The sequence below is a fragment of the Halomonas gemina genome (assembly GCF_023554995.1).
GTDB classification, from domain to species: domain Bacteria; phylum Pseudomonadota; class Gammaproteobacteria; order Pseudomonadales; family Halomonadaceae; genus Halomonas; species Halomonas gemina.
Map to the genome: position 1 here is coordinate 55,640 of NZ_JAMJPK010000003.1, position 57,421 is coordinate 113,060.

A 57,421-nucleotide genomic window follows, 5' to 3' on the forward strand; every position below is an offset into this window, starting at 1 on the left:
CGACTGACGGGAATACCGCTACACGATAGGATATCCCCACCCCGACGGACAGTCGCCGCCTGTCGGATGTCATCCACACTACCCAAGCGCCCTGCCATCGGCCACCATGGCAGCTCGACGACCGCGAACCGCAATGAGGTCACGATATGTCCCCGTCATTCGGCCGCTGCAAGGCCCTGATCGCCGCTACCCTGTGCTGCCTGCCCCTGGCCGGCCAGGCCGACGACCGCGCCATGCGCGAGGCCCTGGAGGCTGCTCGCAACGCCCAGTGGGAGAAGGTCGACCGGGGTGCCATCGAGGATCACCTCCTGGTCGGTTACGTCGATTACCACCGGCTGCGCCAACGCCTGCCTGAACTGAATCCCGACCGGGTGCTGGCCTACATCGAACGTCATGCGGACTCCCCGCTCAGCGACTGGATGCGCGGCCAGGCCATCGCCAAGTACGGCCATGCCGGGCGCCCGGCCAGCCTGCTGGCGGTCGCCGACGGCGTGCCCGAGGGCACCGCCCGCCAATGCTACTACTACACCGCCCTGCTCGATCGCGCGCCACAGGACGCCGCCCGGGGCGGGCGCGACCTCTGGCTTGTCGGCCGCTCCCAACCGGATGCCTGCGATACCCTCTTCGACACCCTGCGTGCCCGTGGCGAGATCGGCCAGGCCCATATCTGGGAGCGCATGATGCTCGCCTGGCAGGCCGGGGAGACCGGCCTGATGAACTACCTGGGCCGGCAGCTGAATACCGACTGGCAGTCCGCCCGGGCCAGCCTCGACCGGCTTCGCAAGAACTATGCGGCGGTGACCGAGGTCCCGGCCTGTGCGGGGCCGGGCTGCCGGGGGAGCGGGCCGCTGTTCGCCGCGGCCATGCACGGCTTCACCCGCGCCGACACCGAGGCGGCCCTGGAGGCCTGGCGCAAGGTCGCCCCGCACCTCTCGCTGGAGGCCCGCCACCGCGACGCCATCGAGCGCGACCTGGCCTTCTACGCGATGGTGCGCGACATCGACCAGCACGGCGGCTGGCGCGACGAGGTCGTGGCTCGCCTGGGCGATGCCGAGCTGCTGGAGCTTCGCGTGCGCTCGGCCCTGGCCGAGCGGGACTGGCCAGGCGTCATCGACTGGGTGCATCGCATGCCCGACGAGACCCGCCGGGAGGCCCGCTGGCAGTACTGGCTGGGCCGCGCCCTGGAGCAGCAGGGCGACCCCGCCACTGCGGAACGGGCCTATGCCGCGGCCGCCGATGAGCGAAACTTCTTCGGCTTTGCCGCCGCCGACCGGCTGGGTCGCCCCTACGCCCTGAACCTGGAGCGCAACACCATCGATGAGGCCACCCGCCGCAGCGTCACTGACTGGCCGGCGGTACGGCGCACCGAGGCACTGCGGCGGATCGACGAACCCGGCCTTGCCAACAGCGAATGGTACCGGGCCGTGGCCCGTGCCACCCCCGAGCAGGCCCGGGCCCTGGCCGATTACGCCGCGCAGCAGGGCTGGCTCGCCGAACTGGTGCAGACCACCATCGTCGGCCAGATGTGGGATGCCCTGGCCTGGCGCTTTCCCGAGGCCTATCGCGATGACTTCCTGCACTGGGGCGGCGTCGCGGACGTCGATCCCTACCTGCTGATGGGCATTGCCCGGCGCGAGAGCGCCTACAATCCCGTGGCCCTCTCGCCGGCCGGTGCCCGCGGCCTGATGCAGCTGATGCCGGCCACCGCAGCCCAGCTCGGCCGGCGCCTGGGGATCGGCGACCCCGGCCCCTACGGTGTCCTCGACCCTCAGGTGAACATCCGCCTGGGCAGCACCTACCTGGGCGAGCTGATCGATCGCTACAGCGGCAACCGCCTGGCCGCGGCGGCCGCCTACAATGCCGGCCCCGGGCGGGTCGACCGCTGGCTGCGCGATGCCCCGGAGGAGTTCGACCTCTTCGTCGAGAGCATCCCCTTCCGCGAGACCCGCAGCTACGTGCAGGCCGTGCTCGCCTACCGGGTGATCTTCGAGAGCCTCTCCAGGGGCGGCGAGAGCGAGGGCGTCTCGATGCTGAGTCCGGCGGAGAAGACGGTGCGCTACGATCGCTCGCTGCTGGCCAGCAACTGAGGCCCACAGCATCTCCTGTGCAAGCGGCCCCGGTGATACCGAGGCCGCCTGCGTTTCGGCACACCGCCTCAGCCCGGCTGGCGCGTCAGTGCCAGCTTGATGCCGAAGCCCACCAGCACCGCGCCGGTGACGCCATTGAGCCAGCGGGAGAACGCCGGACTCGCCAGCCAGCGTCCGGCACTGCCCACCATCACCACGATGGCCACCTGCCAGAGGTTCGCGACCACGAAGTGCACCCCGGCCAGCCACAGCGACTTGGCCAGGGCCGGATCACCGGGCGCGATGAACTGGGGCAGGAAGGCCATGTAAAAGACCACCGTCTTGGGGTTGAGTACGTTGGAGAGCAGCCCTTCGCGCAGGGGTCGCCACAGCGGCACGGCCTGCCGGTCGCCCTGCACGCCGCCCACCGGAAGCCCCTGTCCCCGTCGGGCCGAGCGCAGGCTGTTCACGCCCAGCCACACCAGGTAGGCGGCACCGGCCAGCTTCAGCAGGCCGAAGGCCCAGGCCGACTGCAGCAGGATCAGCGAGATCCCCAGGGCCGAGACCGCCGCGTGAACGAAGAGCCCGCAGCAGATGGCCAGGCTGGTCACCACGCCGTCGCGCCAGCCACCCCGGGCGGTGTTGCGGATCACCAGCAGGGTGTCGACCCCTGGGCTCATGCTCAGCAGGGTGATGGCCACCAGGAAAGGCCAGAACTGTGCATCGAAGTACATGGGATCAGCCGTTGAAGATGCCGCGACGGGCATGGCGCAGCGAGATCTGGTCGTTGAGGGTCCAGAAGTCGTAGAGCACCCCGAGGCCGAAGAGTCCGAACGTCAGCAGGTAGAGGAGCCCGGTCAGCCACTTGCCGAGGTAGAAGCGATGGATACCGAACACCCCCAGGAAGGTGAGCAGCAGCCAGGCCAGGGAGTAGTTGGTGGGGCCGGCCTGGAAGCGCAGGTCGGCCTGGCGGTCCATGGACGGGATCAGGAACAGATCGATCAGCCAGCCGATCCCCAGCAGCCCCAGGGTGAAGAACCAGATGGTGCCGGTCACCGGCTTGCCATAGTAGAAGCGGTGGGCACCGAGGAAACCGAACAGCCACAGCAGGTAGCCGATCAGCTTGCTGTGGGTGTCCCGGGCGGCGATATGGGTATGGGTCATGGGGGGCTCTTCCGTGGGTGAAACGGGCCGGATGAAGGCTGGACGCTCACAGGCTTTGCATCTACAGTGACCTTGCGGGCGCAGCGCCAGTCTCTCTGTGCCACCGTGTTGACGCAACCCTGGCGCTGTTGCACTATCCGCTGCGTTGGCCAGCAAGCAGAAAAGTCGTCAGTTGTACTTCGATTTCTTCGATACACCCGGTGCGCACTTCCTTCTTGCCTTGCCCACGCATTACGGGTCTGCGGCGAGGTCTCTTCCTGCCCGGCCCAGCACCATTATTTAGTTAGTTAAGGAAATCGACGATGGCAACTGGCACTGTCAAGTGGTTCAACGACACCAAGGGCTACGGCTTCATCTCTCCGGACGACGGCGGTGATGACCTGTTCGCTCACTTCTCCGAGATTCAGGCTGAAGGCTTCAAGTCCCTGCAGGACGGCCAGAAGGTCTCCTTCGAGGTGACCCAGGGCAAGAAGGGCCTTCAGGCCTCCAACATCCGTCCCGCCGACTGATCCTCGGTCGAGCCGGAGGCGGCCGGACGGCCCTGCCGAGCGGTCGCCACAGGAAAGGCCCACCAGATGGTGGGCCTTTTTCGTTTTTAGGCCTCGAGGGACGGGGCGTCAGTCGCCGGCAGCGTCGGTGTCCTCTTGCTCGAGCGCATCGAGTTCCGACGAGGCCCCCGGGTCCTGGCGCTCCGCCTCCTCGAACTGCTCATCGATCTTGCGACTCGCCTCCTCGAAGCGCTTCTCGGTCTCCTCGAGGATTGCCTCGATGTCCGAACGGGTGCTCTCTCCGGGCATCGTCTCACCCTCGTCCAGCTCGCTTTCAGGCGAGGCATCAAGGCCGAAGTCTGACTCGAACTCGGGTGACTCCATGGGTTCAAGCTCGGGCGACTCCATCGGCTCGAGCGCAGGGGCGGATTCCATGGATTCGACCCCGGGTGTCGCTTCCTCGGCGCTCTCGAACTGCTCGTCTATTCGACGGCTCGCTTCCTCGAAACGCCGCTCCGTCTCCTCGATGATGGCATCGACATCGGAGCGGGTCGTCTCGCCGGGCAGGGCCGCGTCCTCGTCCAGGGTATCGGCCGGTGACTCGCCCAGGGTCTCGGCCTCGGCGTCCACCTCGCCCTCGCCCTCGAGATCGACCTGACCCTCGCCGTCGAGGTCCGCCTCGGCACCGAGGTCGTCCTCGTCGGGCGCGGCAGCTTGCTCCTCCGCAGGCGACTCGACCTCGTCGGTGACCGGCGCCTCATCCGTCTCGTCGGCCGACTGGGTGGCCTCTTCCTGCGTCTCCTCGACCTCGGCCGGAGCAGGCTCGTCATCACCGTTGCCGCAGCCGGCGAGCCCCACGGCCAGCGCCATGGCCGCGACCAGCGGCATCCAGGGTTTCGTTGCCATTCTCTTGCTCCTGACGAAAGGGACGACATTGCACCAGAGCGCCCATGCTCTCGCAAGGCGGCGTGGCGTCTCAGGTGGCAAACAGCTGGCCGGCGATGTCGCGGAACGCCTTGAACTCGATGGCATTGCCGCTGGGATCACGGAAGAACATGGTGGCCTGCTCGCCGGGTTCGCCACGAAAGCGGATATAGGGCTCGATCTCGAAGCGCACCCCCGCCGCGGTGAGGCGATCGACCAGCGCCTCCCAGTCGGCCATCTCCAGCACCACCCCGAAGTGCGGCACCGGCACGCCGTGTCCGTCCACCGGGTTGCGGTGGTCGTCGAGCCCCTCCTCCCCCAGGGCAGGGTTCAGGTGACAGACGAACTGGTGGCCGTAGAGGTTGAAGTCGACCCAGGTATCGCTGGATCGCCCTTCCGGGCAGCCCAGCAGTTCACCATAGAAGCGGCGGGCCTCAGCCAGGTCGCGGACCTGCACGGCCAGGTGGAAGGGAGTGAGCATCGCGGAGTCCTCGGGCTGGTGAAGGGTTTTGATCCTCTCATCATGCCGTCCCGGCGTCCGCCTGGCCAGCCGAGCGCTCAGAGGACGGCAGCGGGCACCCCAGGGTCCAGGCCACGGCGCTCAACAGCTCCGCCTCCTCGGGGTCGATCCGGCCGTCATGCTCCACGCAGCAGCTCATGGCCGCCAGCAGGGGCGCCCGCTCGGCCTGAACCAGGCGCACCAGCCGCGCCATGGCCCAGTCGAGGTCGGAGGCGAGAGCCGGCTCGCCGACGAAGTCCAGGGGCACACCCAGCACCACGGCGAGGCGCTCGACGGCCGCCCGTGCCTGCCCCTCGTCCTGCTGGCCGGCCCGCGCCAGCGTCGAGAGCAGCAGAGACAGCGGCCCGGCCAGGTCCGCCAGATGGCGATCACGGCGGGCCCGCCGCTCGCCCTGAAGGCCCTGCACCACCAGCCGGTGCAGGGCCCACTGCAGGGCACCGGCATGTGCCTCCAGCGCCATCAGCCGACGCAGGCAGGCCTGGAAACGGGCATGCTGGGCCGCGGAGAGCTGACGCAGCGCCGGGAGTGCCAGCTCGATCAGCGGCAGGCGCTGTCCGGGCACCAGCCCCGACAGGGGGGCGTCGAGGGCCTCGAGCTCGCTGAGCACCTCGGGCAGCGCCTGGCCTTCCAGGGCCTCACGCTGCGCCTCGCGGCTGCGGGGGTCGGCCCCCATCAGGACCCCGTAGACCAGTGCCCGGGCGGCACAGGGCTCGTGGGCAGCCGCGAACAGGCGCTCGTCGATCTCGCCGAGGCGCCGGCGGGCGCGGGCGATATCCTCGACGCTCGGCCGGCCCACGCTGGCCACCACCGCGGCGGCCAGCGCCCCCGAGGCCAGGGTGTCGGCACTCCGCGCCCCACCGGATGGAGCGGCGCTGGCCTGTCGGGGCCGTGGCGAGCGGATCGCCGGGGCCGGGGGCAGGCTGCCGTCCCAGCGGGGCAGCACCCGGCGAATCCGCGCCTCCACCGGGGGATGGGTCGCGGTCAGGCGCGACAGGGAGCGCACGCCGCTGCCAAAGAAGAGGTGGCTGAACTCCGCGGCATGGGTGGCGAGCAGGCGCGAGCCGAGCCGATGGGCGGCCAGTACCCTCAGCGCCCCGCCGATGCCCTCGGGGTTGCGGGTGAACTGCACGGCGCTGGCATCGGCCAGGAACTCGCGCTGGCGACTCACCGCGGCCTTGATCAGGTTGCCGCACAGGGTGCCGGCATAGCCCACCACCATCAGCGCCGCCCCCAGCCCCAGCACCGCGGCATGCCCCCCGCCCCGTCGCGAGCGCAGGCGACGACCGCTGCCCGAGGCATGCAGCAGCATGCGACCGATCAGGCCGATCACCAGGATGCCGTGGAGCAGTGCCACCAGCCGCAGGTTGAGCCGCATATCGCCGTGGAGGATATGGCTGAACTCATGGGCGATCACCCCCTGCAGCTGGTCGCGGTCGAGAGCCTCGATGGCACCGCGGGTGACCCCGATGGCCACGTCGTCGAGCTCGTACCCGGCCGCGAAGGCGTTGATGGCCTGATCCTCCAGCACGTAGACCAGCGGGACCGGCATGCCGGAGGCGATGGCCATCTCCTCCACCACATTGAGCAGCCGGCACTCGTCCGCGTCACGGGTCTCCAGGTTGAGCGGGCGGCCACCCAGGGCCTCGGCCACCGCACTGCCCCCGGCCCGCAGCTGCAGGTGCCGGACGAGGCTCCCCAGCCCCACCACCAGGATCACCGCCGTCGCTACCCCGACGAGCAGCCGCGGCTGCAGGGCACGCGCCAGGGGCTCGCCGGCGAAGGAAGCGCCGTCGAGCAGCACCACCGCGAGGGCCACCACCACGGAGGTGACGACGATCATCGCCACCACCGCCAGCCCCAGCAGCAGGACCAGTCGCCCGGTCAGCCGCCGGGCGCGATCCTGGGCCGTGAAGAAGTCCATGAGGGCCGACTCAGAAGCTCACCCGAGGCGCCGACTGGATCTCGGCGCTGTCGGCGAACTCCAGCAGGGCCGCATCCTGCTTGTGGCCCAGGGAGCCGGCCAGCAGTACCGGCGGGAAACTCTGCCGATAGCTGTTGTACTGCATCACCGCATCGTTGAAGGCCTGGCGAGCGAAGGCCACCCGATTCTCGGTGCTGGTGAGGGTCTCGGAGAGCTGGCGCATGTTGTCGGAGGCCTTGAGATCCGGGTAGGCCTCCATCACCACGTTGAGCCGCCCGAGGGCCGCACCCAGCGCGCCCTCGGCACCGGCCAGCTCCGCCATGGCGCCGGGCTCGCCGGGCCGCGCCGCCGCATGCTTGAGGCCGACCTCGGCGGCGTTGCGCGCTTCCGTCACCGCCTGCAGGGTCTCGCGCTCGTGGCTCATGTAGGCCCGGGCGGTCTCCACCAGGTTGGGGATCAGGTCGTGGCGTCGCTTGAGCTGCACCTCGATCTGGGCAAAGGCATTCTGGTAGCGATTCTTCAGTGCCACCAGCCGGTTGTAGATGGCCACGCCGTAGACCAGCAGGGCGCCCAGCAGCACGACGGGAATGATCAACGAGAGGTCCATGGTGTCGTGTTCCTTGTCGACAGAGGGAGAGGCCGCCAAGGGCGGTTGCCGTTAACCTTAGGCCCGACCGCGAGACCCTGCCTGTGGCGGGCGCGAGAAGAGCGGGCAATCCGGCGGCGCCGCCAAGGCCAGGGCCCCGGGGCTGATGGCCACCTGGAACCCCCGCCGATGCAGGGGCTCGCCATCCAGGGTCACGGGCAGTTCCTCCCCTGCCTCGAAGGCGAGCCCGTCCGTGCGGAAGGCATCGACGTGGCGGCCCCGGGCGGGACGCGATGCCAGCTCGTGGCGCATGGCGCGCAGCCGTGCCAGAGAAGCGACATCATGCAGCAGCAGCACGTCGAGCAGGCCATCGTCCAGCGAGGCGTCGGGCGTCAATGCCTGGCCACCGCCCGACTGACGGCCGTTGCCAATGGCCAGCATGAAGACCTCGGCGCGGCGCTCGCCGCCCTCCCAGCGCAGCACCGCAGGATGGAGCTGGAAATCCAGGGCCTTGACGGCGCCGATCAGTGAGTAGGCGCCAGCCCCTAACAGACGCTTGAGGGTCTTGGGCGTGGATGAGGTGATATCGGCCCCGAAGCCGACGGTGGCCATGTTGAGGAAGTGCCAGTCGTCCAGTCGTGGCACGTCGACGCGCCTCAGGGGAAGATGCAGGGCCGAAGCCAGGGCGGACTCGGCGTCCAGCGGCAGGCCCAGCGAGGTGGCCAGATCATTGGCGCTGCCCAGCGGAAGGATTCCCAGCCCGGGGCGCTGCTCGGGCGAGAGCCGCATCAGGCCGTTGACCACCTCGTTGACCGTGCCGTCACCGCCGCCGGCGATCACCCGCTCGACCCCCTCGCGCCCGGCCTGCTCTGCCAGGCGCGCGGCATCACCCTGCTCCCAGGTGACCCTGACCTCGATGTCGTCCCCCGCCTCGCGGCGGGCGAAGACCGCCTCCCTCACCGCCGGCAGCTGCGCCGACTTGCCATTGAGGATCAACCTGGCCATTCGCGCTCCTCTCGCCTGTGTCGTCCTGTCCCGATCATGACACCGTCGCCGGATGACGACATACGCCGAATCATGCATGCCAATCAGCTTACGATTTCCCTACACTATTCGTCTTGCCGACGCGTGCCGAACAGGGAGTGTGCATGATCGAACCGGCCTTTCTTCTCGCAGCCTTCGTCTGTGGCTTCGCCGCAATGGGCCTGCGCTTACCGCCCCTGGTGGGCTTCCTGGTCGCCGGCTTCGTGCTCAACGCCCTGGGCTTCGACAAGACCCCGCTGCTGGAGACCCTCTCCGACATCGGGGTCACCCTGCTGCTGTTCACCATCGGCCTGAAGCTCGACGTGCGCACCCTGCTGCGGCGGGATGTCTGGGGCAGCGCCTCCCTGCACATGCTGGCATCGACGCTGCTGATGGTGACGCTGCTGTCCCTGTTCAAGTGGCTGGGGCCAGGACTCGGCCTGCTTGAGGTTGCAGGCTGGCAGACCCTCGCCATGCTGGGTTTTGCGCTGAGTTTCTCCAGCACCGTCTTCGTGGTCAAGATTCTCGACAAGCGCAGCGAGACCCAGACCGCCTACGGGCGCCTGGCCATCGGCGTGCTGATCATGCAGGACATCTTTGCCGTCTTCTTCCTGACCGCCTCCACCGGTGAGCTGCCGAGCCCCTGGGCCCTGGGCCTGGTGCTGCTGCTCCCCCTGGCGCCGGCCCTGCGGGCCCTGCTCGACCGCCTCGGCCATGGCGAGATGCAGATCCTGTTCGGCATGCTGCTGGCCCTGGTCGTGGGCTACTCCCTCTTCGAGTCGGTGGGCGTGAAGGGCGACCTGGGGGCGCTGATCATCGGGCTGCTGCTGGCCCCCCACCCCGCGGCACAGACTCTCGCCCGCTCGATGTTCAATCTCAAGGAACTGTTGCTGGTAGGCTTCTTCCTGAGCATCGGGCTGACCGCCATGCCGAGCTGGACACACCTTGGCATGGCCCTGGTCCTGGTGGCCGTCCTCCCATTGAAGAGCCTGCTCTATCAGTTCGTCTTCTCGCGCTTTCCGATGCGCAACCGGACCTCGCTGCTGGCCACCCTCAGCCTGTCCAACTACTCGGAGTTCGGCCTCATCGTGGGTACCATCGCCGTCGCCAGCGGCTGGCTGGACGAGCAGTGGCTGGTCGTCCTGTCGCTGGCCGTGGCCATCAGCTTCGCTGCGTCGGCCATCCTCAATGGCTTCAGCGAAGGGATCTATCGCCGGCTCGAACCCAGCATGCCGCAGCGCGACCCTGGGCAGCTGGCGCCTCGCGACCGGCCCATCGAGGTCGGTGACGCCGAGGCCGTGGTGCTGGGCATGGGCCGCATCGGCCGCAGCGTCTACCGTCGCCTGCAGAAGGAGTACGGGCTTCGCGTGCTGGGCATCGACAGCAACACCAATACCGTCGAGACCCTGGGCAAGCGTGGTTTCAATATCGTCGAGGGCGATGCCGTCGACTCGGACTTCTGGGACAAGCTGCTGATGTCCAGGGGCGTCAAGATGGTGGTGCTGGCCATGCCCCACCATGCGGGCAACCTCTTCGCCCTCAAGCAGCTGAAGTCGCGTGCCTTCAGGGGACGCATCACCGCCATCGTGGAATACTCCGAGGAGATCGAGCCGATCAAGGCACTCGGCGCCAATGCAGTCTTCCACGTCTATGACGAGGCGGGCCGGGCGCTGGCCGACAGCGCCGCCGAGGAGTCCGGTGTCGAATCCATGACGCGCCAACTGGGCTGAAAGCGCCTAATAAGCCTTGATCCATATCAAGTCTTCCCTGCAGCCTGGCAGGTCATTGATGATAGATTGTGGCAAGTAGAACCCGCCCCGGCCGTACAGGTTGGTGATCAACAGGGAAACCAGGGAGTCGGTCTTGGCTGAACAACTCAGGGACTTCGCTCACGCCCTGCTCCACGCACTGCGCAACCTGATGCCCATCATCCTGGTGGTGGTGGCCTTCCAGGCGCTACTGCTGCGCCAGTGGCCGGAGGGGGGACTCGCCATGGCAGGCGGCCTGCTGATCGTCGCGCTGGGCGTGGCGCTCTTCCTGCGGGGGCTCGAGCTGAGCATCTTCCCGGTGGGCAAGCGCCTGGCCAACCAGTTCACCCGGCGTGGCTCCATGCCCCTGCTGATGCTGTTCGGCTTCGCCATGGGGTTCTCGGCCGTGGTGGCAGAACCGGCATTGATCGCCGTGGCGGAGCAGGCCAAGGAGATCAGTGAGGGGCGCATCGACGCCCTTACCCTGCGCCTGATCATTGCCACCTCGGTAGGGCTGGTGATGGCCCTCGGGGTCTTTCGGGTGATCCTCGGCCATCCCCTGCACTGGTACATGATCGTCGGCTACGTGCTGGTGGTGCTGATCACCTTCTTTGCCCCCGAGGAGATCGTTGGCCTGGCCTACGACTCCGGCGGCGTGACCACCAATATCGTCACCGTGCCGCTGATCGCTGCCCTGGGTATCGGCCTGGCCTCCTCGATCCAGGGGCGCAACCCGCTGATCGACGGCTTCGGCCTGGTGGCACTGGCGGTGATGGTGCCGATGATCAGCGTGCAGCTCTATGGCATCCTGGTATATGGCGACCCGGGCAGCGTGGCGGCAAATGCCGAACTGATCACCGCCCAGGCGGAAGTCGAGGCACCCGGCGGCCTGCTGTCAATGGTGCTCGAGCTGTTCGCCATGCTACGCGACGTGCTGCCGATCATCCTGGTGATCCTGTTCTTCCAGTACCTGATCCTCAAGCGTCCCCTGGCCAACCCCCTCAGGGTGGCGACCGGCTTCGCCCTGGTGATCATCGGGCTCTACGCCTTCGTGGTGGGTCTCAAGCTGGGCCTCTTCCCGATCGGCCGCAGCATGGCGGAACAGCTGATCGCCTTCGACAACTGGCTGTGGGTCTACCTGTTCGCCTTCTGCATCGGCTTCGCCACCACCATGGCCGAGCCGGCCCTGCTCGCCGTGGGCCAGCAGGCCGAGGAAGCCGCCGCGGGCAAGATCCAGGGCAACGTCATCCGGCTGCTGGTGGCGCTGGGGGTGGCCATCGGCATCACGCTCGGCGTACACCGCATCATCAGCGGCGATTCCATCCACCACTACATCATCGGCGGCTACCTGCTGGTGATCCTGCTCACTTTCCTGGCGCCACGCTACATCGTGGCGCTGGCCTTCGACCTGGGGGGCGTCACCACCTCCGAGGTGACGGTTCCGCTGGTGACCGCACTGGGCATCGGCCTGGCGAGCCAGATCGAGGGCCGCAAAGTGCTGATCGACGGCTTCGGGCTGATCGCCTTCGCCTCGATCTTTCCTATCGTGACCGTAATGGGCTATGCCATTCTGATGGATAGAGTGGCCAACATGAGAGGCAAGACGCCATGAAGTTTTCCCTGCTGGTCGCCATCGTCCCCGAGGATATGGAACAGGAGTGCATCGACGCCGCCACCAAGGCAGGTGCGGTGGGCATGACCCTGATGGCGGGCCGCGGCATCGGCGGCGAACGCAAGAAGACGTTCTTCGGCCTGACCTACGAAGGCAGCCAGAGCGTGATGCTTATGACCCTCGAGAAGGGCCTCTCCCTAAAGGTGCTCAAGGCCATCCGGCAGGTCCTCAACCCCTCGGGCGAGGACTCCAAGGGGCTGGTGATGACGCTGCCCGTGGAGCACCTGGGCGGCATCGACATGTCACAGCTCAAGCGCTTCGAGGAGCGCCTCAGGCACGAAGTCTGACCTTTTCCCACCGACGGAGTAACACGATGCTGGTCAAGGACATCATGATGCGCGACGTGGTGACGGTGTCACCCTTCGCTACCCTGCGGGACGCCCTGAGCCTGATGAAGCAGCACAACCTCAAGTGCCTGGTGGTGGAACAGCAGGACCCCCACGATGCCTGGGGACTGATCACCTATACCAACATCCTCAAGACCATCGTCGCCGAGAACGGCGACATCGACCTGATCAATGTCTACGACGTCTGCGCCAAGCCCGCCATCGGCGTCGGCGAGTCGCTGGACGTGCGTCACGTGGCCGGGCTGATGACCAGCAACGTGGTCAAGCGGGTGCTGGTACTGGAAGACAACCGGCTGCTCGGGCTGGTCACCATGGATGACATCGTCGGCACTGTGCTCGAGATGATCGAATAGGAAACCCGAAGCCATGGACGACGCCTTCGCCTTCATCGGCAACGCCTTCGGCGAATTCATCCGCTTTATCGTCGATGGCCTCACCGGCTTCTTCGCCAACATTGGCGACGCGGCCGGCAGCTTCATGCAGGGGCTCTCCGACTCGCTGGGCATCCCGATCACCCTGATCAGCCTGCTGGTGCTGGTGATCGGCCTGTGGCTGCTGTGGAAGGGCGTCGCCGCGCTGATGCGCCGAGCCATCGTCGCCACCGTGATCTGGTGGCTGCTGGGAGTGACGATGCTTAGCTGGCTGATCCACTGATTGGGCGGAGGATTTGCTGCTGCGCTCGATATCCTGGCCGCCGGCGGTGCCGGTGCGCCGGTCCGATCGGAATCCTCATGTAGCAAGCTACACTCCGGCTCCTGCGCTCCGGCGGCGACCAGCCTCTCATCGCTCGCGACGCAAATCACTCTCGCCCAACAACCCTAAAAGACTCTATGCCAGGGCCTTTTCTACCACCTCATAGACATTCGGCGAGAGCTCCTCGGCGCGGATGCGCTCGAGCTCGCCCTTCATCAGCTCCTGGCGGGCCTCGTCGAAGCGCGCCCAGCGCGTCAGCGGCGTGACCAGGCGGGCGGCAATCTCCGGATTGAGGCGGTTGAGCTCGATCACGGTGTCGGCCAGCAGCCGGTAGCCTGCCCCGTCGTCGCGGTGGAAGTTCGCCGGATTCTGGTTGGCGAAGGTGCCGATCAGCGCCCGCACCTTGTTGGGGTTCTTCAGCGAGAAGGCCGGGTGCTCCATCAGGAAGGTGACGCGGTCGAGCACGTCCGGCTGCGGTCGGGTGACCTGGATGGCGAACCACTGGTCCATCACCAGGGGGTCATGGGCCCAAGTCTCGCCGAAGGCCTTGAGGGCCGGGTCGGCGATATCGCCACGCGAGCTGTGCACCAGCAGGGTCAGGGCATGGCGCACGTCGGTCATGTTGTGGTCCGCCTGGAACTGCTCGCGTGCAAGCTCCAGCCCCGCCTCGTCCTCGATGGCCATGAGGTAGGAGAGCGCCACGTTCTTCAGGCTGCGCGCGGCGATCTGCTCGGGCTCCGGCGCATAGGGAGCGTCGTCCTGGTTCTCGCGATAGACGCGCAGGAAGTCGTCCCGCAGCGCCAAAGCCAGGCGTTGCTTGACGAAGGTGCGGGCGGCATGGATGGCATCCACGTCGACCAGCGGCTGCTGCTCGGCGATGTAGGCCTCGGAGGGCAGCGTCAGCATCTGGGCCAGCACCGCCTTGTCGTCGATCTCCGCCGCCAGCAGCGCGCGGAAGGCCTCGACCACGCGCGGGTCCATCACCTTCTCGACGCCATTGCGATGGGCCGCGATCAGGTCGTCCAGAGCCAGCAGGGCCAGGCGCTGCCCGGCGTCCCAGCGGTTGAAGCCGTCGGAGTCGTGGGCCTGCAGGAACGCCAGGTCCTCGCGACCATAGGGGAAGTGCAGCTTCACCGGCGCCGAGAAACCGCGCAGCAGCGAGGGCACCGGGGCCTCGCTGACATCGGTGAAGAGGAACTCCTGCTCCTCCTCGCGCAGATGAATCACCGCGTCGGTGCCAAGTGACTCGCCGTCGAGGGTCAGCGGCAGGTCGCGGCCGGACTTGGTGCCCACCAGGCCCAGGCGCACCGGGACGTGCAGGGCCTGCTTGTCCGGCTGGCCCGGGGTCGCCGGAGTCCGCTGACGCAGGATGAGGCGGTACTCGGCATTGGCATAGTCATACTCGCCGTGGGCGTCGATCTCGGGGGTCCCGGCCTGGGAGTACCAGAGCATGAACTGGTCGAGGTCCTGGCCAGAGGCCTCGGCCATGCAGTCCACGAAGTCCTCGATGGTCACGGCCTGACCGTCGAAGCGCGCGAAGTAGCGGTCGGCTCCACGGCGGAAGGCCTCCTCACCCACCAGGTTCGAGAGCATGCGCACGATCTCCGCGCCCTTCTCGTAGATGGTCAGGGTGTAGAAGTTGCCGATCTCGATGTAGTGGTCGGGACGCACCGGGTGCGCGGTGGGGCCGGCATCCTCGGCGAACTGGGCGGTGCGGAAGAAGGAGACGTCCTCGATGCGCTTGACCGGCGCCGAGTTGGTATCCGCCGAGAAGCACTGGTCACGGAACACCGTGAGACCCTCCTTCAGGGAGAGCTGGAACCAGTCGCGACAGGTGACCCGGTTGCCGGACCAATTGTGGAAGTACTCGTGGGCGACGATACCCTCGACGCGCTGGAAGGCCGCATCGGTGGCGGTGTGGGGATGGGTCAGCACCGCGGCCGAGTTGAAGATGTTGAGGCCCTTGTTCTCCATGGCGCCCATGTTGAAGTCATTGACCGCCACGATCATGAAGAGGTCCAGGTCGTACTCGCGCCCATAGGCCTCCTCGTCCCAGGCCATGGCGCGCTTGAGCGAGGCCATGGCATGGTCGGTCTTGTCGAGGTTCTCCTCCTCGACCCAGATCTGCAGGGTGACGTCACGCCCGCTGGCTGTGGTGAAGCGGTCCTCGACCTTCCGCAGGTCGCCGGCCACCAGGGCGAACAGGTAGCTGGGCTTGGGGTGCGGGTCGTCCCAGGTGACGAAGTGGCGACCGCCAGGAAGCTCGCCGCGCTCCACCGGGTTGCCGTTGGAGAGCAGCACCGGCTCCTGCTCCGTGCGGCCGATCACCGTGGTGGAGAAGGTGGCCATGACATCGGGGCGATCCGGATAGAAGGTGATCCGGCGAAAGCCCTCGGCCTCGCACTGGGTGCAGAACATGCCGCTCGAGCGATAGAGCCCCGACAGGGCGGTGTTGCCGTCGGGGGCGATCTCGACCTCGGTGTCGAGCAGGAAGGCCTCCGGCACCCGATGCACGACCAGTCCGGCCTCGCCGACCTGGTACTCGTCCGGCTCCAGTGGCTGGCCGTCGATGGCGATGGCCTTGAGCGCAAGCTGCTCGCCGTCGAGCGTCAGGGGGGTCCCGGCCTCGCGCTCCGGATGGCGCTCGACGTGCAGGCGCGCCTTGACCCGGGTGGCGTTCGGGTCGAGGTCGAAGGTCAGTTCGGTACGGGTCACACGGTAGGCGGGCGGGCGGTAATCACTCAGATAGATCGGCTGCGGTTCTGACATCGAGGATGGCTCCTGTCGGTAATTGCCATCCATTGTACGGCGCCCCGCGCCCGGAGCTCAAAGCAATGCGACGCGCCATCGCGATCAGCGCACGGCGACCGGCTCGGGGCGCGACACGACCCAGGCGCCCACCAGGCAGAGTCCGGCGATGAGCGACAGCTTGAGCCATAGCGTGCTCACGGTGAGGGCCAGCACCAGCATCGAGACGGCCAGCATGGCGGAGGCGAGCCACTTGGCATGGCGGGGAATCGCCCGCTCGCACTCCCAGGCCACCACGGCAGGGCCGAAGCGCGGATGCTCGCGGATCCAGGCGGCGAAGCGCGGGGAACCCTTCGAGGCCGCCCAGACCGCCAGCAGCATGAAGCAGGTGGTCGGCAGCAGCGGCAGGAAGGCGCCCACCACGCCCAGCCCGAAGCTGACCCAGGCCAGGGCCAGGAAGGCGACACGACGAACGACTGGCATCAATCGCTCACTCCCGGTAGTGAGGTATCAGACCCATTGAAGAGCATTCTGCCTTCCCGTGCCAATCGCCAACGCCTATGGCTGCCATCGGAATGAGCTGGATCAAGGCGCTCTCGGCGGCGGTCAGTCGCGGAAGTTGTCGAACTGCAGCGCCAGGTCGGGACCACCCTCTCCGCGCAGCAGGGCCATGACGGCCTGGAGGTCATCGCGTTTCTTGCCGGTGACCCGGACCTTCTCGCCCTGGATCTGGGCCTGGACCTTCAGCTTGCTCTCCTTGATGCGCTTGACGATGTCCTTGGCCTCCTTCTGGTCGAGCCCCTGCTTGAGGGTCACCTCCTGGCGGGCACGAACCCCGGAGAGCACCGGCTCCTGGACGTCCATGCAGCGGGCGTCGATGCCGCGGGCGATAAGCTTGTTGCGCAGCACGTCGAGCATCTGCTTGAGCTGGAAGTCGACCTCGGCCTCCAGCGAGACGGTCTCGCCGTTGAGCTCGAAGCTTGCGGTGACCCCCTTGAAGTCGAAGCGGGTCTGAATCTCCCGGTTGGCCTGATCCACGGCGTTGCTGGCTTCGTGCTTGTCGAACTCGGAAACGATGTCGAAGGAGGGCATGGACATGTCCTGATGGTTGGTCGGTGGTGAAGGGGGACGTGTGGCGTGATTCTATCAGCCCTCGCCGGCCCGCGCGGCCCCCGGCTCGGCCAGCAGCGGCTTGGCCATCTGCCAGCCAGCACAGCCGTCCTCGTAGTAGTCGCCAAGCCAGCGCTCCAGGCGAAAGCCCATCCGTCGGTAGAGCCCCAGCGCCACGCGGTTGTCGACGCGCACCTCGAGGCCCAGCACCTCGACATCACGCGCCAGCGCCTCGGCCTCCAGGGCCTCCAGCAGCCGCCGGCCCAGACCACTGCCGCGCGCCTCGGGATGCACGCAGAAGGAGTAGAGCCGGGCACGGCGGGTGCCGCGGCGAAACAGCAGGGTGCCGTAGCCCAGCAGCCTAGCGGGGGCGTCGTCGGAAGCTTGCTGTTCGGCGACCAGCGTCAGGGCATGCGCGCGGTTGAGCAGGTGCCAGAGCTGGCGGCGACTGAAGCGGTCGCCGGTGAAGGCCACCTGCTCCAGGCGGAAGAGTGCAGCCAGGTCGAGACCGAGGGCCTGGCGCAGGATGACGGTCATCGCGAATCTCCGGAAATCTCGGAACGATTGTGATCATGGCCAATATCGCTGTCACCGGCGTTGACCATGAAATCTTTTCACTCGAACGCCGGCTTGTCCGGGCGCGGGCTCCGCGGCATGCTGACCGCACATTCCGGCGGCACCCCGCCGCCCTGCACGGAAGCCCCACCATGTGTCCGCTGCGCATCGTCGTCGACCGACTGGAAGACTGGCGGCCCTACTACCCCTCCGAGGACCTGATCACTGCCGACGACTTCCTCGCCCAGGACCGGCAGCACCATATCGGCGACGATCAGGACCGCACCACCCACGTGATCAACCTGTGCAGCGAGCTCGACTACCTGGGCACGGGCTACTATGTCTCGCTGCTGGCCCAGGCGCGGGGGCAGCGGGTACTGCCCGCGGTCGAGACCCTCAACGCGCTGGGCCGCAAGGCGCTGGTCGATCTCCAGCTCGACGGCCTGGCCCCGCTGCTCGGCGACCTGACTCGCCAGGGGTCGCTGCCGGGTGACCGGCTGACCCTGCGGGTGCTGTTCGGCGAGTGCCGGGAGCCCGGCCTGGCACGGCTGGCGCGCCGGCTCTTCGAGCGGCTGCCCTGCCCATTGCTTGAGGCACGCCTGGTGCGTCGCCACGACGTGTGGCGCCTGTCGCGCCTCAAGCCGCTGCGCCTGCGCGACCTCGCACCCGAGGAGCAGGACCTGTTCGCCACGGCCCTCAACCGCCACTCCCGCAAGGTATGGCGCACGCCGAAGGCGCGGCGCCGCTACCGTTTCGACCTGGCGATCCTGGTCGATCCGCAGGAGGCCCTGCCCCCCAGCAACCGCGGGGCGCTGAAGGCCTTCATCCGCGCCGGACGCCGGCTCGGCATCGATGTCTCGCTGATCACCCGCAAGGATGCCGGCCGGCTCGCCGAGTTCGACGGCCTGTTCATCCGCGAGACGACCGCGCTGGACCACCACACCTATCGCATGGCCCGTCGGGCGGAACACGAGGGGCTGGTGGTGATCGACGCCCCACGCGACATCCTGCGCTGCACCAACAAGGTCTACCTGCACGCCCTGCTGCGGGCACGGGGCGTACCGGCGCCGCAGGGGGTCCTGCTCAAGCGCGGCGACCGCCGAGCGCTGGACGAACGGGTCGCCGGTCTCGGCTTCCCGATGGTACTCAAGATTCCCGACGGCGCCTTCTCCCGGGGCATCGTCAAGGTCGAGTCGACGCAGCAGCTCGAGCGCGAGGCCAGCCGGCTGTTCGCCACCTCGGCCCTGCTGCTGCTCCAGGAGTGGCTGCCCACCGAGTACGACTGGCGGATCGGCGTGCTCGATGGCCAGGTGCTCTTCGCCAGCCGCTACTACATGGCCCGCGGTCACTGGCAGATATACGACCACTCCGGCGCCCGGGTGAAGAGCGGCGGCTTCACCACCCATGATCCCGCCGAGGTCCCGGCGGCGGTGATCAGGGCGGCGCTGAAGGCCACCCGGCTGATCGGCGACGGCTTCTATGGCGTGGATCTCAAGCAGGCCGGTGACCGGGTGGTGGTGATCGAGGTCAACGACAACCCCAATGTGGATGCCGGCATCGAGGACGCCGTGCTCGGCCGCGCGCTCTATGAGCGCATCATGAGGGTCTTCCTGGCCCGCATGGAGGCCCGGGTGCGCGAGCGGGCCTGAACATGGGGAAGCTGACGACGACCCGCTTCTGGCGTATGCTGGCGCCTTCCTTGACAAGCCTTGTACAAACCTTGGAGCCCCGATGAGCGATCGCGACACCCGCCACCAGCAGGCCATGCAGAAACTCAAGTCCCGCGTCGACGAGAAGGTCGCCGAGGCCACCGAGCAGCGCGGGCTGCTGCTGGTCTTCACCGGCAACGGCAAGGGCAAGACCACTGCCGCCTGGGGCACCGTGACCCGCGCCCTCGGCTACGGCTACAGGGTCGGCGTGGTGCAGTTCATCAAGGGGCTGTGGGAATGCGGCGAGCGCGAGCGGCTGGTCGAGGATCCCAACCTGGAGGTGGCCATCATGGCCACCGGCTTCACCTGGGACACCCAGAACCGCGAGGCAGATACCCGGGCCTGCCACGAGGTGTGGGCCGAGGCCGAGCGGATGCTCGCCGACCCGGGCGTCTACCTGGTGGTACTCGACGAGATCACCTACATGCTCAAGTTCGGCTACCTGGATATCGCCACCGTGACGCGGGCGCTGGCCAAGCGACCCGCCGAGCAGACGGTGATCATCACCGGGCGCAATGCCCACCGGGAGCTCACTGCCATGGCCGATACCGTCACCGAGATGCAGGAGGTGCGCCATGCCTTCAACAGCGGGGTCCAGGCCCGCCGCGGCATCGACTACTGACCTCTTTTCTTTCAGCAGGTTAGCGTGAATTTAGCGACGACCGTCTTCTTAAGGCAACACTTAAGTCTCTGATTTGAAAAATTCTCTCTCACCTCTCCGATAACCGTCGCTTGCTGGCGACGGTTACCCCCCCTCCCGCCCTGCCCGGCCCCGGCCACTCCGCCGACGAACTCGCCTTAACCCTTTGATAATCATGCCATATCACAGAATGGCATGAGCCTTGCTTACTGAATGGACCGAAAAGGAAAGGAGGCGTGACCACCCGCTGAGGGCGGCCACCCCGGTCATCGAGCAAGGAGACAGCAATCATGAGAATCACCATCTTCGGTTCCGGCTATGTGGGACTTGTCACCGGCGCCTGCCTGGCCGATGTCGGCCATGACGTGATGTGTGTCGACGTGGATGCGGACAAGGTGGCCCGGCTTGAGGCCGGCGAGGTGCCGATCTATGAGCCCGGGCTGGAGAGCCTGATCCGCCAGAACCAGTCGGCCGGCCGCCTGCACTTCACCACCGATGCCGAGCAGGCGGTGGCCTTCGGCCTGCTGCAGTTCATCGCCGTGGGCACGCCCTCGGACGAGGACGGCAGCGCCGACCTGCGCCATGTGCTCAAGGTCGCCGAGACCATCGGCCACCACATGGACGGCTACCGCATTATCGTCGACAAGTCGACGGTGCCGGTGGGCACCGCCAGCCGGGTGGAGCGGGCCATCGCCGCCGAGCTCGACCGCCGCGGGGCCACGCTGGACTTCGATGTCTGCTCCAATCCCGAATTCCTCAAGGAGGGCGCAGCCATCGAGGACTTCTCCAAGGGCGCACGGATCGTGGTCGGCACCCACTCGGAGCGCGTCAGGAGCGCCATGCGCGAATGCTATGCCCCCTATAGCCGCCAGAAGGACAAGCTGATGTTCATGGGGGTGCGCAGCGCCGAGCTGACCAAGTACGCCGCCAACGCCATGCTCGCCACCAAGATCAGCTTCATCAACGAGATCGCCAACCTCTCCGAGCGGCTGGGCGCCGACATCGAGGAGGTCCGCCACGGCATCGGCAGCGACCCGCGCATCGGCTACCACTTCATCTATCCGGGCTGCGGCTATGGCGGCTCCTGCTTCCCCAAGGACGTCAAGGCGCTGGCGCATACCGCCAATGAGATCGGCCATCCCGCCGAGATGATCACCGCCGTGGAGCGCGTCAACGCGCGCCAGAAGAGCCGCCTGTTCGAGATGCTCTGCCAGGCCTTCAACGGCCAGCTGGCCGGCAAGACCATCGCGCTGTGGGGTCTGGCCTTCAAGCCCAATACCGACGACATGCGCGAGGCCCCCAGCAGGGCCCTGATGGAGGCCCTGTGGGAGGCCGGCGCCCGCGTCCAGGCCTTCGATCCCGAGGCCGCCGGGGAGTGTCGCCGGATCTATGGCGAGCGCGACGACCTGAGGCTCGCCGGCCAGCGCAACGAGGCCCTGGAGGGCGCCGATGCCCTGGTGATCTGCACCGAATGGAAGGCCTTTCGCACCGTGGATTTCGCCGAGCTGCGCGAGTCGCTCGCCTCGCCGGTGGTGGTCGACGGCCGCAACCTCTTCCACCCCGAGACCGTCAAGGCCGCGGGTCTCGCCTACTACGCCATCGGCCGGGGTGACTCCGTACGTCCCGTGCTCGCCTGAGGGGAGTCGAGATGTCGAACACACCAACCGATCGCTCCGTCGCCAGCAAGCTGACGGAGGTCGCGACCTTCATCCTCGGGATCGCCCTGCTGATTGTGGTGATCGATGGCTTGCCGCTGGATGTCTTCTCTACCGAGTCGAAGAGCTTCTTCTTCGCCATCGGGGCCGTGGGCATCTGGCGCTATACCTGGTGGCTGATCCAGGCGCTGCGTTCGGTGTGGTACAACCGTCGGATCTTCCCGCGACTGCGGGCCGAGGCCGATGCCGCGGGGGAGCAGGCGCTCCCCCCGGAGCTCTATGTGCTCTGCACCTCCTTTCGAATCGAGCCCGAGGTCAGCTTCCAGGTCTATGACGCCCTGGTGCGCGAGGTCGCCGACTATGGGGTGCCCACCACCATCTTCGCCTCGCTGTCGGACCGCAGCGACGTGGACGTCATCACCCACGTCATGGACGACAACGGCTGGCCGGAGAACATCGAGCTGCGCTACATGTTCCAGAAGGGCGACGGCAAGCGCTCGGCCATGGCCGAGGTGCTGCGCGCCATCTCGCGGCGCATGCCGGCGCCCGGCGCCCTGCTGGTCTCCATGGACGGCGACATCCGCCTGGAGCCGGGAACCCTGTCGCGCTCGCTGTCGTTCTTCAGCGTCCAGGAGGACCTGGGCGCCCTGACCACCAACAACAGCGCCATCGTCACGGGGGGCGACGCCACCAAGGAGTGGTACGACATCCGCTATGCCCAGCGCCACCTGGTGATGAGCTCGATGTCGGTCTCCCGGCGCCTGCTGGTGCTGACCGGTCGCTACAGTGCCTTCCGGGCCGACCTGGCGACCCAGCCCGACTTCATCGAGCTGGTAGAGAACGACCACGTCGACCACTGGCGCTTCGGCACCTTCAAGTTCCTCTCCGGCGACGACAAGTCGACCTGGTACTGGCTGCTGAAGAACGGCTGGCGAATGCTCTACATCCCGGACGTGCACGTCTCGGGCTTCGAGGAGCTGCCCGACCGCAAGCGCTTCTTCAAGTCGACCACCGACCTGATGCGCCGCTGGTACGGCAACATGCTGCGCACCAGCAACCGGGCCATCGCCCTGGGACCGAGGCCCATGGGCCTGTTCACCTGGTGGAGCCTGGTCGACCAGCGGCTCTCCATGTGGACCACCCTGATCGGCCCCACGGTGGCCATCCTGGTGACCCTGTTCATCCGCCCCTCGTTCATCTTCGCCTATGCCCTGTGGATCCTCTTCACCCGCGGCATCGTCACGCTGATTCTGGCCTGGCAGCACGGCCGCTACAGCCTGCTGTGGGTGCCCCTGATCTACTACAACCAGGTGTGGGGGGCGCTGCTCAAGACCTATGTCAGCTTCCGCTTCAACCGCCAGAAGTGGTCGCGCCAGGGCATCTCCGCGGGCGAACCCAACGACCCGCTGGCCGTCAAGCGCCAGCGGCGCATGGGCCATGTGCTGCACGGCTTCGCCTACGGTGTCCTGCTCTACGTGCTGATACTGGCCACCGGCGTCCTGCAGCCGCCGGACCGGACCTCGCTGTCCATCCTGACCGGTGCCGGCCCCGAAGAGGCAGAGTCACGGGTGGACGAGCGCTGGCTGTCGCTGGCCATCGCCGATGCCCCGGAGGGGGGCAGCGTGCAACTGCCGGCCGGTGACTTCCACCTCGACGACGACCTGCTGGAAGCGCTCGAAGGCCTCGACAGCCCCCGCGCCGGCCACCTGCTGGGCGCCGCCCAGGACACCACCCGCCTGATCGTCACCCCCGAGCTGGCCCGTCACCTGCGCGATACCCGCGGGCGCCCCATCGCCGAGGCCGCGGCCTGCCCGCAGCCCGCCGGCTGCACCCTGGAACTGGAGCACCATTCGATGAGCTTCAAGGACCTGCGGATCCAGGTGGAACCCGGCCGTTCCGGCGACGCCGTGGCGTCGGTCCAACAACAGAGCAAGGAGAACGCAAAGGATGTCTGACCATCATTCCGACATGAACGGCATCGAGCGCAACGAGCCGACCCTGGGCCCGGGCGCCCCCCGCGGCGCGGGTCCTGCCGGCAGCCCGTCGGGCCGCCATGAGGCCCCGGGGGAGCGGATCCACCACGAACGGCGCGACGAGCGCCGTTTCATCCGCGTCTCACAGCCCTTCCGGGTCCGTTTCGAGGATGGCCAGGAACTCCCCGGTGTTGATGTCTCGGTGGGCGGCTTCGCCGTCCGCACCTCGCAGCCGCTGCGCCCGGGCGAGCGCCTCTCGGCCTCGCTGCTGCTCACCGTCGGGGCCACCGAGCTGATCGTGCCCGTGAGAGCCGAATGCCGCCATGCCACCGCCGAAAATGACGGGCGAGACCACGTCAACGGCTTCGAGATCATGGATATCGACCCACCCCATCGCGAGCTGCTGCGCCAGGTGGTCCGCAGCTGCCTGACGGGGCGCCAGGCCAGCATCGAGTCGCTGATGGAGGGCGAGGATCCGCAGACGCCGCGCAAGCGCAAGGCGGCCCAGTCCACGCCGCTGCCCCCGTCGCGCCCGCCCAAGCCGCGGGGCCGCTATGTGCTGCTGTTCAGCGCCATCGCGATCCTCGCCATCGCGGCGGCGGCCACGGCCTATCGCAACTTCATGCTGATCGAGCCGAGCTTCGCCGCGGTCACCGCGCCACGGATCGACATCCGTGCCCCGGGCCCGGGGATCCTCGAGGCCCACGACCTGCAGGCCGGCGACCGGGTCGAGCGCGACCAGGAGCTGACCAGCGTCGCCAACAGCGACCTGGAGTCGCAGCTGATCCTCTCCCGGGCCTCGCTGAACTACAACGAGCAGCTGATCGCGAACCTGAAGGAGCATCTCCAGTCGGCCGGTGGGGGTCAGGTCAGCATCGCCAGCTCCGCGCGTCCCGAGAGCGGCGATGCCATGAACTTCGAGACGGTGTCGCCGGAGATTGCCCAGGCGCGCATCGACCAGTTCGAGACGGCACGCGACCTGGAGAGCTCGCGCATCACCGCCCTGGAGGCCCGCCAGGCCAGCAATAACATCTACAGCCCGTGCGAGTGCCTGGTGGCCTGGGCCCTGAGCAGCGCCGACGGCACCTACATCAACGAGAGCGAGCGGATCATGACCCTGATCCGCACCGGCGAGGACGATGTCATGGTCGAGGCGCTGGTCCACATGGACGACATCGACCGCATCGAGCCCAACCAGACGGCCTACGTCTCGCTGCCCAACGCCTCGACCCCGATCCGTGCCCGGGTACGCAACGTGGCGCTGGACGTCGAGCGTCAGCCGCGTGCCGGTTTCCCCAGCTGGGTACGCCAGCAGCAGAACGTGGCCAGCGTGCTGCTGGTGCCCGAGAAGACCCTGCCGGCCGAGAGCGTCGGCAAGCCGGCGGACGTGCGCTTTACCGAGGCCCCGCTGCTGGGCGCCACCGCCGAGTGGGTCTGGCAGGGCATGCGTGCCGTCGGCCAGTTCGGCGAGCGCGTCTATCGTGCCGTCACCCCAGAGGACGAGCAACGCGAGGCGGGATGATCCCCCACCCGCCTTCACCGCGGTGCCTCGGCGCCGCGGCCCTTCGTCAAGGAGACACCATGAGCATGGAACACCCCCGTAACCGCCGCCAGGCCCTTGCCCTGACGGCCCTGCTGACGGGCCTCGCCTCGACGAGTGCCCCGGCGCAGGAGGGCAAGGAGCCGACCCTCTCCTATCCGCGGGTCGAGCCCTGCTCGGAGCGCCACTCGCCGGTGGCCACGCCGCAGCCGGACCTCGCCGCCAAGGATGCCCAGGAGGGGGTCCGCCAGGGCTTCGGCACCACCCGTGACTGGGGCGTCGAGGACAATGTCGAACTGCTCGATGCCGGCGCCACGGGCCTCGACGAGCCCGGCCTGCGCGTCCACTACCCCGAGGGCACCTCGTCACCCGGAGACACGAAGGAGGGGGGCGCCGGCTTCTACGCCGACCCGGCGGGCCTGGCCGGGGCCGAGCGGGCCTGCCTGACCTACCAGGTACGCTTCGAAGCGGGGTTCGACTTCGTCAAGGGCGGCAAGCTGCCGGGCCTCTACGGCGGTGAGGCCCCCAGCGGTGGCGACGAAGTCGACGGCGAGAGCGGCTTCTCGATGCGCTTCATGTGGCGCGAGGCCGGCCAGGGTGAGCTCTACGAGTACGTGGCCAGCCAGGACGAGGAGTTCGGCGCCTCCGTGGGCCGCGGGCTGTGGAGCTTCCCCACCGGCGAGTGGGTCACCATCGAGCAGGAACTGGTGCTCAACACGCCCGGGGAGGCCGATGGCCTGGCCCGGGTGTGGATCAACGGTGTCCCGGTGCTCGAGCAGAGCGAGATCGTCTACCGCACCACCGAGGAGGTGACCATCGATGGCCTGATGTTCTCGACCTTCTTCGGCGGCAACGGCAAGGAGTGGCGTACCCCCATCGACCAGCATGCCGATTTCGCCGCCTTTCGCTTCTACGCCCCCTCGACCTGAGTGGGGCGCGTCCCGTATCACAAGGAGTCACCCCTGCCATGCCCCATGCCCGTCACCGACTGACCCATCGGCCGCTCACGACGGCCCTGGCCCTGCTGCTCGCCGGGCTGTCGAGCAGCGCAGGCGCCCAGGAGATCCTCACCATCGAGGAGCGCGAGGCACTCGACCTCTCGGACTATCGCGTCACCGCCCCCGATGCGGGCTACTTCGACGTGGCGGCACGCATGGAGGAACTCGCCTCCACCGACAATGCCATCCTGCTCCAGGAGATCGACGAGCTCTCCCAGGGACCGAGCTGCCAGCAGATGATGGAGTACGAGCCCATTACTACCCACCTGCGGGTCCCCGGGTACTACCCCAGCCCGGAGGCATGGGAGCTCGCCTCGGAGCCGCTGTTCCAGTTCGAGGACAACGTCTCGATGCTGGCCGGCAGCTTCGTCGCCAGCGGCGACGACTACTATGCCGAGTGCCTGGTGCGCTTCCTGGACCACTGGGCACAGCAGGAGGCGCTGACCGACTTCTACTACGACTCCCTCGAGCCCCAGGCCTGGTTCGCCACCGAATCGATGATCTTCGCCGCCGCCATGGCCTATGCCAACGTGCGCCCCTTCGTCGAGGGCATGGAGGAGCAGCGTGAGCGCGTCGAGGCCTGGCTCAACGGCCTGGCCCACCAGCACGCCGACATCCCCGGCGGCGAGGGCAACAGCTGCTGCAACAACCACTTCTACCGCCGGGCGCTCTACGCCAGCATGGTCGGCGTGCTGACCGAGGACAACGAGCTGTTCCGCTTCGGGGTCAGCGCCATCCATGCCGCCCTGCACGACATGACCCAGGACGGCGCCTTCCCGCTGGAGGTCAACCGCGGTCGTCGCGCCACCCACTACCAGAACTATGGCCTCCTCTACCTGATCACCAACATGCAGGTCATCGCCCGACAGGGCTACAACATCTTCGAACTGGAAGTCGACGGCCACAGCATCCATGACGCCATCGACTTCCTGTTCGCGATCCTCGACGACCCGGCCGCCCTGGGCGATTACGCCCCCCTCGAGCAGTACACCGGCTTTCTCAAGGACCCCCAGTACTTCACCTGGATGGAGGTCTACCTCGAACACTTCGACGACCCCCGCGTCGAGGACTTCATTCGCCGGGTACGTCCCCTCTACAACCGCAGTGCCGGCGGCTACATGACTCTCTACTTCATGGATCCCGAGGCACAGCAACATGTGGTCCTCGACGAGGAGAAGCAGGAGACCACCGCCTTCAAGGGGCTGGGTCAGGAGTGATGCTCCGCTGTCAGCCGTCATTCACCGATCAACGCGAGGTCCCGACACCATGAACACCATCCATCACGACACCCCCACCCTTCCCCACACCCGGGGGCTGCGCCTGTTGGCCTCGGCCAGCCTGCTGGTGCTGCTCGCGGGATGCGCCGTCACCGACAGCGCCCCCCAGGCCACCGCCCCCCTGCCCGAGCGCTATCAGGCCTGGTTCGAGAATGGCCAGCCACGCAACCTCGAGTGGATGCACAAGCAGACCGTCAAGAAGGCCGACGAGGCGGCCGCCGCCGGCAACCCGCGTGAGGCGATCCGGTTGCTCACCTCGCTGACCGAACAGGGCTTTCCCCAGGCGCACTACGAGCTGGGCAAGCTCTACGACCAGGGCGAGGCCATGGAACGCGACCCCGCCCGGGCAGCCGAGCACTATGCCCGGGCGGTGCGCACCCCCTCCTACATTCGCGGCCATGCCGCGCTCAACCTGGCGAAGCTCTATCGTGAGGGCGACGGCGTCGAGCGCAACGACCTGCTCGCCTACCACCTGCTGCGCCTGGCCGTGGAAGAGGAGGTGGACCGCGACGAGCGGGTGATGCTGGCAGAACTGCTGCGGGAAGGCGGCGAGGGGGTGTCGGCAAACCCCGAACGGTCGGCCAGGCTCTATGCCATCGAGGCCGAGCAGGGCCAGGAAGAGGCGCTCAGGGCGCTGGCCGAGGCCCATGCCTCCGGCGGCTGGCTCGACGAGAAGCCCGAACTCGCCATGGACTACGCCCAGCGCTACGCCGATGCGCTGCAGAAGCGGGCCGCCGCCGGCGAGACCGATGCCATGCAACGCCTGGCGGGACTGCATGCCCCCGACGGCCTGCTCGGCGACCAGCCCGAACAACGCCTGCACTGGCTGCGCCAGGCGGCCGAGGGCGGTGACGAGGATGCGCTGGGCAATGCCGGGAGCGCCATGCTGGACGCCGGAGAGACCCGGCAAGGCATCGCCATGCTGGAGGAGGCGGCCAGCAACGGCGATGTCGATGCCATGACCAAGCTGGGCGGATTCCTGGTCGACCGCCGGCCCGGCGAGGCGCGCCAGTGGCTGACCCGGGCCGCGGAGCAGGGCTCCACGGATGCCCGGGTGCACCTGGGGCGCCTGCTGATCGAGGGCGAGGATCCTCGCCGCGGCGTGGCCCAGCTCGAGGAGGCGGCGGCGCAGGATCATCCCCTGGCCCTCGCCTCGCTGGGCGACTTCTACATGAACGACGAGCTCTCCCCCAGCCAGCCCTTCATCGCCGTCGACTACCTGGAACGCGCCCATGAACTGGGCCATCCCTGGGCAACCCAGCAGCTGGGCGAGGCATACCTGAGAGGCCGCGGCGTAACCGCCGATCCCCAACAGGCCGAGGCGCTGCTGCGCCAGGCGGCCGACCAGGGACAGAGCGGCGCGCTGGCGCTGCTCGGCCAGGCCTACCTCGAGGGCGAGACACTGCCCCTCCATCCCAGCCGTGGCGAGAAGCTGCTGCAAGCGGCGGCAGACGCCGGCGAGACCTCCGCCATGACCGCCCTCGGCGAGGCCTACCTGGAGGGCCCTCTGGAGGCCAGGCCGGAGCGGGGCGTGCAACTGCTGCAGCAGGCCGCGCAGCAGGGCGACGGCTACGCCATGGTGGTGCTGGGCCGCGCCTACCGCAAGGGCGAGGGCGGCCTCCCCCAGGACCTGGACAAGGCCAGCCAATGGCTGACCCGCGCCCGGGAGGCGGGCCATGACTCCGCCGACGAGGCGATGACCCGCGTCAACCGCGAGCGCGGTGCCCAGGGCGACATTCGGGCCCTGATCGAGGCCGCCGAGGATGGCCACCCCGGCGCCATGGCCGACCTGGGGCGCGCCTTCCTCGAGGGCCAGGGCGTCCAGCAGAACACCGAGCACGCCCGGAGCTGGCTCACCCGCGCCGCCAATGCCGGCCACAACGGGGCCCGGGCGGAGCTCGGCGAGATGCTCCTCGACAGCGACCCCGAGCGGGCCATGACGCTGCTGCGCACCGCCGCCGACGGCGGGCACCAGGGGGCCCGGCTGACCCTGGGGCGCGCCTACCTGGAGGGCGAGCACGTCGCCGCCGACCCCGAGCAGGGCATCGCCTACCTGCGCCCTTCGGCCGAGGCCGGTAACCCCTACGCCGCCCAGCTGCTGGGCCAGGCCTACCTGGCCGGCAATGGCGTCGAGGCCGACCCGCAGCAGGCGGAGGAGTGGCTGAGCCGCGCCGTGCAGAGCGGCGATCTATCGGCCCGCGCCAACCTCGGCCGCGTGCTGCTGCGCGGCGAGAACGGCGTGCCCCGTGACGGCGACCGCGGCAGGGCCCTGCTTGAAGAGGCCGCCGACCAGGGCCACCCCGGGGCCATGGCCACCCTGGGCCGCGAGTACATCCGCGGCGAGAACCTCGATCAAGATGTCCGCCAGGGGGCCGACTATCTGCTCAAGGCGGCCGAGCAGGGACACCCCAGCGCCCGCCTGGCGCTGGCCAAGGCCTACCTCGCGGCCAACGGGCTGGAGAACGCCAGCCGCGAGCAGGCCCTGGTGTGGCTGGATGGGGTCATGGAGGGCGACAGTGACATGGCGCTTCAGACCCTCCACGAGCTGCTCTCTGACGAGAGTGCTGCCGAGGCCCTGAAGGTGGCGGCGGCGGACTGATCCACTGCCGCCCCCGCAACGCGAAGGCCGGCCCCCATGGGGGCCGGCCTTCGCCTATAGCCGGGCCTCTCGAAACGGCGGTCAGCCGTCGAAGGGGTTGCGCAGCACGATGGTCTCGTTGCGGTCCGGCCCGGTGGAGATGATGTCGATGGAGGTCCCCACTTTCTCTTCCAGGAAACTGATATAGGAGCGCGCATTGGCCGGCAAGTCCTCGACGAGACGCGCCCCCAGGGTGGACTCGCTCCAGCCCGGCAGATCCTGGTAGAGCGGCTCGATGGCTTCATAGCCCTCGGAATCCACCGGGGTGTCGAGCACTTCGCCGTCCTTGCTGCGATAGCCCACGCAGACGCGGATGTTCTCCAGGCCGTCGAGCACGTCGAGCTTGGTCAGGCAGAGGCCCGAGACGGAGTTGATCTGCACGGCGTGACGCAGGGCCACGGCATCGAACCAGCCACAGCGGCGCGCGCGACCGGTGGTGGCCCCGAACTCATGGCCCTTCTCGGCCAGGTGACGACCATGGTCGTCGAACAGCTCGGTGGGGAAGGGACCGGAGCCGACCCGGGTGGTGTAAGCCTTGGTGATGCCCAGCACGTAGTCCAGGTAGAGGGGGCCGACGCCGGAGCCGGTGGCGGTGCCGCCCGCGGTGGTGTTTGAGCTGGTCACGAAGGGATAGGTACCGTGGTCGATGTCGAGCAGCGAGCCCTGGGCCCCCTCGAAGAGGATGTTCTCGCCGGCGCGACGCATCTCGTGGACCAGGCCCACGGTGTCGCAGACCATCGGACGCAGCTCCTCGGCCAGGGCCATCGCCTGGTCGAGCACCTGCTGGAAGTCCACCGGCTTCTCGCCGTGGTACTGGGTGAGCACGAAGTTGTGGTAGTCGAGCACCTCGCCGAGCTTGGAGGCGAAGCGCTCGCGATGGAGCACATCACCGAGGCGCAGGCCACGACGTGCCACCTTGTCCTCGTAGGCCGGACCGATGCCGCGACCGGTGGTGCCGATCTTGGCGATGCCGCGGGCCTTCTCGCGGGCCTGGTCCAGGCGCACATGGTAGGGCAGGATCAGCGGGCAGGCCGGCGACAGGCGCAGGCGGTCGCGAACCGGCACGCCCTTGCTCTCCAGTTCGCGGATCTCCTCCATCAGCGCCTCGGGCGACAGCACCACGCCATTGCCGATCACGCAGATCTTGTCGTTGCGCAGGATGCCCGAAGGGATCAGGTGCAGGACGGTCTTCTCGCCATCGATGACCAGGGTATGGCCGGCATTGTGCCCGCCCTGGAAGCGCACCACCGCCGATGCGGATTCGGTGAGCAGGTCGACCACCTTGCCCTTGCCTTCGTCACCCCACTGGGTGCCCAGTACGACTACATTCTTGCCCATTGTGCTCTCGTCTCTCGTTGCGGCACCGCGCCCGTGGAAAGGCCCAGGGCCAAGGTCATTGACCGCTGGCCCTCAGGCCCGGTCCCGTGGAGTCCCCAGGAGGCGCGGCTCCCAGCGACCATCGATACGTTCCAGCCGTCGGTCGCAGCGGTGCTCCGCCGGACCGGTGCGCTGCCCGGGCAGCGCCTGCACGACACGCTCGCCCTGCTGGCGGAGCGTCTGCAGGACCTCCGCCAGCCCCTCGCCCTCGGCCGGTGCCCAGATGCCGTCCGGCTCGGGCTCCGCAGGGGCCAGGGTGGCCAGCAGCTTGAGGTCCATGGAGAAGCCGGTGGCCGGGCGGGCGCGGCCGAAGGCGCGGCCGGTATCGTCGTAGCGCCCCCCCTTGACCAGCGCCTGGCTGTAGTGCGGCACATAGGCGGCGAACATCATGCCGGTGTGGTACTGGTAGCCCCGCAGCTCGGCCAGATCGAAGTAGGGTTCGACCCCGGGGTACTCGGCGAGCACACCATCGACCAGGGCACGCAGCTGGTCCAGCGCCGCGCCCACGGCCTGGGGGGCCTCCTCGAAGGCCTCGCGAGCCGCCTCCAGCACCTCGAGCCCGCCGTGCAGGTCGCCCAGGGCGCGGAACATCGCCGCCAGCCCCGGATCGCGCACGCTCTCCTCCACCCGCGCCGCCAACTCGCCCGGCGACTTGAGGGCCAGGGCGTCGAACAGCGCACGCTCCTGTTCGGCATCCAACCCCGCGGCCTGTACCAGGCTACGGTAGATGCCGATATGACCCAGCGCCAGGTGGATCTCCGTCGCCCCGGCGGTCTCGAGACTGGCCAGTGCCAGGCGCAGGATCTCCAGGTCCGCCTCCAGGCCGGCGTGGCCGAACAGCTCCACGCCGACCTGCACCGGGCTGCGACCGCCCTGGTGCTGGTCGGCCTTGGCGCGCAGCACGTTGGTGCAGTAGCAGAGCCGCACCGGCCCCTGGCGACGCAGGGAGTGGGCATCCATACGCGCCACCTGGGGGGTGACATCGGCACTCACCCCCATCAGGCGCCCGGTCATCTGGTCGGTCAGCTTGAAGGTCTGCAGATCGAGGTCGGTACCGGTGCCGGTGAGCAGCGAGTCCAGGAACTCCACCGGCGGGGGCATCACCTGGTCGTAGCCCCAGCGGTGATAGAGGTCGAGCAGCGCGCGGCGCAGCTCCTCCATGCGGCTGGCCTGAGGCGGCAGTACCTCGTCCATGCCGTCGGGGAGCAGCCAGCGGTCAGCGATGGTCATGTCGTTCATCCTGCAAGACGATGGTTGGCCTGCGACGATGCCCGAGTCGCGCATGGCGTGCTGGCGAACGGGAGCGCCGGGGGTGGTGAGGCCACAAAAAAACCGGGCCACGCCCGGTTGAAGGATTCTACCACGTTTGCGGGCCGGTTGAACCCCGGCCGGCGGGCGGCGCGCCGCCCGCCGGGGGCATCACTCGCCTTCGCCCTGGGGGCTCTTGAGATACTGAAAGAAGTCGCTGGAGGGATCCAGCACCAGCATGTTGTCGTCCCCCGCGAAGCTGTCGCGATAGGCGTTGAGGCTGCGCCAGAAGCTGAAGAACTCCTCGTCCTTGCCGTAGGCCTCGGAGAAGATCGCCGCGGCCTCGGCGTCGCCCTCACCGCGCAGGGTCTCCGAGCGGGCACGGGCCTGGGCCAGCAGCACCTGGCGGCGGCGATCGGCATTGGCGCGGATGCGCTCGGCCTCCTCCTGGCCCTGGGCCCGCCACTCACGGGCCTGGCGTTCACGCTCGGAGCGCATGCGCTCGTAGACCGCCGAGGAGACATCCTCGGGCAGGTCGATGCGCTTGACCCGGATGTCGCGGATCGCCACGCCCAGCTCGTCACGCATCAGCGCATCGAGATCCTCGGTGGGCCCTGTCATCAGGTCATCGCGACGCTCGGCAATGATCTGCTGAAGGTTCAGGCGACCGAACTCGTTACGCAGGCTCTCGTCGACCCGCGGCTGGATGAGTCGACTGGCCATCAGCTCGTCGCCGGCCGTGGCCTCGTAGTAACGGGTCGGGTTGACCACCTGCCACTGGACGTAGGAGTCGACGATTACCGCCTTCTGCTCCAGGGTCAGGTAGCGACTGGGATCGGTATCCAGCGTCAGCAGCCGGGTATCGAAGGTCCGCACCGTCTGGGTGATCGGTACCTTGAAGTGCAGGCCGGGCTGGATGTTCTCCTCGATGACCTCGCCGAAGCGCAGCTTGACCGCACGCTCGGTCTCGTCGACCACGTAGAGGCTGTTGCTGGCAAGCCACGCCACGGCGGCCAAGCCACCGACGATGAGCAGGGAACGATTATTGATCATTTAGCGGCCCTCCCTGCTGATACCACTGTTGCTGTTACTGCTGTTACTGCTGTTCGACTGGCTCGAGCGCATGCGCTCGAGCACGCGGGGATCCAGCCCATCGTTGCTACCCGACTGGTCAGCTGCACCGGATGTACCGGCACCACTGAGACGTTCCAGCGGCAGGACCATCAGCGGGCTGTTCTCGGACACGTCGACCATGACCTTCGAGGTATTGCCGAACACCTCGCTAAGGGCATCGAGATACAGACGCTCACGCATGATCGACGGGGAGTCCTCGTACTGGCCAAGCAGCGCATTGAAGCGGCTGGCCTGGCCCTCGGCCTCGGCGACCACGGATTCGCGATAGCCCTGGCCCTGCTCGACGAGACGCTGCGCCTGGCCTTGGGCCTCGGGGATGATGGCGTTAGCGTAGGCGATGCCCTGGTTGATGGTACGCTGGCGATCCTCGCGGGCCCGGATGACATCGTCGAAGGCATCCTGCACAGCGTCGGGTGGCGCAGTAGACTCGACGTTGAGCGTCTGCAGCAGGATGCCTGTGCCGTAGTTGTCCAGATAGGACTGCAGGCGACTGGACACCGAGCTGCCGAGGATCTCGCGCCCGGAGGTCAGGATGTCGATCATGTCGGTCCCGCCGACCACGTGGCGCAGCGCCGAGTCCAGGGCGTTCTCGAGGCTAAGCTCGGGATTGCGCACGTTGAGCACGTAATTCCGGGGATCGGCGACCTGGTACTGGGCCGACATTTCAACGGAGACGATGTTCTCGTCCTGGGTCAGCATCGACTGGGTCTGGGTAACCGAGCGCACACGGGTGACGTTGACCATGCGCACGTCGTCGATCAGCGGCGGGTTCCACTGCAGGCCGGGCGTGACGACCTCCTGGAACTCGCCGAAGCGCAGCACCACCCCGCGCTCGGACTGGTCGACCAGGTAGAAGCCCGAGGCCGCCCAGATGGCCAGGGCCACCACGATCAGCAGGCCCGGCAGGGTGAAGGCATTGCGCGGCTTGCCACCGCCGCCCTCGCCGCCGGAACCACCTTTCTTGCTCCCTCGGCCACCGAGCATGTTATTAAGTTTGTCCTGAAACTTCTTCAGGGCCTCGTCGAGGTCGGGCGGCCCTTGATTGCCGCCGCCCTTGCCCCCGCCGCCACTACCACCGCGGCCACCCCCGCTCCAGGGGTCGTGCTGGTTGCCACCGCCAGGCTCATTCCAGGCCATACGTCGTCTCCACTATGCGTTGCATCCCGCCACCAGGCGTGCCGGCGACGGACATCGGTTGCGATCCTGCGGGTATCGCCGGGCGCAGCCCGGCGTCCCATTTTTCATGTTATCGCGACTGGCCTGCCCGCCAGCGGACCGGACTCCTCGCATCAGGTTTCCCACACCGGTGGCGCCTGCAGCGCCGACGGCAGGTAGTCGTCGGCGCGCTCGCCCAGTCGCGCCATCAGCTGCAGGAAGTCGCGCCGTGGCAGGCGCACCTCCAGCAGGGTATGCCCCTCGTCGTCGAAGCACTCCCCGCGCACCGCACCGAGGTCGTGCAGCCCGGCCCGCAGCCTGCCCTGCTCGGGCGCCAGGCAGAGCTCGAAATCGATGATGTCATCGGCCAGGCACTCCGAGAGCGCCTGCTCCAGCAACTCGAGCCCCTTGCCATCACGTGCCGAGAGCCAGACCACCTCGGGCCGGCCCTCCCCGTCGCGCTCGATGCGCGGTGCGCTGTCGAGCAGGTCGATCTTGTTCATCACCTTGAGGGTCGGCACCTCCAGGGCGCCGATCTCGTCGAGCACCGCCTCGACCTGGGCGACGTTGAGTTCGCGGTCAGGATCGGCGGCGTCGATCACGTGCACCAGCAGCGAGGCCTCGGCGGCCTCCTGCAGGGTGGCGCGGAAGGCTTCGACCAGCTTGTGGGGCAGGTGACGGATGAAGCCCACGGTATCAGCGAGCACCACCGGCCCCACGTCCTCGATCTCCAGGCGGCGCAGCGTCGGGTCGAGGGTAGCGAAGAGCTGGTCGGCCGCATAGACCCGGGCAGAGGTCAGGGCGTTGAAGAGCGTGGACTTGCCGGCGTTGGTGTAGCCCACCAGCGAGACGCTGGGAATCTCTGCCCGGGAACGGGCCCGACGATTCTGGCTGCGCTGGCTGCGTACCTTGTCGAGTCGCTTGTGGATCGCCTTGATGCGGGCCCGCAGCAGGCGGCGGTCGGTCTCGAGCTGGGTCTCGCCCGGCCCGCGCAGGCCGATGCCGCCCTTCTGGCGCTCCAGGTGGGTCCAGCCTCGCACCAGCCGGGTCGACATGTACTCGAGTTGGGCCAGCTCCACCTGCAGCTTGCCCTCGTGGGTCCGGGCGCGCTGGGCGAAGATGTCGAGGATCAGGCCGGTACGGTCGATCACCCGGCACTTGAGCTCGCGCTCCAGGTTGCGCTCCTGGGAGGGGCTCAGGCCATGGTTGAAGATCACCAGCTCGGCGTGATGCACGGCCTTCGCCTCGCGCAGCTCCTCGAGCTTGCCCGAGCCCACGAAGGTGCGGGAATCGGGGCGCTTGCGACTGCCGGTGATCAGGGTGGCCGGCTCCGCGCCGGCCGAACGCACGAGCTCGAGGAACTCACCCGCATCCTCGCGCTCCTGCTCGTCCTGGAAATCCACATGGACAAGGATCGCCGTCTCGCCGGCGTCGGGACGTTCAAAAAACAATCAATACCTCACGCATCAGGGTCCGGCTGCGCGTCCGGGGCCGGCAAGCGCACGTTGCGCGACGGCACCACGGTGGAGATGGCATGCTTGTAGACCATCTGGCTGACGGTGTTGCGCAGCAGGATGACGAACTGGTCGAAGGACTCGATCTGGCCCTGCAGCTTGATGCCGTTGACCAAAAAAATCGATACCGGAATGCGCTCCTTGCGCAGGATGTTCAGGTACGGGTCTTGAAGGGACTGCCCTTTGGACATGTTACTCTCCCTGAAGTGTCTCTGGGGGTTGATGTTATGTCGGTCTTCGTCGCGCCCGCCAGGGGGGCAACGCTGGATACCCTGAGGGGCCTGTTCACCCGGCCACCGAAAGGCCCATCTTACGCTAAGTGCCGAATTCGCGCACGAGATTCAATATCTCGCCCAGGGGGTCGGGGCCCTGGCTGTCGACCCAGTGCAGCCCCGGCCAGCTGCGCATCCAGGTCAGCTGGCGCTTGGCCAGCTGGCGGGTCGCGATGATCCCGCGACGCTCGAGCTCGTCACGTCCGAACTCGCCCTCCATGCAGGCCCATGCCTGACGATAGCCCACGCTCTTCATGGCGGGCAGTGAGGCGGCGAGGTCGCCGCGCGCCTTCAGGGCCGCCACCTCGTCGATGAACCCGGCGTCGAGCATCGCCGTGAAGCGCTGGGCGATGCGCGCATGGAGCACGCCACGGTCGAAGGGCGCGAGGCCTATCGACAGCGTGCGCCAGGGAAAGGTTTCACGGCGCTGCTCGGCCCACAGCTCGGTCAGCGTGCGACCACTGGCGCGATGGACCTCCAGCGCCCGCATCAGCCGCTGGGGATCATTGGGATGGATGCGCGCCGCCGAGACCGGATCGACCCGGGCCAGCTCCGCATGCAGCGCCGCCAGGCCATGACGCGCCACCCTGTCCTCCAGCTCGGCGCGCACCGCGGGGTCCGCGGCGGGCAGGTTGGCCACCCCCTCGAGCAGGTGCTTGAAGTACATCATGGTGCCGCCCACCAGCAGCGGAACCCGGCCGGCGATGCCGATCGCGCGCATCTCGCGCAGGGCGTCCTCACGGAAGTCGGCGGCGGAATAGGGCTCGGCCGGGTCGCGGATGTCGATCAGCCGGTGCGGCGCCCGGGCCAGCTCCTCGGGCGAGGGCTTGGCGCTGCCGATGTCCATGCCGCGGTAGACCATTGCCGAATCGACGCTGACCAGTTCGCAGCCCAGCCGCTCGTGCAGCGCGATGGCCAGGTCGGTCTTGCCGGCGGCGGTGGGCCCCATCAGCAGGATGGCGGGGGGGCGCGAATCGATCATGCTTGCTACTGCCCCCTCAGAAAGAGGCGGTCCAGCTCCTTCATGCTCATCTCGGTCCAGGTGGGACGACCGTGGTTGCACTGGCCACTGCGCTCGGTGCGTTCCATGTCGCGCAGCAGGGCATTCATCTCCTCAAGCCCCAGCTGGCGATTGGCCCGCACGCTGCCGTGACAGGCCATGGTCGCCAGCAGCTCGTTGATGCGCGCCTCGAGCCGGTCGGAGCGACCGTAGCGCTCCAGGTCGGCGAGCATGTCACGCACCAGCGGCTCCACGTCGGCGTCGGCGAGCAGCACCGGGACCTGGCGTACCAGCAGGGTCTCGGGGCCGGCCACGTCGAGCTCCACGCCGAGGCGCGCGAAGGCGTCATGCTCGGCCTCGGCGGTGGCCACCTCGGCGGGGCTCGCCGCCAGCGATACCGGCACCAGCAGCGGCTGGGCCTGCAACCCACGTTCACCCCCGTCGCCGCCGTGGACCTGGGCCTTCATCCGCTCATAGACGATGCGCTCGTGGGCGGCGTGCATATCCACCACCACCAGGCCGCGCTCGGTCTGGGAAAGGATGTAGACCCCGTGCAGCTGCGCCACGGCATAGCCCAGAGGCGGCGCGCGGGTGGTATCCTCCTCGGGCATCGCCGGGCGCGGGGTCCCGGACGCCTGCGGGGCGCGACGCTCCTCGAGGGCCACGCCCGCGGCGCTACCGCCGGGCGCCGGGGCGGCCGGCTGCGGGGTCAGCAGACGCTCCTCGTGATCCGGATGCAGCGCCCGATAGCCCTCCATAAAGGCCCGAACGCGGTCGGGCGTCACGCCATCACGGCCCCCCTCGCGCACGTCTTCTCGGCCGGGCAACGCCATCGGCTGCTGCTGCCAGGCCGGCGCCGCCTCGCGCACGCCGTCCGCCGCCTCAGGCGCTTCGCGCGCATCATCGTGGTGCTCGCCCCCCTCGCCGGGCCGGGCCTCGCCCAGCGCGCGGTGCAGGCTCGAGAACAGGAAGTCGTGGACCATGCGCCCGTCGCGGAAGCGCACCTCATGTTTGGTGGGATGGACGTTGACGTCCACCACTCTGGGGTCGACCTCGAGGTAGAGCACGAACACCGGATGGCGACCATGGAAGAGCACGTCGCGGTAGGCCTGACGGATGGCATGGGCGACCAGGCGGTCGCGCACCACGCGGCCGTTGACGAAGAAGTACTGCTGGTCGGCCTGGGCCCGGGAGTGGGTCGGTAGCCCGACCCAGCCCCACAGGCGCAGGCCCCCCACCTCCAGGTCCAGGTGCAGGGCGTTCTCCAGGAAGGCCTTGCCGAGCAGGGAGGCAAGACGACGCTCCCGGGCCACCGGGTCATCGCCCGCCGGCAGCTGGTGAAGGGTCTTGTGGTTGTGGCGCAGCACCCAGCCGATGTCGAAGCGCGACAGCGCCTGGCGCCGGAAGGCCTCCTCGACGTGACCGAACTCGGTCTTCTCGGTGCGCATGAACTTGCGCCGTGCCGGCGTATTGAAGAAGAGGTCACGCACCGTCACCGAGGTGCCGCGAGGGTGCGGGGCCGGGGTCACGCGGGGCTCCATGCGACGCCCCTCGGCCACCACGCGCCAGCCGCTGCGCGGGTCCTCGTCGGTATTGGAGACCAGCTCAAGGCGCGCCACCGAGCTGATCGAGGCCAGCGCCTCGCCGCGAAAACCGAGGCTGACCACCCCCTCGAGCTCCTCCAGGGAGACGATCTTGCTGGTGGCGTGGCGCGACAGTGCCAGCGGCAGGTCGGCCTCACCGATGCCGCTGCCATCGTCCCTCACCCGGATCGTCCGGGCCCCGCCGTTCTCCAGCTCGACCTCGATGCGTCGGCTGCCGGCATCGATGGCGTTCTCCACCAGCTCCTTGACCACCGACGCCGGCCGCTCGACCACCTCGCCGGCGGAAATCTGGTTGGCCAGGCGGGGGTCGAGGATCTGGATGTGTCGCTGCTCTGCCATGTCGCTCCGAGAGTTGCGGGTCTGAAGAGTGGGCACCGGCCTCACGACCGGGGGATGCGCAGCACCTGCCCGACCCGGATCACGTCGCCGTTGAGCTCGTTGGCCTGCTTGAGCTGGGCCACCGGAACGCCATGACGGGCCGCGATCTCCGAGAGGGTGTCGCCGGGCTGGATGCGATACTCGTTGCCCTCGGGGCTGCGGTTGCGGTCACGCTGCCAGGCCAGCAGGCTCGCCGGTGGCGGGTTGCGCTGGAAGTGGCCGCGGATGCCGCCGAACAGCGCCTCGACCATCCGCTGCTGATAGCCGCCGTCGCGCAGCCGACGCTCCTCGTCGGGGTTGGAGATGAAGCCGGTCTCGACCAGCAACGAGGGGATGTCCGGCGACTTGAGCACCATGAAGCCGGCCTGCTCGACCCGCGACTTGTGCAGCCGGTTGACCCGCCCGAGCTGGTCGAGCACCTGGCCGCCGATGGTCAGGGAGTCGTTGAGGGTCGCCGTCATGGTCAGGTCGAGCAGTACGCCCCGCAGCACCTCGTCCTTGTCGTCCAGCGACAGGCTGCCGTCGACCCCGCCGATCAGGTCGGCCTCGTTCTCGCTGGCGGCCAGCCACTGGGCGGTCTCGGAGGTGGCCCCCCGCTGGGAGAGGGCATAGACCGAGCTGCCGTTGGGCCGCGGGCTGGTGAAGGCATCGGCATGGATCGACACGAAGAAATCGGCCTTCTGTTCACGGGCGATGCGGGTCCGTTGGCGCAAGCCGACGTAGTAGTCGCCATCGCGGATCATTACCGCCCGGAACCCCTCCGCGGCGTTGACCAACCGCGCCAGGCGCTTGGCCATCTCCAGCACGACATCCTTCTCGCGGGTGCCCGCGGGGCCGATCGCCCCCGGGTCCTCGCCGCCATGACCGGCATCGATGGCGATGATGATGTCGCGTTTGGGGTGCGGCTGGGACGACTCCAACACCGGAGCGGCGGCAATGTCGGACGGGTCGCGGCCCTGTGCCACCGCCTCGCTGCGGGCACGCTCGGCGGCGATCTCCTGCTCGCGGATCATCGCCTCGATGGGATCGATGGGGTCCTCCACGGCGCTCTCGCCGGGGTACTCCAGGTCCACCACCAGGCGATGGCCGTACTGGTCGTTGGGCGCCAGGGTAAAGTGGCGGGGCTCGACCTCCCGCTCGAGTTCCAGCACCACCCGCAGGCCATTGCCGTCGCGCACGCCGGTGCGCAGGGTGCTGATGGCGCTCCCTTCGAGGTCCAGCCGGTCGACGCTGGCATTGAGCTGACTGTCGTCGAGGTCAATCACCAGGCGTCGCGGGTTGTCGAGACTGAAGACATTGGCCCGCGCCGGGGAGGAGAGGTCGAAGACCAGGCGCGCATGGTCGGGCGCCGCCCAGAGGCGGAGGTTATCGACGCTGGCGGCATCGGCCAGGCCGCTGGCCAGCCACAGTGCCAGCCCTGCGAGCCCGACCAGCAGGCGTCCTAGCGGTCTGGTGCGTGTCATTGCGCCGTCTCACCCTTCCTTTCCAGGATCCAGCCGGCCAACGCCGGCATCGCCGCCAGACACTCCAGCACCGCCCGGCCGTGGTCGCTTCCGGCCATCAGTGTCGCCTCGCGCCCGCTGCCGGCCAGCCGCAGGACCACCTCCAGGTCCGGAGGCGGCAGCCAGCCTTCGCCCCGCTCGGGCCACTCGATCACGCAGAGCGCATCCTCGGCGAGCAGATCGCGGCCGCCGATGAACTCCAGCTCCTCGGGGTCGCCCAGGCGATAGAGGTCGAAGTGGTGCACCAGGACCCCGTCCAGCTCGTAGGGCTCCACCAGGGTGTAGGTGGGGCTCTTGACCGCCCCCCGGTGGCCGCAGGCCCGCAGGATGCCCCGTGTCAGGGTGGTCTTGCCGGCTCCGAGCTCGCCGGTCAGGTGCACGCGACCATGACCCTCCAGGGCCCGCCCCAGGCACTCGCCGAAGGCGACCTGGCGGTCTTCGTCATCGAGTCGCAGCTGCATCGTCCTCGCCCATCGTCGGGTTGACCAGAATTCGTGCACAGGATGCCAGATCGCCGGCCAGCAGGCCACGCTCTCCTCCCTGCCGGGCCGCCATGTCGGCGGCCAGGGCATGCACCAGCACGCCGAGCCGGACCGCCGGCTCCAGGGGCAGCCCCTGTGCCACCAGAGCCCCCAGGATACCGGAGAGCGCATCGCCCATGCCGCCGCTGGCCATGCCCGGATTGCCGTAGGGGCAGACGGCGAGCCCGTCGTGGCCGGCCACCAGGCTACCGGCACCCTTGAGCACCACCACCCCGCCGTAGCGCCGCTGCAGGGCCAGGGCCGCCGCGGGCCGGTCGGCCTCGACCTCGCCGGCGGAGAGACCCAGCAGGCGGGCGGCCTCGCCGGGATGCGGCGTCAGCACCCAGTCCTCACGGCGCTGGCCGCTGAAGCGACTCGCCAGCAGGTTGAGGGCGTCGGCGTCCACCACCAGCGGCCTGTCGGTCGCGAGCGCCGCCTGCAGCACGCCCTGCCCCCAGCTGCCCTGGCCGAGCCCCGGCCCCACCACCAGCACGTCGGCACGCCCCGCCAGCCCGGCGAGATCCCCGGCACCGCGAATCCCGTGGACCATCACCTCGGGGCGGCGCACCAGGCTCGCGGTCACGTGCTCGGGGGCCGTGGCCAGGCTCACCTTGCCGGCACCCAGCCGCGCGCAGGCCTCGGCGGCGAGCAGTGCCGCGCCACCGAAACCCGGCGCCCCGCCCAGCACCAGCGCATGGCCGAAGTCGCCCTTGTGGGCGCTGCGGGCCCGCGGCGGCAGCCAGGCCGGGATCATACCGGCATCGAGCAGGCGGGCCGCGGGCACCAGATCCGCCTCGGCCTCGGCATCCACGCCCAGGGCACGGAAGTCGACCTCTCCTACCCGGGTCGGGGCCGCCCCGGTGTGCAGGCCCAGCTTGTCGCCGATAAAGGTCACCGTCCGCGAAGCCCTCACCGCGACACCCAGCACCGCGCCGGTGTCGGCATGCAGCCCCGAGGGAATATCGATGGCCAGCACCGGCCGGCCACTGGCGTTGATGGTCTCGACCGCCTCGCGTGCCTCACCGCGCACCTCACCGCCGAGGCCGGTGCCCAGCAGGGCGTCAACGATCACCTCCCCCTCGAGGACGAGATCCGACCGCCAGGGCGCGGCCTTAACCCCCGCCGCCGTGGCCATGTCGGCGGCGCGCCTGGCATCGCCGGACAGCTCGTCGAGCGGCTTGAGCAGGATGCGCTGCACGGCGAGTCCCTCGGTGGCGGCCAGTGCCGCCAGCACATGGCCATCGCCGCCGTTGTTGCCGCCGCCGCAGAGCACGCTGAGCGAGCGCACCTCGGGCCAGCGGGCCTTGAGGCTCTGCCAGGCGGCGGCCGCGGCGCGCTGCATCAGGGCGAAGCCCTCGATGCCCCCTGCGATGGTGCGCCGGTCGAGCTCGCGCACCTGGTCGGCGCGATAGAGCGGCCGCGATTGCCGCTCGGGGTGGGGGGCTTGCCGGGTCATCCGGTGTCTCCTCGTTCGGGATGCTTTACCATACCGAGTGTAAATTCTCTGCGCCTCACGCCAAGTCACGGGGCCGACCTGCATGGTGTTTTCTCGATCATGACCCCCCTGTCCCCGCCGAGTGACGCACTCGACATGAACGCCCTGGCCGAGCAGATCAAGGCCTGGGGCCGCGAGCTCGGCTTCCAGCAGCTGGGCATCACCGACGTCGACCTGGCCGAGGACGAGCGCTACCTCGAACGCTGGCTGGCGGCCGGCTTCCACGGCGAGATGGGCTTCATGGCCAAGCACGGCACCAAGCGCACCCGGCCGGCGGAGCTGGTCCCCGGCACGCTGCGGGTGATCAGCGTGCGCCTGGACTACCTGCCCGCCGAGGTGGAGACGGCGAAGGTGCTGGGCCAGCCGGAGACCGCCTACGTCTCCCGCTACGCCACTGGCCGCGACTACCACAAGCTGATGCGCAAGCGACTGGCGACGCTCGCCAAGAGGATGGAGGCCGAGGTGGGCCCCTTCGGCTACCGCGCCTTCGTCGACTCCGCCCCGGTGATGGAACGCGCCCTGGCCCGCAAGGCGGGGCTGGGCTGGTTCGGCAAGAACGCCATGCTGCTCAACCCCAGGGCCGGCTCGCTGTTCTTCCTGGGCGAGCTCTACACCGACCTGCCGCTGCCGGTGGACGCCCCCTTCGAGGGCGACCACTGCGGCAGCTGCAGCGCTTGCCGCACCGCCTGCCCTACCGGCGCCATCGTCGAGGACCGGGTGGTCGATGCCCGGGCCTGCATCTCCTACCTGACCATCGAGCTGTTCGGGGCCATTCCCGAGCGCTACCGCGAGGCCATGGGCAACCGGGTGTTCGGCTGTGACGACTGCCAGCTGGTCTGTCCCTTCACCCGCTTTACCCGGGTCTCACGCGAGGCAGACTTCGCGCCCCGCCACGACCTGGACCGCGCGAGCCTTGTCTCGTTGTTCGCCTGGGGCGAGGAGGAGTTCCTGGAGAAGACCGCCGGCAACCCGATCCGGCGCATCGGCTACGCGCGCTGGCTGCGCAACCTCGCCGTGGGGCTCGGCAACGCCCCCTGGAGCGAGGCCGTGGAGGCCGCGCTGTGGGCACGCCTGCCCTACCCCTCCGACCTGGTCCGCGAGCATGTGCGCTGGGCCCTGGCCCGGCAGCGGCAGAAGCGCCAGCGACTGATCGCCGCAGGCTAAGCGGCCAAGCTGCCAAGCTGCCACCACGGTGGGCAGCTATCGGGTAAGGGCCAACCCCGCGGCAATGGCCTCGTGGTTGGCTTGTAGCTCGGCGCTTGCAGCTCGGCGCTATTCTTCTTCGTCGCGCTCGTCGTCCGCCAGGCGCAGGAAAGTCTCGCGATAGTGCGCCAGCTCGGCGATGGACTCCCTGATGTCGTCCATGGCGAGGTGCACGTTGCGCTTCTGAAAGCCGGCCAGCGCCCCCGGGTTCCAGCGCTTGGCCAGCTCCTTCAGGGTCGAGACGTCCAGGTTGCGGTAGTGGAAGAAGGCCAGCAACTCGGGCATCTCCCGCTCCAGGAAGCGGCGGTCCTGGTGGATGCTGTTGCCGCACATGGGCGAGGTGCCGGGGGCGACATGCGCCCTGAGGAAAGCCAACGTCTGCTGCTCGGCATCGGCGGTATCGATGGGGCTCTCCTTCACCCGCTTCACCAGGCCGGAGGCGCCATGGGTCCGGGTGTTCCACTCGTCCATCGCCTCGAGGAGGGTGTCAGGCTGGTGCACCGCGATCACCGGCCCCTCGGCGACGACGTTGAGCTCGCTGTCGGTGACCAGGGTCGCCACCTCAATGATCCGCTCGCGGTTCGGGTCGAGCCCGGTCATCTCCAGGTCGATCCAGACCAGGCGCTGGTGTCGCGGGTCCTGGGTGTCGGTGGACTGGGTCTCGGGGGACGGTGAGGTCTCGGAGAAAGCGTGCTCTGCCATGGGGGTTCCTTGCATGCGCCCGCTTGACGACAGCGGACACCTTGGGTGAGTACAATGAGACCCATTGTAGCGAGCTTCAGGCCCCCATGAGCAAACGCAAGTTGAGCCGCCAGCAGCGCTGGCGCATCGAGAAGGTCCAGGCCGAACGCGCCCGGCGTGCGGACCAGCGCGACGCCCGGGACGGCGATAAGCTGGCCGCCGGCGAGTACGGGCCCGAACAGGCCGGTCGGGTGATCGCCCATTTCGGCCGCACCCTGGACGTGCGGCCCGAGCAGGGCGGTGATGCCGTTCGTTGCCACCTGCGCGCCAACCTCGAGGGGCTGGTGACCGGCGACCGGGTCATCTGGCGCGCCGCCCATGACGCCAATGACGGCGTGGTAGTGGCCCGGGGCGAGCGCGACAACGTCCTGGAGCGTCCCGATGCGCGCGGCCAGCTCAAGCCGGTGGCCGCCAACATCGACCAGATCCTGATCATCTTCGCGGTGGAACCGGCGCCCCACGCCAACCTGATCGACCGCTACCTGGTGGCCGCCGAGGCCACCGGCATCGCCCCGGTGCTGGTGCTCAACAAGATCGACCTGCTGCCGCAACACGGCGGCGAGCTGCGCGACCTGCTGGCCCGCTACGAGCGTCTGGGCTACCCGGTGGTCACCACCACCACCGAGCGCGAGGGGGGCCTCTCGGCCTTGCACGCCCGGCTGGCCGGACGCACCTCGGTGTTCGTGGGCCAGAGCGGCGTGGGCAAGTCCTCGCTGATCGACCGCCTGTTGCCAGACGAGGAACTTCGCATCGGGGCGCTGTCGAAGGACACGCGCAAGGGCACCCATACCACCACCACCGCGCGCCTCTATGTCCTGCCGAGCCCCGCCCCAGGCGCTGCGTCCGAGGCCAGCGAGGGCGAGCTGATCGACTCGCCGGGGATCCGCGAGTTCGGCCTGGGCCACCTGGACGAGCAACAGGTCACCGAGGGCTTCGTCGAGTTTCGCGACGTCCTGGGCCACTGCCGCTTCCGCGACTGCCGCCACCGCCATGAGCCGGGCTGCGCCCTGCTCGCCGCCGTGGAACGCGGCGACATCCACCCCGAGCGCTTTGCCAGCTACCGACGCATCCTCGAGAGTCTCGGGGAAGCCTGACGCCAGGCGCCTGAATCAAGGAGCCTGGATCAAGGAGTCGAGTTTAAGGAGCTGAATTTAAGGAGAATGTGCCATGAGTTCCGAAGACAACCTGCTCCCGCTGATCATCGAGCCCGACCAGCTCGTCGACCACCTTGACGAGCCGTCGCTGCTGATCATCGACGTGCCACTCAAGGCCGAGAGCTACGGCGAGGGGCACGTTCCCGGCGCTGTCTTCCTGGATCATCGCCTGCTGATGCACGGCGAGGACCCGACCGGCGAAGCCGTACCCAACGAGGTGCCCACGGTGGAGGCGCTCTCCCGGCTGTTCTCGTCGCTCGGCCTGACCCGGGACACCCATGTGGTCGCCTACGATGACGAGGGCGGCGGCTGGGCCGGACGCCTGCTGTGGACCCTGGAGCTGATCGGCCACACCCGTTACTCCTATCTCAACGGCGGCATCCACGCCTGGCGGGAGGCCGGCCGGCCCGTCTCCACCGAGGCATTCGCGCCCCAACCCAGCGACTACGAGGCGGAGATCCTGCACCCCGAGGTCGCCATCGATCGCCTCGAGCTCCAGGAGCGCCTTGGCGAGAAGGGGTTCGCGGTCTGGGATGCCCGCTCGCGCGCCGAATACGACGGCGAGAAGGGCAACAACACGCGCCTTGGCCACATCCCCGGTGCGGTGAACATGGAGTGGACCGAGGCCATGGACCGGGAGCACGGCCTGCGGATCCGCGACTATGCGGAGCTCGTCACCGAGCTCGAGGCCCTGGGCCTGACCCCGGACATGGAAGTGGTCACCCACTGCCAGAGCCACCACCGCAGCGGCTTCACCTGGCTGGTGGGCAAGGCGCTGGGCTTCGAGAAGATCCGCGGCTATGCCGGCTCCTGGAAGGAGTGGGGCAACCGCGACGATACGCCGATCGAGACATAGGACACCCTCTTGCCACTCTCGCGACTCTTTGCCCTGATCCAGTACCCGCTGCCCCACCACCTGCTTTCGCGGCTGGTGGGCGGGCTCGCCGACTGCCGACTGCCGTGGCTGAAGAACGCCCTGATCAAGGCCTTCATCCGGCAGTTCCGCGTCGACATGGACGAGGCCGCCGAGCCCGACCCGACGGCCTACGCCACCTTCAACGACTTCTTCACCCGCGCCCTGGAGGAGGACGCCCGTCCCGTTGGAGAGGGCCTGGTCTCACCCGCCGACGGCACCCTCTCGCAGTTCGGCGCCGTCGAGGCCGGCCAGCTGCTCCAGGCCAAGGGACACCGCTTCTCGATGATGGAGCTGCTCGGCGACGACGGCGAGGCGGCCCGCCGCTACCTCGGCGGCAGTTTTGCCACCGTCTACCTCTCGCCGAGCGACTACCACCGGGTCCACATGCCCGCCAGCGGCACCCTCACCGAGATGGTCTATGTGCCGGGCCGGCTGTTCTCGGTGAACGCCGCCACCACCGAGCATGTACCCAACCTCTTCGCCCGCAACGAGCGGCTGGTGTGCCACTTCGATACCGAGCACGGCCCCATGGTGGTGGTGCTGGTCGGGGCGATGATCGTCGCCGCCATCGAGACGGTCTGGGCCGGCCAGATCACCCCGCTCTCCGGTGAGGTGCAGCGCGTGCGCTTCGACACCCCGGTGCGCCTCGAGAAGGGCGATGAGATGGGCCGCTTCAAGCTCGGCTCCACGGTGGTGATGGCGTTCAGCGAGCCGGTCGCCTTCACCGACACCATTGAGCCCGGCGCCAAGGTACAGATGGGACAGTCGCTGGGAAGCGTCTAGCAGCGCGGCGTGGCGAAGGCCATGACTTCCGCCACGCTCGACTTGCCCAGCGCCAGCTGAATCAACCGGTCGAGGCCCAGCGCCACGCCGCTGCCTTCCGGCATGCCGTTCGCCAGGGCCGCCAGCAGGCGCGTGTCCACGTCCACCTCGGACAGGCCTGCGGCGCGCCGAGCAGCATTGTCCGCGGCGAAGCGCGCCGCCTGCTCCTCGGCGTCGATGAGCTCGTCGTAGCCATTGGCGAGCTCCAGCCCCTCCAGATAGAGCTCGAAGCGCGAGGCCACCCAGGCACCGTCCTCGAGGTCGCGATGGTGGCGCGCCAGGGCGGCCTGGCTGGCGGGATAGTCCACGACCACGTCGAGGCCATCCCGCCCGAGGTGGGGTTCGATCGCGAGGCTCATCAAGAGGTCCAGGCAGCCGTCGCGGTCACTGTCGGCCATGTCCAGGTCGCCCACCTCCCCCGCCAGGCGCCGCAGCTCGGCGAGCGGGACGCTGAAGGGGTCGATGGCCAGGTGTTCGCGGAACAGCTCGCGGTAGCGGCGCTGTCGAAGCGAGCCCGGCTTATCCCCCAGTTCTGGGCCCAGCACGCTGCTCACCAGGGCGGCGGTCTCCTCGATCAGCGCCTCGAGCCCTAGCCCGGGGCGATACCACTCCAGCATGGTGAACTCGAGATTGTGACGCCGCCCCACCTCGCCGTCGCGAAAGCTTCTGGCCAGTTGGAAGATCGGCCCTGAGCCTGCGGCCAGCAGCCGCTTCATATGGAACTCCGGGGAGGTCTGCAGCCAGAGCCGCTCGCGCCCGGCCGGGGTGGTGGCCTGGGCGGAAAGCGAAGCCAGGTGCACCTCGGTGCTGCCGCCGTGGCCCAGCACCGGCGTCTCCACCTCCAGCACGCCACGGCGGGCGAAGAAGGCACGCACCTCGGCGAGCAGTCGCGCCCGCTCATGCAGGGTCTCGATAGTCGCCGTGGGGCGCCAGTCGTCTGTCATGTCCCGACCTCCAGAACCGACAAGGCCACGCCGTTAGCGTGGCCTTGAAAGCTTTATCAACCCAGCTTTCGCCCTCTCCGAGCGATGCTCAGACAAGGCGAATCCCGAGTAAGGCGGCGGAGTTTAGCAGCGCTAAATGAGCAAGCCGTCTCGGGATTCAACGCCGTATGAGCGAGCGCAGGAAGGGCCGAACCTCAAGCGCGGGAGACGTACTCGCCGGACCGCGTATCCACCTTCAGCACCTCGCCCTCGTTGATGAACAGCGGCACGCGCACCACGGCGCCGGAGGAGAGAGTCGCCGGCTTGGAGCCCCCCTGGGCGGTGTCACCCTTGAGGCCCGGGTCGGTCTCGGTCACTTCCAGCTCGATGAAGTTCGGCGGGGTGACGTTGATCACGTTGTCGTTCCACAGGGTCACGGTGTAGGGCACCTGCTCCTTGAGCCACTTCTCGGTGTCGCCCAGGGCCTTCTTCTCCACGGCATACTGCTCGAAGGAGCCATCGGTCTTCATGAAGTACCACATGTCACCGTCGGTATAGAGGTACTCCATCTCCAGTTCGAGGACGTCGGCGGCTTCCAGGGAGTCGCCGGACTTGAAGGTGCGCTCCCAGACGCGGCCGGTCATCAGGTTGCGCAGCTTGACGCGGTTGAAGGCCTGTCCCTTGCCGGGCTTGACCAGTTCGTTCTCGACGATGCTGCACGGGTCACCGTCCAGCATCACCTTCAGACCGCCCTTGAATTCGTTGGTAGAATAGTTGGCCATGATGTCTTACCCATATTCGAGCGCGCCACCGGCACTGGCCGGGGGCGCGCGCAAGCAGATGAAGTTCGACGGGGAACTCGCCCCCGTCCGCATTGACTGGTGTGTCGCATGATAACCCGAAGCAGCGCCCTTTTGCAGCGTCCCGGCCGGGAGGAGGCGCAGCCCCTGTCCATCCAGTCCCGCTGGCAGACCCAGCTGGCCAGGGCGATCCGCGATCCCCGCGAGCTGTGCCGCCGCCTGGGACTCGACGAGGCCTGGTGGGTCGGTGCCGAACGTGGCCATGCCCTCTTCGAGGTGCGGGTCCCCGAGGCCTACCTGGCACGCATACGCCCCGGCGACCCCTCCGACCCCCTGCTGCGCCAGGTGCTGCCGCTGGCCGAGGAAGAGCTGGTGGCGCCCGGCTATGTGGCCGACCCCCTGGCTGAGGCCGAGCATGCCCCTGCACCGGGGCTGATCCACAAGTATGCCGGCCGGGTTCTGCTCATCGCGAGTCCCGCCTGCGCGGTGAACTGCCGCTACTGCTTCCGCCGCCACTTCCCCTACGAGGAGAACGCTCCCTCGCGCGCGCAGTGGGAGGCCAGCCTGGAGCATCTGCGCGAGGATGCGAGCATTCACGAGGCCATCCTCTCCGGGGGCGACCCCCTGGCCGCGAGCGACCGCCAGCTGGCCTGGCTGGTCGAGCGCCTGGACGCCGTCCCTCACCTCAGGCGGCTGCGGATCCACACCCGGCTGCCGGTGGTGATCCCCGAGCGCATCGACGACGCCCTGCTCGGCTGGCTCTCCGCCAGCCGCCTGCAGAAAGTAATGGTGCTGCACATCAACCATGCCCACGAGATCGACGAGGCCGTCATCGCGGCATGCCGCAGGCTGAAAGACGCCGGGGTGACCCTGCTCAACCAGAGCGTGCTGCTGCGCGAGGTCAACGACTCGGTGGAGGCCCTGGCCGCGCTCTCCGAGCGGCTGTTCGAGGCCGGCATCCTGCCCTACTACCTCCATGTGCTCGACCCGGTGGCCGGGGCGGCGCACTTCGACGTGCCGGACGACGAGGCCCGCGAACTGGTCGCGGGCCTGAGAGAGGTATTGCCGGGCTTTCTGATGCCGCGGCTGGTGCGGGAGATTCCCGGCGAGGCGAGCAAGACGCCCTTGTAGCGCCGAGCGCCGAGCTGCAAGGATCAAGGGGGGGGCAAGGCGACCTTTGCAAGGAGCCCTGCCGGCGTCAGGCCAGCGGGGCTCCTTGATCCTTGCTACTTGCGCCTTGTTACCCCGTCACGCCAGTGACGCTGCCGTGACGTTGGGCGCCGCGGCCCGGGTGGAGAGGTGGCGGTTGAGGGCACTCATCACCGCCTTCATGGAGGCACTGGTGATGCTCTCGTCGGTCCCGACCCCGAACACCGCCTCGTCGCCCGCGCGCACCTCCACGTAGGCGATCGCCTCGGCATCGGCGCCCTGGCCCCGGGAGTGCTCGTGGTAGTCGATGATCTCAACGTCATGACCGGCCGCGGCCAGCGCCTTGATGAAGGCGGCCAGCGGGCCGTTGCCCTGGCCCGTCACGATGCGACGCTCGCCATCTTCCTCGATGGTCGCCTCCAGGTTCACCCGGGGGCTGTCGGGCTCGGAGGAGAGGCGGTGGCCCACCAGGGTGAACGGCGAGTCCTTGGCCAGGTACTCGTCGACGAAGGCCTGGTAGATCATCTGCGAGGTGATCTCGCGCCCCAGGCGGTCGGCCACCTCCTGCACCACCTGACTGAACTCCATGGAGAGCCGGCGCGGCAGTTCGATGCCATGCTCCTGCTCCAGCAGGTAGGAGACGCCACCCTTGCCGGACTGGCTGTTGACGCGGATCACCGCCTCGTAGCTGCGGCCCACGTCCAGCGGGTCGATGGGCAGGTAGGGGACCGCCCAGACGGCATCCGGATGGTCACGACGCTCGGTCATGCCCTTCTTGATGGCGTCCTGGTGGGAGCCGGAGAAGGCCGTGAACACCAGGTCGCCCACGTAGGGATGGCGGGGATGCACCGGCAGCTGGTTGCAGTGCTCCACCTCGCGCATGATCGGGGTGATGTTGGAGAAGTCGAGTCCCGGGTGCACGCCCTGGGTATAGAGGTTCATCGCCAGCGTCACGATATCGACGTTGCCGGTCCGTTCGCCGTTGCCGAACAGGGTGCCCTCGACGCGATCGGCACCGGCCATCACGGTCAGCTCGGCGGCGGCCACGCCGGTGCCGCGGTCGTTGTGCGGGTGAACGCTGACGATCAGCGCATCGCGATTGGCCACGTGGCGGCAGAACCACTCCACCTGGTCGGCATAGTTGTTGGGCGTGGCGACCTCCACCGTGGCCGGCAGGTTGACGATCATCGGCGCCTCAGCGGTGGCCCCGTAGGTCTCCATGACCGCCTCGACGATCTCCCTGGCAAACTCCATCTCGGTAGTGGTGAACAGCTCCGGCGAGTACTGGAAGGTCCAGTTCGTCTCGGGGGCCTCCTCCATGCGGCTCCGGATCTGACGGGTGGCGTCCACGGCAATCTGGATGCACTGCTCCTTGCTGACCTGGAAGACCACGCGGCGGAAGACCGGGTCGGTGGCGTTGTAGACGTGGACGATGGCGTTCTTCGCCCCCTTCAGCGCCTCGAAGGTGCGGTCGATCAGGTGGGGCCTGGCCTGGGTCAATACCTGGATGGTGACGTCATCGGGCACCTTGTCCTGCTCGATCAGGGCGCGCACGAAGTCGAAGTCGGTCTGGGAGGCCGAAGGAAAGCCCACCTCGATCTGCTTGAAGCCGATCTTGACCAGCAGGTCGAAGAAGCGCTGCTTGCGCTCCTGGTCCATGGGGTCGATCAGCGCCTGGTTGCCGTCGCGCAGGTCGACGCTGCACCACTGGGGCGGCGTCTCGATGCGGCGATTCGGCCACTGGCGGTCGGGCAGGTCGACGGCCACGAAGGGGCGGTACTTGGAGGCGGGGTTATCGAGCATCATGGTGGCGTTCTCCCAGGACTGGCGATGCGGCACTCTTGCGAATACGGCTCAGAAACGGCAACGCCCCGACGGCCAAGGGCCTGTCGGGGCGTCACACGAGGTATCGGACACGACTATGACGAAGGCGCGAACGACATGGCATTCGCGACGACTCGGCATAGCACGGATTTTCATGGAACGACTGCTGGTGGTGGCTGACATGGTACGACCTCGTTTCGACCGGGACCTTCTGGCGAAGGACAATGGCGATGCAGGCGGCATCGCCCACGCTCTCAGGAGCGGGCTAGTAGTCGTAGGTCGAGGTCATACGCCGTCATGTTCATGCCTCTAGAGAATCAGGATCGGGAGGCCTTGTCAACTCCGACGTTCGAGCAGCGCCTCCATCCGGGAGAGCTGGTCACGCAGTTCTCGCACGTCGCTGCGCAGGCCATGCAGCTCGGCGGCCTCGCCCTCGCCGCTCTCGATCTCCATCTGCACGCTCTCCTTCTGCATCACGTCGAGCACGATGCCGATCATCATGTTGAGGAAGATGAAGGCGGTGAGGAAGATGAAGGTCAGGTAATAGAGCCAGCTCCAGGCATACATTTCCTGGGTGGCATACATCACGTCGGTCCAGTCCTCGAAGGTGGCGATGCGAAACAGCGTGAGCATGGCCGTGGAGATATTGCCCCACAGGAATTCGTCGATATCCGCGTAGAGGAAACTGCCGAGCGCGGCGTAGATGTAGAAGATGATGAACATCAGCAGGGCCACGTAGCCCATGCGCGGAATCGACTTGACCAGCGCCGCCATCAGCATGCGCAGCTCGGGAATCATCGAGACCAGGCGCAGCACGCGGAAGATGCGCAGCAGCCGTGCCAGCAGCACCATCTCCGAGTCGTCCAGGGGTATCAGGCTGGCGGTGACGATCAGGAAGTCGAAGATGTTCCAGCCCTTGCGGAAGAAGTCGCGCAGGCGCTTCTCGGCCGCCATGCGGATCAGGATCTCCACCAGGAAGAACACCGTCACCGCCACGTCCATGGCCAGCAGCCACTGCTGGAAGCGGTTGGTCTCCTCGTAGGTCTTGGCGCCGATCAGCAGCGCCGAGACCACGATGATGGTGATCACCGTCAGCTCGAAGGCCTTGTGGGCGCGCAGCCGCTCGAAGCGGTCGCGCCATGTCTCGAAGGTCGTGCTCACCGCTCCGGTTCCTCCAGGTCCCCCTGGCGATAGCCGATCAGGTAGAGCACGGCGTCGAGCCCCAGAGTGGAGATCGATTGCCGGGCCTGGGCCCGCACCAGCGGCTTGGCACGGTAGGCGATACCGAGCCCGGCGGCGGCCAGCATCTTGAGGTCGTTGGCGCCGTCGCCCACGGCGATGGTCTGCTCCATGGCCAGCCCCTCGCGTCGTGCGATCTCGTGGAGCAGCTCGGCCTTGCGGTCGGCATCGAGGATCGGCTCGCGCACCTCGCCGGTGACCTTGCCGTCCTCGATGACCAGCTCGTTGGCATGGACCTCGTCGAAGCCGAGCGTCTCCTGCAGGTGGCGAGCGAAGTAGGTGAAACCGCCGGAGAGGATCGCCGTGCGATAGCCCAGCCGCTTGAGGTGGTGCATCAGCCGCTCGAGGCCATCCATCAGCGGCAGTTCCGCGGCGATCTCGGCGAGCACCGACTCATCCAACCCCTTGAGCTTCGCCATGCGCTCGCGGAAGCTCTGCTGGAAGTCGAGCTCGCCGCGCATGGCTCGCTCGGTGACTTCCGCCACCTCGTCACCCACGCCGTGACGGCGGGCCAGCTCGTCGATCACCTCGGTCTGGATCAGGGTGGAATCCATGTCGAAGCAGACCAGGCGGCGATGGCGACGCCAGATGGAGTCCTCCTGGAGGGCGATATCCACGCCGTGCATGGCACCCAGCGCCAGGGCCTTCTCGCGCAGGGCGTCGAGGTCGACCTCCTCGCCGCGCAGCCAGCACTCCACGCAGGCACCGTGCTCGGGCATGCCGCCGTCCAGCGGCTCGCGGCCGGAGAGGCGGTGGATCAGCTCAACGGTCAGGCCGTGCTCGGCGGTCAACGCCCCCACCTCGGCGAGGATCCCGGCCGGCAGGTGTGGCGCCAGCAGGGTCAGGATCAGCCGCGGCTGGCTCGCCTGCACGCTCCAGCGCTGGTAGTCCTCGGCGCTGACCTGGATCGCCTGGATCCCCAGGCCCAGGGCGTCTCCCGTCGCGGCCAGTGCGCCTTCCAGATCGCTCTCCTGGGCGAGCCCTACCAGGGCCTCCAGGGAGAGGATGCCGAAGGTCACGCTCTGGTTGATGTCCAGCAGCCGGGCGCCGCTGGCCGCCAGCGCCTTGCCGAGACCAGCCAGCTGGCCAGGGCGTGCCACACCGGTGGCGCGGATCAGTACTCGTCGTGTCATGGTTGCCTCGGGAGCTCACTCGGTTCCGCGGCTTAACCGGCAACAGGCCTGCCAGGAGGTGCTGTGAACCCCTCCCTGGGCGCTACCGACGCCATCCCTGGCGTAGGACCTCCTGTTCGGCCTGTCCCCGGCGCCGCGGTATCATCTTGTCATTCGCCGGCGTCCAATGCCTCCAGCCGGTCGACCTTCTGCAGGCCACGGGGCAGCTTGCTGCCGCGCCGGCCGCGTTCGCCACGATAGTAGTCCAGATCGGCGGCCTTGAGCGTCAGGTGGCGCTTGCCAGCATGCACCACCAGCGCCGCGCCGGCAGGAAGCACCACCAGGTCGCGCACGAACTCCTCGCGGCGGGCGGCCCGGGCGCCGGGGATGTCGATCATCTTGTTGCCCTTGCCCTTGGCCATCTCGGGCAGCTGCGAAAGCTCGAAGACCAGCAGCCGTCCCTCGTTGGAGACCGCGGCCACGCTGGCGCCCTCCCCGGCCGGCAGCTCCAGCGGCGGCAGAACATTGCAGCCCTTGGGCACGCTGAGGATCGCCTTGCCCGACTTGTTCTTGCCGATCAGTTCCTCGAGGCGGGCGATGAAGCCGTAGCCGCCGTCGGAGGCCAGCAGGAAGCGTCTGTCGGGCGGTGCCAGCATCAGGCCGGCCATGTGGGCCCCCGCCGCCACATTGACCCGCCCCGTGACCGGCTCGCCCTGGCCCCGGGCACTGGGCAGGTTATGGGCCGAGAGCGTATAGGCCCGCCCGGTGTCGTCCAGCAGCACCAGCGGCTGGTTGGTCTTGCCCCGCGCGGCGAGGTGGAAGCGGTCGCCGGCCTTGTAGGAGAGCCCGGTGGGGTCGATCTCGTGGCCCTTGGCGCTGCGGATCCAGCCCTTCTCGGAGAGCACCACGGTGACCGGGTCGGCGCCGACCAGCTCCACCTCGGAGAGCGCCCGGGCCTCCTCGCGCTCGACCAGCGGCGAGCGGCGGGCATCGCCGTGTGCCTCGGCGGCGGCGCGCAGCTCCTCCTCGATCAGGTCGGTGAGCTTGGCCTCGCTGCCCAGCAGCTCCTGCAGGCGCTTGCGCTCGGCCTCGAGCTCATCCTGCTCGCCGCGGATCTTCATCTCCTCGAGCTTCGCGAGGTGGCGCAGGCGCAGCTCGAGGATCGCCTCGGCCTGGCGGTCGGAGAGCCCGAAGGCCTCCATCAGTGCGGCCTTGGGCTCGTCCTCCTCGCGGATGATGCGGATCACCTCGTCGATATTGAGGTAGGCGGCCAGCAGGCCCTCGAGGATATGCAGGCGGTCCTCGACCTTGCCCAGGCGGTGCTCGAGCCGGCGCCGCACCGTGGCACGGCGGAAGCGCAGCCACTCGCCGAGCAGGTCGGGCAGCGCCATGACCCGCGGCCGGCCGTCCAGCCCGATCACGTTCATGTTGACGCGAATGTTCTTCTCGAGGTCGGTGGTGGCGAAGAGGTGCGCCATCAGCGCCTCGATGTCGACCCGGTTGGAGCGCGGCTCGATCACCAGCCGCGTCGGCTCCTCATGGGTCGATTCGTCGCGCAGGTCGGCGACCATGGGCAGCTTCTTGGCCTGCATCTGGGCGGCGATCTGCTCGAGCACCTTGGCCCCGCTCACCTGGTAGGGCAGCGCGGTGACCACCACGTTGCCCTCCTCGCGCACGTAGCGGCCCCGCAGCTTCACCGAGCCGCGCCCGCTCTCATAGAGCTTTCGCAGGTCGCTGCGCGGGGTGATGATCTCCGCCTCGGTGGGAAAGTCCGGCGCGGGCATGTGCGCGAGCAGGTCCGTCGTGGTGGCCTGGGGATGGCGCAGCAGGTGGCAGGTGGCCTCGACCACCTCGCCCACGTTATGCGGCGGGATGTCGGTGGCCATCCCCACGGCGATGCCGGTGCCGCCGTTGAGCAGCACGTGGGGCAGGCGCGCCGGCAGCACCACCGGCTCGTTCATGGTGCCGTCGAAGTTGGGGGTCCAGTCGACGGTGCCCTGGCCCAGCTCGGCGAGCAGCACCTCGGCGAACTTCGACAGTCGCGCCTCGGTGTAGCGCATGGCGGCGAAGGACTTGGGGTCGTCGGGGCTGCCCCAGTTTCCCTGGCCATCCACCAGCGGGTAGCGGTAGCTGAACGGCTGGGCCATCAGCACCATGGCTTCGTAGCAGGCGCTGTCGCCGTGGGGGTGAAACTTGCCCAGCACGTCGCCGACGGTGCGTGCCGACTTCTTGTACTTGGCACTGGCGTTGAGGGCCAGCTCGCGCATGGCGTAGATGATGCGCCGCTGCACCGGCTTCATGCCGTCGCCGATATGCGGCAGCGCCCGGTCGAGGATGACGTAC

Annotated in this window: 49 protein-coding genes (1 of these 49 only partly in view); 20 read left to right on the top strand and 29 right to left on the bottom strand. The window is 68.3% G+C overall.

Annotated elements, in window-relative coordinates:
- The first annotated feature begins 146 nt into the window (after positions 1-146).
- The gene (locus tag M8009_RS06975; protein WP_250060112.1) at positions 147-2,087 is read left to right on the top strand and encodes a transglycosylase SLT domain-containing protein; all 1,941 of its coding nucleotides are present in this window, start codon (positions 147-149) and stop codon (positions 2,085-2,087) included.
- 68 nt (positions 2,088-2,155) lie between these two features.
- Here the strand turns inward: M8009_RS06975 and M8009_RS06980 are convergent, their stop codons facing one another.
- Together M8009_RS06980 and M8009_RS06985 are read right to left on the bottom strand one after the other, a co-directional pair.
- Positions 2,156-2,800: a LysE family translocator gene (locus M8009_RS06980; RefSeq protein WP_250060113.1), complete on the bottom strand. Its 645-nt coding sequence runs from the start codon at positions 2,798-2,800 to the stop codon at positions 2,156-2,158.
- A 4-nt stretch (positions 2,801-2,804) separates the two neighbouring features.
- On the bottom strand, positions 2,805-3,230 hold the full coding sequence (locus tag M8009_RS06985) for an NINE protein (protein WP_250060114.1): 426 nt from the start codon (positions 3,228-3,230) through the stop codon (positions 2,805-2,807).
- A 302-nt stretch (positions 3,231-3,532) separates the two neighbouring features.
- On the opposite strand from M8009_RS06985, the gene M8009_RS06990 reads away from it, so the two are divergent.
- The gene (locus M8009_RS06990) at positions 3,533-3,739 is read left to right on the top strand and encodes a cold-shock protein (RefSeq protein ID WP_250060115.1); all 207 of its coding nucleotides are present in this window, start codon (positions 3,533-3,535) and stop codon (positions 3,737-3,739) included.
- Positions 3,740-3,847: 108 nt separating this feature from the next.
- On the opposite strand, the gene M8009_RS06995 is transcribed toward M8009_RS06990, so the two are convergent.
- From M8009_RS06995 to yegS, 5 genes are all read right to left on the bottom strand, one after another.
- Complete coding sequence (locus M8009_RS06995) at positions 3,848-4,624, bottom strand: LptM family lipoprotein (protein ID WP_250060116.1); 777 nt, start codon at positions 4,622-4,624, stop codon at positions 3,848-3,850.
- A gap of 70 nt (positions 4,625-4,694) precedes the next feature.
- Positions 4,695-5,123 carry a VOC family protein gene (locus M8009_RS07000; RefSeq protein ID WP_250060117.1) on the bottom strand — a complete coding sequence of 143 codons (429 nt, stop codon included), beginning with the start codon at positions 5,121-5,123 and terminating at the stop codon, positions 4,695-4,697.
- Between the two features lie 40 nt (positions 5,124-5,163).
- Complete coding sequence (locus tag M8009_RS07005) at positions 5,164-7,083, bottom strand: M48 family metallopeptidase (RefSeq protein WP_250060118.1); 1,920 nt, start codon at positions 7,081-7,083, stop codon at positions 5,164-5,166.
- Positions 7,084-7,093: 10 nt separating this feature from the next.
- Entirely contained in the window at positions 7,094-7,690 is a 597-nt protein-coding gene (locus M8009_RS07010; protein ID WP_250060119.1) for a LemA family protein, read from the bottom strand.
- A gap of 57 nt (positions 7,691-7,747) precedes the next feature.
- A complete protein-coding gene (gene yegS, locus M8009_RS07015) occupies positions 7,748-8,674 on the bottom strand; it encodes a lipid kinase YegS (RefSeq protein ID WP_250060120.1) in 927 nt (308 codons plus the stop codon).
- 143 nt (positions 8,675-8,817) lie between these two features.
- On the opposite strand from yegS, the gene M8009_RS07020 reads away from it, so the two are divergent.
- The 5 genes from M8009_RS07020 to M8009_RS07045 all read left to right on the top strand — a co-directional run bounded on the left by M8009_RS07020 (position 8,818) and on the right by M8009_RS07045 (position 13,113).
- Positions 8,818-10,422 carry a cation:proton antiporter family protein gene (locus tag M8009_RS07020; RefSeq protein ID WP_250060121.1) on the top strand — a complete coding sequence of 535 codons (1,605 nt, stop codon included), beginning with the start codon at positions 8,818-8,820 and terminating at the stop codon, positions 10,420-10,422.
- A gap of 133 nt (positions 10,423-10,555) precedes the next feature.
- On the top strand, positions 10,556-12,052 hold the full coding sequence (locus M8009_RS19215; RefSeq protein ID WP_347709834.1) for a DUF1538 domain-containing protein: 1,497 nt from the start codon (positions 10,556-10,558) through the stop codon (positions 12,050-12,052).
- Positions 12,049-12,399 (top strand): P-II family nitrogen regulator, encoded by a 351-nt coding sequence (locus M8009_RS07035; protein WP_250060122.1) that lies wholly within the window; start codon positions 12,049-12,051, stop codon positions 12,397-12,399. Before M8009_RS19215 ends, M8009_RS07035 begins: the two co-directional genes overlap by 4 nt.
- A gap of 26 nt (positions 12,400-12,425) precedes the next feature.
- The gene (locus M8009_RS07040; RefSeq protein ID WP_250060123.1) at positions 12,426-12,812 is read left to right on the top strand and encodes a CBS domain-containing protein; all 387 of its coding nucleotides are present in this window, start codon (positions 12,426-12,428) and stop codon (positions 12,810-12,812) included.
- Positions 12,813-12,825: 13 nt separating this feature from the next.
- Entirely contained in the window at positions 12,826-13,113 is a 288-nt protein-coding gene (locus tag M8009_RS07045) for a hypothetical protein (protein ID WP_250060124.1), read from the top strand.
- Between the two features lie 174 nt (positions 13,114-13,287).
- On the opposite strand, the gene pepN is transcribed toward M8009_RS07045, so the two are convergent.
- The 4 genes from pepN to M8009_RS07065 form a co-directional block, all read right to left on the bottom strand.
- Positions 13,288-15,921 (bottom strand): aminopeptidase N, encoded by a 2,634-nt coding sequence (gene pepN / locus M8009_RS07050; protein WP_250060125.1) that lies wholly within the window; start codon positions 15,919-15,921, stop codon positions 13,288-13,290.
- 84 nt (positions 15,922-16,005) lie between these two features.
- Positions 16,006-16,383, bottom strand: a complete 378-nt coding sequence (locus tag M8009_RS07055; RefSeq protein WP_250060126.1) for a YbaN family protein — start codon at positions 16,381-16,383, stop codon at positions 16,006-16,008.
- Positions 16,384-16,506: 123 nt separating this feature from the next.
- Positions 16,507-16,992: a YajQ family cyclic di-GMP-binding protein gene (locus M8009_RS07060; protein ID WP_250060127.1), complete on the bottom strand. Its 486-nt coding sequence runs from the start codon at positions 16,990-16,992 to the stop codon at positions 16,507-16,509.
- Positions 16,993-17,046: 54 nt separating this feature from the next.
- Positions 17,047-17,547: a GNAT family N-acetyltransferase gene (locus M8009_RS07065; protein WP_250060128.1), complete on the bottom strand. Its 501-nt coding sequence runs from the start codon at positions 17,545-17,547 to the stop codon at positions 17,047-17,049.
- A gap of 170 nt (positions 17,548-17,717) precedes the next feature.
- On the opposite strand from M8009_RS07065, the gene M8009_RS07070 reads away from it, so the two are divergent.
- From M8009_RS07070 to M8009_RS07105, 8 genes are all read left to right on the top strand, one after another.
- Positions 17,718-19,214, top strand: a complete 1,497-nt coding sequence (locus tag M8009_RS07070) for a RimK family ATP-grasp domain-containing protein (protein WP_250060129.1) — start codon at positions 17,718-17,720, stop codon at positions 19,212-19,214.
- Between the two features lie 82 nt (positions 19,215-19,296).
- Positions 19,297-19,896, top strand: coding sequence for a cob(I)yrinic acid a,c-diamide adenosyltransferase (gene cobO / locus M8009_RS07075; protein WP_250060130.1), 600 nt, complete (start codon positions 19,297-19,299; stop codon positions 19,894-19,896).
- A gap of 308 nt (positions 19,897-20,204) precedes the next feature.
- A complete protein-coding gene (locus M8009_RS07080) occupies positions 20,205-21,551 on the top strand; it encodes a UDP-glucose dehydrogenase family protein (RefSeq protein WP_250060131.1) in 1,347 nt (448 codons plus the stop codon).
- Between the two features lie 11 nt (positions 21,552-21,562).
- A complete protein-coding gene (locus M8009_RS07085; RefSeq protein ID WP_250060132.1) occupies positions 21,563-23,524 on the top strand; it encodes a glycosyltransferase in 1,962 nt (653 codons plus the stop codon).
- The gene (locus tag M8009_RS07090) at positions 23,517-25,064 is read left to right on the top strand and encodes a PilZ domain-containing protein (protein ID WP_250060133.1); all 1,548 of its coding nucleotides are present in this window, start codon (positions 23,517-23,519) and stop codon (positions 25,062-25,064) included. Before M8009_RS07085 ends, M8009_RS07090 begins: the two co-directional genes overlap by 8 nt.
- A gap of 59 nt (positions 25,065-25,123) precedes the next feature.
- A complete protein-coding gene (locus tag M8009_RS07095) occupies positions 25,124-26,011 on the top strand; it encodes a polysaccharide lyase (protein WP_250060134.1) in 888 nt (295 codons plus the stop codon).
- A 38-nt stretch (positions 26,012-26,049) separates the two neighbouring features.
- The gene (locus M8009_RS07100) at positions 26,050-27,297 is read left to right on the top strand and encodes an alginate lyase family protein (RefSeq protein WP_250060135.1); all 1,248 of its coding nucleotides are present in this window, start codon (positions 26,050-26,052) and stop codon (positions 27,295-27,297) included.
- Positions 27,298-27,346: 49 nt separating this feature from the next.
- A complete protein-coding gene (locus M8009_RS07105) occupies positions 27,347-29,956 on the top strand; it encodes a tetratricopeptide repeat protein (RefSeq protein ID WP_250060136.1) in 2,610 nt (869 codons plus the stop codon).
- Between the two features lie 81 nt (positions 29,957-30,037).
- Here M8009_RS07105 and M8009_RS07110 read toward each other — a convergent pair whose 3' ends face one another.
- The 11 genes from M8009_RS07110 to M8009_RS07160 all read right to left on the bottom strand — a co-directional run bounded on the left by M8009_RS07110 (position 30,038) and on the right by M8009_RS07160 (position 43,156).
- Positions 30,038-31,333, bottom strand: coding sequence for an adenylosuccinate synthase (locus tag M8009_RS07110; protein WP_250060137.1), 1,296 nt, complete (start codon positions 31,331-31,333; stop codon positions 30,038-30,040).
- A gap of 72 nt (positions 31,334-31,405) precedes the next feature.
- Positions 31,406-32,602 carry an ATP phosphoribosyltransferase regulatory subunit gene (locus M8009_RS07115; protein WP_250060138.1) on the bottom strand — a complete coding sequence of 399 codons (1,197 nt, stop codon included), beginning with the start codon at positions 32,600-32,602 and terminating at the stop codon, positions 31,406-31,408.
- 189 nt (positions 32,603-32,791) lie between these two features.
- Positions 32,792-33,673: a protease modulator HflC gene (hflC, locus tag M8009_RS07120; RefSeq protein WP_250060139.1), complete on the bottom strand. Its 882-nt coding sequence runs from the start codon at positions 33,671-33,673 to the stop codon at positions 32,792-32,794.
- Positions 33,674-34,891 carry an FtsH protease activity modulator HflK gene (gene hflK, locus M8009_RS07125; protein WP_250060140.1) on the bottom strand — a complete coding sequence of 406 codons (1,218 nt, stop codon included), beginning with the start codon at positions 34,889-34,891 and terminating at the stop codon, positions 33,674-33,676.
- A gap of 152 nt (positions 34,892-35,043) precedes the next feature.
- Entirely contained in the window at positions 35,044-36,360 is a 1,317-nt protein-coding gene (hflX, locus tag M8009_RS07130) for a ribosome rescue GTPase HflX (protein ID WP_250060141.1), read from the bottom strand.
- Positions 36,361-36,368: 8 nt separating this feature from the next.
- The gene (gene hfq / locus M8009_RS07135) at positions 36,369-36,614 is read right to left on the bottom strand and encodes an RNA chaperone Hfq (RefSeq protein WP_106229908.1); all 246 of its coding nucleotides are present in this window, start codon (positions 36,612-36,614) and stop codon (positions 36,369-36,371) included.
- A gap of 124 nt (positions 36,615-36,738) precedes the next feature.
- Complete coding sequence (gene miaA, locus M8009_RS07140) at positions 36,739-37,677, bottom strand: tRNA (adenosine(37)-N6)-dimethylallyltransferase MiaA (RefSeq protein WP_250060142.1); 939 nt, start codon at positions 37,675-37,677, stop codon at positions 36,739-36,741.
- A gap of 5 nt (positions 37,678-37,682) precedes the next feature.
- Positions 37,683-39,638 (bottom strand): DNA mismatch repair endonuclease MutL, encoded by a 1,956-nt coding sequence (mutL, locus tag M8009_RS07145; RefSeq protein WP_250060143.1) that lies wholly within the window; start codon positions 39,636-39,638, stop codon positions 37,683-37,685.
- Between the two features lie 41 nt (positions 39,639-39,679).
- Positions 39,680-41,140 (bottom strand): N-acetylmuramoyl-L-alanine amidase, encoded by a 1,461-nt coding sequence (locus M8009_RS07150; protein WP_250060144.1) that lies wholly within the window; start codon positions 41,138-41,140, stop codon positions 39,680-39,682.
- Positions 41,137-41,640, bottom strand: coding sequence for a tRNA (adenosine(37)-N6)-threonylcarbamoyltransferase complex ATPase subunit type 1 TsaE (tsaE, locus tag M8009_RS07155; RefSeq protein ID WP_250060145.1), 504 nt, complete (start codon positions 41,638-41,640; stop codon positions 41,137-41,139). Before tsaE ends, M8009_RS07150 begins: the two co-directional genes overlap by 4 nt.
- Positions 41,621-43,156, bottom strand: coding sequence for an NAD(P)H-hydrate dehydratase (locus tag M8009_RS07160; RefSeq protein ID WP_250060146.1), 1,536 nt, complete (start codon positions 43,154-43,156; stop codon positions 41,621-41,623). The genes tsaE and M8009_RS07160 overlap by 20 nt, the downstream gene beginning before the upstream one ends.
- Positions 43,157-43,255: 99 nt before the next feature.
- On the opposite strand from M8009_RS07160, the gene queG reads away from it, so the two are divergent.
- Positions 43,256-44,359, top strand: a complete 1,104-nt coding sequence (gene queG, locus M8009_RS07165) for a tRNA epoxyqueuosine(34) reductase QueG (RefSeq protein WP_250060147.1) — start codon at positions 43,256-43,258, stop codon at positions 44,357-44,359.
- A gap of 108 nt (positions 44,360-44,467) precedes the next feature.
- Here the strand turns inward: queG and orn are convergent, their stop codons facing one another.
- Complete coding sequence (orn, locus tag M8009_RS07170) at positions 44,468-45,100, bottom strand: oligoribonuclease (RefSeq protein ID WP_284047754.1); 633 nt, start codon at positions 45,098-45,100, stop codon at positions 44,468-44,470.
- A gap of 86 nt (positions 45,101-45,186) precedes the next feature.
- Here orn and rsgA point away from each other — a divergent pair, with 86 nt between their 5' ends.
- The 3 genes from rsgA to asd all read left to right on the top strand — a co-directional run bounded on the left by rsgA (position 45,187) and on the right by asd (position 47,992).
- Positions 45,187-46,233: a small ribosomal subunit biogenesis GTPase RsgA gene (gene rsgA, locus M8009_RS07175; protein WP_250060148.1), complete on the top strand. Its 1,047-nt coding sequence runs from the start codon at positions 45,187-45,189 to the stop codon at positions 46,231-46,233.
- Positions 46,234-46,306: 73 nt separating this feature from the next.
- Positions 46,307-47,149, top strand: coding sequence for a sulfurtransferase (locus tag M8009_RS07180; protein WP_250060149.1), 843 nt, complete (start codon positions 46,307-46,309; stop codon positions 47,147-47,149).
- 9 nt (positions 47,150-47,158) lie between these two features.
- Complete coding sequence (gene asd / locus M8009_RS07185) at positions 47,159-47,992, top strand: archaetidylserine decarboxylase (RefSeq protein WP_250060150.1); 834 nt, start codon at positions 47,159-47,161, stop codon at positions 47,990-47,992.
- On the opposite strand, the gene epmA is transcribed toward asd, so the two are convergent.
- Both epmA and efp read right to left on the bottom strand, forming a co-directional pair.
- Entirely contained in the window at positions 47,989-48,975 is a 987-nt protein-coding gene (gene epmA, locus M8009_RS07190; RefSeq protein ID WP_250060151.1) for an EF-P lysine aminoacylase EpmA, read from the bottom strand. The genes asd and epmA overlap by 4 nt on opposite strands.
- Positions 48,976-49,169: 194 nt before the next feature.
- Positions 49,170-49,736: an elongation factor P gene (efp, locus tag M8009_RS07195; RefSeq protein ID WP_133637396.1), complete on the bottom strand. Its 567-nt coding sequence runs from the start codon at positions 49,734-49,736 to the stop codon at positions 49,170-49,172.
- A gap of 108 nt (positions 49,737-49,844) precedes the next feature.
- Between efp and epmB the strand changes: the two genes are divergently transcribed.
- On the top strand, positions 49,845-50,885 hold the full coding sequence (epmB, locus tag M8009_RS07200; RefSeq protein WP_250060152.1) for an EF-P beta-lysylation protein EpmB: 1,041 nt from the start codon (positions 49,845-49,847) through the stop codon (positions 50,883-50,885).
- Between the two features lie 117 nt (positions 50,886-51,002).
- Here epmB and leuA read toward each other — a convergent pair whose 3' ends face one another.
- The 4 genes from leuA to parC all read right to left on the bottom strand — a co-directional run.
- Complete coding sequence (gene leuA, locus M8009_RS07205) at positions 51,003-52,709, bottom strand: 2-isopropylmalate synthase (RefSeq protein ID WP_250060153.1); 1,707 nt, start codon at positions 52,707-52,709, stop codon at positions 51,003-51,005.
- Positions 52,710-53,063: 354 nt separating this feature from the next.
- Complete coding sequence (locus M8009_RS07210) at positions 53,064-53,888, bottom strand: ion transporter (RefSeq protein WP_250060154.1); 825 nt, start codon at positions 53,886-53,888, stop codon at positions 53,064-53,066.
- Entirely contained in the window at positions 53,885-55,099 is a 1,215-nt protein-coding gene (gene serB, locus M8009_RS07215) for a phosphoserine phosphatase SerB (RefSeq protein ID WP_250060155.1), read from the bottom strand. Before serB ends, M8009_RS07210 begins: the two co-directional genes overlap by 4 nt.
- Positions 55,100-55,248: 149 nt before the next feature.
- A protein-coding gene (gene parC, locus M8009_RS07220) for a DNA topoisomerase IV subunit A (protein ID WP_250060156.1) crosses the window boundary here: on the bottom strand, positions 55,249-57,421 show its 3' portion. It continues 89 nt past the right edge of the window; the window shows 2,173 of its 2,262 coding nt (coding positions 90-2,262); its start codon lies off the right edge, out of view; it ends in the stop codon at positions 55,249-55,251.

Bases quoted from the DNA above. Each gene is read 5' to 3' on its own strand.
- M8009_RS06990 (WP_250060115.1), top strand. From the start codon at position 3,533: ATGGCAACTGGCACTGTCAAGTGGTTCAACGACACCAAGGGCTACGGC.
- M8009_RS06975 (WP_250060112.1), top strand. From the start codon at position 147: ATGTCCCCGTCATTCGGCCGCTGCAAGGCCCTGATCGCCGCTACCCTG.
- M8009_RS07010 (WP_250060119.1), bottom strand. From the start codon at position 7,690: ATGGACCTCTCGTTGATCATTCCCGTCGTGCTGCTGGGCGCCCTGCTG.
- M8009_RS07060 (WP_250060127.1), bottom strand. From the start codon at position 16,992: ATGCCCTCCTTCGACATCGTTTCCGAGTTCGACAAGCACGAAGCCAGC.
- epmA (WP_250060151.1), bottom strand. From the start codon at position 48,975: ATGACAGACGACTGGCGCCCCACGGCGACTATCGAGACCCTGCATGAG.
- M8009_RS07045 (WP_250060124.1), top strand. From the start codon at position 12,826: ATGGACGACGCCTTCGCCTTCATCGGCAACGCCTTCGGCGAATTCATC.
- M8009_RS07080 (WP_250060131.1), top strand. From the start codon at position 20,205: ATGAGAATCACCATCTTCGGTTCCGGCTATGTGGGACTTGTCACCGGC.
- M8009_RS07115 (WP_250060138.1), bottom strand. From the start codon at position 32,602: ATGACCATCGCTGACCGCTGGCTGCTCCCCGACGGCATGGACGAGGTA.
- M8009_RS06995 (WP_250060116.1), bottom strand. From the start codon at position 4,624: ATGGCAACGAAACCCTGGATGCCGCTGGTCGCGGCCATGGCGCTGGCC.
- M8009_RS07035 (WP_250060122.1), top strand. From the start codon at position 12,049: ATGAAGTTTTCCCTGCTGGTCGCCATCGTCCCCGAGGATATGGAACAG.
- queG (WP_250060147.1), top strand. From the start codon at position 43,256: ATGACCCCCCTGTCCCCGCCGAGTGACGCACTCGACATGAACGCCCTG.
- M8009_RS07065 (WP_250060128.1), bottom strand. From the start codon at position 17,547: ATGACCGTCATCCTGCGCCAGGCCCTCGGTCTCGACCTGGCTGCACTC.
- epmB (WP_250060152.1), top strand. From the start codon at position 49,845: ATGATAACCCGAAGCAGCGCCCTTTTGCAGCGTCCCGGCCGGGAGGAG.
- serB (WP_250060155.1), bottom strand. From the start codon at position 55,099: ATGACACGACGAGTACTGATCCGCGCCACCGGTGTGGCACGCCCTGGC.
- M8009_RS07100 (WP_250060135.1), top strand. From the start codon at position 26,050: ATGCCCCATGCCCGTCACCGACTGACCCATCGGCCGCTCACGACGGCC.
- M8009_RS07040 (WP_250060123.1), top strand. From the start codon at position 12,426: ATGCTGGTCAAGGACATCATGATGCGCGACGTGGTGACGGTGTCACCC.
- pepN (WP_250060125.1), bottom strand. From the start codon at position 15,921: ATGTCAGAACCGCAGCCGATCTATCTGAGTGATTACCGCCCGCCCGCC.
- M8009_RS07110 (WP_250060137.1), bottom strand. From the start codon at position 31,333: ATGGGCAAGAATGTAGTCGTACTGGGCACCCAGTGGGGTGACGAAGGC.
- yegS (WP_250060120.1), bottom strand. From the start codon at position 8,674: ATGGCCAGGTTGATCCTCAATGGCAAGTCGGCGCAGCTGCCGGCGGTG.
- mutL (WP_250060143.1), bottom strand. From the start codon at position 39,638: ATGGCAGAGCAGCGACACATCCAGATCCTCGACCCCCGCCTGGCCAAC.
- hfq (WP_106229908.1), bottom strand. From the start codon at position 36,614: ATGTCCAAAGGGCAGTCCCTTCAAGACCCGTACCTGAACATCCTGCGC.
- M8009_RS07070 (WP_250060129.1), top strand. From the start codon at position 17,718: ATGTGTCCGCTGCGCATCGTCGTCGACCGACTGGAAGACTGGCGGCCC.
- efp (WP_133637396.1), bottom strand. From the start codon at position 49,736: ATGGCCAACTATTCTACCAACGAATTCAAGGGCGGTCTGAAGGTGATG.
- miaA (WP_250060142.1), bottom strand. From the start codon at position 37,677: ATGATCGATTCGCGCCCCCCCGCCATCCTGCTGATGGGGCCCACCGCC.
- M8009_RS07150 (WP_250060144.1), bottom strand. From the start codon at position 41,140: ATGACACGCACCAGACCGCTAGGACGCCTGCTGGTCGGGCTCGCAGGG.
- cobO (WP_250060130.1), top strand. From the start codon at position 19,297: ATGAGCGATCGCGACACCCGCCACCAGCAGGCCATGCAGAAACTCAAG.
- M8009_RS07160 (WP_250060146.1), bottom strand. From the start codon at position 43,156: ATGACCCGGCAAGCCCCCCACCCCGAGCGGCAATCGCGGCCGCTCTAT.
- M8009_RS07095 (WP_250060134.1), top strand. From the start codon at position 25,124: ATGAGCATGGAACACCCCCGTAACCGCCGCCAGGCCCTTGCCCTGACG.
- rsgA (WP_250060148.1), top strand. From the start codon at position 45,187: ATGAGCAAACGCAAGTTGAGCCGCCAGCAGCGCTGGCGCATCGAGAAG.
- M8009_RS06980 (WP_250060113.1), bottom strand. From the start codon at position 2,800: ATGTACTTCGATGCACAGTTCTGGCCTTTCCTGGTGGCCATCACCCTG.
- M8009_RS07105 (WP_250060136.1), top strand. From the start codon at position 27,347: ATGAACACCATCCATCACGACACCCCCACCCTTCCCCACACCCGGGGG.
- hflK (WP_250060140.1), bottom strand. From the start codon at position 34,891: ATGGCCTGGAATGAGCCTGGCGGTGGCAACCAGCACGACCCCTGGAGC.
- M8009_RS07055 (WP_250060126.1), bottom strand. From the start codon at position 16,383: ATGCCAGTCGTTCGTCGTGTCGCCTTCCTGGCCCTGGCCTGGGTCAGC.
- M8009_RS07000 (WP_250060117.1), bottom strand. From the start codon at position 5,123: ATGCTCACTCCCTTCCACCTGGCCGTGCAGGTCCGCGACCTGGCTGAG.
- M8009_RS07005 (WP_250060118.1), bottom strand. From the start codon at position 7,083: ATGGACTTCTTCACGGCCCAGGATCGCGCCCGGCGGCTGACCGGGCGA.
- orn (WP_284047754.1), bottom strand. From the start codon at position 45,100: ATGGCAGAGCACGCTTTCTCCGAGACCTCACCGTCCCCCGAGACCCAG.
- hflC (WP_250060139.1), bottom strand. From the start codon at position 33,673: ATGATCAATAATCGTTCCCTGCTCATCGTCGGTGGCTTGGCCGCCGTG.
- M8009_RS07085 (WP_250060132.1), top strand. From the start codon at position 21,563: ATGTCGAACACACCAACCGATCGCTCCGTCGCCAGCAAGCTGACGGAG.
- M8009_RS06985 (WP_250060114.1), bottom strand. From the start codon at position 3,230: ATGACCCATACCCATATCGCCGCCCGGGACACCCACAGCAAGCTGATC.
- leuA (WP_250060153.1), bottom strand. From the start codon at position 52,709: ATGATGCTCGATAACCCCGCCTCCAAGTACCGCCCCTTCGTGGCCGTC.
- M8009_RS07020 (WP_250060121.1), top strand. From the start codon at position 8,818: ATGATCGAACCGGCCTTTCTTCTCGCAGCCTTCGTCTGTGGCTTCGCC.
- M8009_RS07090 (WP_250060133.1), top strand. From the start codon at position 23,517: ATGTCTGACCATCATTCCGACATGAACGGCATCGAGCGCAACGAGCCG.
- tsaE (WP_250060145.1), bottom strand. From the start codon at position 41,640: ATGCAGCTGCGACTCGATGACGAAGACCGCCAGGTCGCCTTCGGCGAG.
- M8009_RS07180 (WP_250060149.1), top strand. From the start codon at position 46,307: ATGAGTTCCGAAGACAACCTGCTCCCGCTGATCATCGAGCCCGACCAG.